We start from the raw sequence: 56,298 nt of genomic DNA, 5'->3' as shown, positions 1-56,298 counted from the left end.
AGGGTGGCCGGCGGTTCGGTCTCGCCGAGGGTGACGGCGGCCAGCTGCTCGGGGGCGGAGGGTTCCTGGGCGGCGGCGCGGGCCCAGGAACCCTTGACCGCGCCGGTCCTGGCCCCGGGGACGACGGCCGGGACGGCGGCCGTGGACGGCACCGGCGGCAGCGGTACCGCGGCGGCGAGCAGGGCCACGGTGACGGAGGCGGTGCCGTACGAGAGGTCGACGCCGAGCCGGGCCCGTCCGGCGGGTTCCGTGACCGGCGCGGTGGTGCGGACCCGCGAGCGGACGGATTCCAGCAGCGCGCGGGTGAGTTCGCGGATCGCGGGCGCCTCGTCGCGCGGCTGTTCGGCGCCGGGCGGCTCGTCGTAGGCGTCGAGGTACGGGCGGCCGCCGCGGATGGCGAGCACATGGCCGGGCGGCACCCGCTGGACGCCCAGGTACGGCGTGCCGGTGCCGAGCGCCTCGGGCGATTCCGGGCAGGCGAGCCGGGCGGCGAGGTGGCCGGTGTCCAGCGGGGCGCCGACCAGGTCGGCGAGCGGGAGGGCCGCCGTGGCGTACGCGGTGCCGCCGGCCCAGGGGGTGTGGAAGACGGGCTGGGCGCCGACCAGGTCGGTGAGCAGCAGGGTGGAGCGGGTGCCGGCGCGCAGCACGACGGTGTAGCTGCCGGGCCAGGCGGTCAGGTGGCGGACGGCGCCGCCGCGGGCGGCGGCCAGGCCGGCGGCGAGTTCGGCGTCGGTGGCGCCGCAGTGACCGAGGACGGCGAGCCGGCTGGTGGCGGGGGTGTCCTCGCCGGGGTCGGGGGCGGTGGGGCCGGTGCTGACCACGGCGCGGGAACCGGGGCGGAGGGCGACCAGGCGGATCTCCTCGGGCCGCCAGTCGCCCACGGCCCAGAGCGGGTCGGGTCCGGTCCACAGGGCGCGCGCGGCGATCGGCGCGACCGTGGCGAGGACCTCATGGGTCGGCGTGCCCGCTCGGGGCGCGCCCGTGCTCCAGCCCGTCAGCCACCGCATCGCGCCTCCACCGGACGAGGACCTGCACTCGCGCGGCGCGTCCGGCGCCGGGCGGGCGGCCGGGTGCGGTGCCGTAACGGCCGGCACGCGTGTCCGGGCGTGCCCTCGGGTCCGGCGCGCCGTCTGGAGACATCGTGCCACCACCGGGCACTGCCGGGGCCGGTGTTGTCGGTTCCGCTTCCGTTTCGGCGACGGATCCGGCGACGGCCGGCGACGGCTTCGGCGGGACTTCGGTGACGGCCCCGACGGAGGTCTCGGCGACGGCTGTCGCGAGGGCGTCCGGCAAAGCTGCGGAGAAGGCTCGAAGGAACGTTCCGGTGGAGTGGTTTCGAGCGGGCCGGGCCTCCCCCTCCCCGGCCCGGACCGCCCGGGGGCGCCTTTTGGCATGGGCATCGCGAGATGGCCGAAAGGCGTCGCCCAGCCCGGGAGGGCATCCGCATGCCCTCCCGGACTCAGCCGCCGCCCGCGGGGATTGAGGCGGCGGTATCCCCCGGCCCGCCGGGTCCTCGACGGCGGGCCGACCCACGACCACCAGCGAATCGCCGAGCAGCCGGTCGGGCCAGGGGGCACGGCCGGGCGCACATGAACACGGGACCGGAGCACGACGCTCCGGCGCGCGGCGCGGTCGATCCGCTCCGGGTGGTCCGGACCAACCCCCGCGAGGGCCCGACGCGGCACCGCCGGGTGCGCGATCCCGCCATCCGGAATGCGGCCTCTTAACCGTCGGAACGCGTCCGACTACTCTAGGTACAGCAGCTACGGCCCGGTGCCGCCCGGGCCCCGCGCACAAGGCCGCAGGAGGTGCCGCCGCCACCATGACCGTCAGCCCACGTGGACCGAACGAACGGCTCGGCACGCTCCTGACCCTCGCCCAGATCAGCAACGCCGGACTCGCCCGCCGGGTCAACGACCTAGGCGCCCAACGCGGGTTGACGCTGCGGTACGACAAGACCTCGGTGGCCCGCTGGGTCAGCAAGGGCATGGTCCCGCAGGGGCCCGTCCCGCACCTGATCGCCACCGCCATCGGCGGAAAGCTCGGCCGGCCCGTCCCGCTGGAGGAGATCGGCCTGGGCGACACCGACCCGGCGCCCGAACTCGGCCTGGCCTTCCCTCGCGACGTCGCCGACGCCGTCCGCTCCGCCACCGACCTGTTCCGGGTCGACCTGGACCTGCGCCGGGGCCCCGGCGGGGGCCGCTGGAGCGACAGCCTGGCCGGTACCTTCTCGGTCGCCGCGTACGCAACGCCCGTCTCCCGCTGGCTGATCAACCCGGCGGACGGCTCGGTGGCGCGCGAGGTGCCGCGGTCCCCGAGCGAGAGCTCCTCCTACCGGGTCGGCCAGTCGGACGCCGCCAAGCTCCGCGAGGCCGCCCAGGAGGCCCGCCGCTGGGACTCCAAGTACGGCGGCGGGGACTGGCGTTCGTCGATGGTGCCGGAGTGCCTGCGGGTGGAGGCGGCGCCGTTGCTGCTCGCCTCGTACAGCGACGCGGTCGGCCGGGCCCTGTTCGGCGCGACGGCCGAACTGACCAGGCTGGCCGGATGGATGGCCTTCGACACCGGGCAGCACGAGGCCGCGCAGCGCTACTACATCCAGGCCCTGCGGCTCGCCCGGGCCGCCGCCGACGTGCCGCTCGGCGGGTACGTGCTCGCCTCGATGAGTCTGCAGGCCGGCTACCGGGGCTTCGCCGAGGAGGCCGTCGACCTCGCCCAGGCCGCCCTGGAGCGCAACCGGGGCCTGGCCACCGCCCGGACCATGAGCTTCTTCCACCTGGTGGAGGCACGGGCCCAGGCCAAGGCCCGCAATGCGGCGGCGTGCGCGACGGCGCTCGGCGCGGCGGAGAGCGCACTCGAACGAGCGCGCGCCGGGGACCCCGATCCGGCGTGGATCGACTTCTACGCCTACGACCGGCTCGCCGCCGACGCCGCCGAGTGCTTCCGCGACCTCGGGGTGCCCTCCAAGGTCCGGCAGTTCACCCGCGAGGCGCTGGCCAAGCCCACCGAGGGGTTCGTCCGCTCGCACGGCCTGCGGCTGGTGGTCTCGGCGATGGCCGAGGCGGAGGCGGGCGACCTGGACGCCGCGGTCGCCGCCGGCGAGCGCGCCGTCGAGGTGGCCGGCCGGATCTCCTCGCAGCGCAGCCGGGAGTACGTGGTGGAGATGCTGCGGCGGCTGGAGCCGTTCCAGGGCGAGCGCCGGGTCCGGGAACTGACCGAGCGGGCCCGGGCGGTGATCGTCGCCCCGGCGTGAATCGCGGGACTTCCCCCGCGATGCGCGGGACCTGACGATAAATGGGATGCACCGGCGGGAGGGGCCTCGCTAAGGTCTCTCTCGTCCAGGTGCGCAGGCAGAGGTTACTTCCACTCTTAATGGGCGTGTCGCGGGTTCGAATCCCGCCGCCGGCACTCGTGCCGGTGTAGCTCAGTCGGGCAGAGCAGCTTCGTCACCTCAGCCGACATCGAACTCTGGACACCTAAACGTGAATAGAATTCCGCACCTCCCGGTGCGACGGCAGCGGTTACTTCTGGTAAGCGCCGGTATTCCGGCGTAGCGGTTCGAGCCCGCGAAACACCGCCGCCAACCTGATCTCGGGAGGCATCGCGCTTCGGAGTGCCCGGTGCGCAGGCGGGGGTTACTTCGGATCTTGCGGTTCCGGGTTCAAGTCCCGGGCGTGCCGTGCGCGAGTGCGGCCGCTAGCTCAATTCGGAAGAGCACAAGGCATATACACCTCCGCCGACGGCGGCCGTCCAACGGCCGTCATGATCTCGGGCACCCCTCACCGCGTCATGCCTCCCTCCCGTCGAAACCACCAGCAGACCGAGGGGGGCTGTTGCATGTCCAGGTTCAACGTCCGTAAGGCCAAGGCGGGTCCGAGCTCGCCGGTGACCACGACCGGGCAGCGCGGCCGCACCCCCGAGGGCGGCTTCGGCTACGTCCGGGACCGCAAGTCCGAACTCTTCCTCCTGTCGATCGCCAACATGGTCGGCCAGGACACCTTCTACGAGCGCGGCGGCGGCCGCGACGACCGCTACACCGCGCTGGTGCGCGAACTCGCCGTCGCCGAGCCGGAGTGGACCCTCGGGCTGCTGCGCTGGCTGCGGTACGGGGCGCAGATGCGCACCGCCGCGCTGGTCGGCGCCGCCGAGTTCACCCGGGCCCGGCTGGACGCGGGCGCCCACGGCTACTCCCGGCAGGCCGTCGACGCGGTGCTGCGGCGCGCCGACGAACCCGGCGAGCTGCTCGCGTACTGGACCTCGCGCTACGGCCGGGCGCTGCCCAAGCCGCTCAAGCGCGGCGTCGCGGACGCGGTGCGGCGGCTGTACGACGCGCGCTCGCTGCTCAAGTACGACACCGCGTCCAAGGGTTACCGCTTCGGTGACGTCCTGGATCTGACCCACCCGACGCCGGACCCGGACAAGCCCTGGCAGGGCGCGCTGTTCGCCCATGCCCTGGACCGCCGGCACCGGCCGGAGGAGGCCGTCCCGCCCGCGGCCGTCCCGCTGCTGACCGCCAACCGCGAGCTGCTCGCACTGCCGGTCGAGGAGCGCCGGGCGACGGTGACCGCCGAGGGCGGCGCCGAACGGCTGGCCGCCGCCGGGCTGACCTGGGAGGCGCTGGCCGGCTGGCTGCAGGGGCCGCTGGACGCTGCGGCCTGGGAGGCGATCATCCCCTCCATGGGCCCGATGGCGCTGGTGCGGAACCTGCGCAACTTCGACAAGGCGGGGGTGTCGGACCCGGTCGCGGCCGAGGTGGCCCGGCGGATCTCCGACCCGGGCGAGGTGCGGCGCTCGCGCCAGTTCCCGTTCCGCTACCTGGCGGCGTACCGGCACGCGCCCTCGCTGCGGTGGGGGCACGCGCTGGAGACCGCGCTCGGCCACTCGCTCGCCAACGTGCCCGAGCTGTCCGGCCGGACGCTGATCCTGGTCGACCGCTCCGGCTCGATGTTCGACCGGCCCAGCGCGCAGACCCAGCTCAATCGGGCGGACTCGGCGGCGATCTTCGGCACCGCGTTGAAGGTCCGGGCGGCCGAGGCCGACCTGGTCGAGTTCGGCACCACCAGCCGGGTGATCGAGGTCGGCCGGGGTGAAGCGGTGCTGCGGGTGCTGGATCGTTTCAGCAGCCTCGGCGGCACCAACACCGCCGAGGCCGTCCGCAGCCACTACCGGAGCCACGACCGGGTGGTGATCGTCACCGACGAGCAGACCGGCTTCGGCTACCGGGGCAGCGACCCGCTCTCCGTCATCCCGGCCGGCATCCCGATCTACACCTGGAACCTGGCCGGCTACGAGCACGGCCACGGCCCCAGCGGCGGCGCCAACCGGCACACCTTCGGTGGCCTGAGCGACGCGGCCTTCCGGCTGATCCCGCTACTGGAGGCGGGGACGAACGCCGGGTGGCCCTGGGAGGTGTAGCGGGGGGTGGCGCGTGAGGTCGGGGGGCCGAACGCGTCATGCCACGGCAGGGGCAGCGGCGGCGCGCGGGGTCGGGGGAGCCGGCGCGCCGCGCTGCGGCCGGGTGGGGAGACCGGCCGCGGCTACCCGAGGCGGAGCCACCCGGGGGAGGCTCCGCCGACACCCGAGGTGGGCGGCGACACACCGCCGCCCACCTCGGCGTGCCACGACGCGAACCGACGGTGACCACGCACCCGCGCGGCGGAGCCTTCACGGGCCGACCGGCGCGCCGGGAGGCGGCACCGCCGAGCACTCCACGCACCCTCGACGCCCACCCGCCCCCGTGGCAGCATCGGCGGCAGACGGGGGCCGGGCGGCAGACGAGGAGCGCGACGTGGCGGGCGAGTTCGATGTCGTGGTCGTGGGTGGCGGGATCGTCGGCCTTGCCACGGCCCATGCGCTGACCCGGGCGGAACCCGGCCTGCGCATCGCCGTACTGGAGAAGGAGCCCGGCTTCGCGGCCCACCAGACCGGTCGCAACAGTGGGGTGATCCACAGCGGCGTCTACTACCGCCCCGGTTCGTACAAGGCCCGGTTCGCCGTCGCGGGTGCCGCCGAGCTGGTGGCGTTCTGCCGCGAGCACGGCATCCCGTACGAGGTGACCGGCAAGCTGATCGTGGCCACCGACGCCGCCGAGCTGCCCCGGCTGGCGGCGCTGGCCGAGCGGGGGCGGGCGAACGGCATCCCGGTCACCGAGCTGGACCGGGCCGGGATCGCCCGGTACGAGCCGGAGGTCACCGGGCGGGCCGGGCTGCACGTCGGCACCACCGGCATCTGCGACTTCCCGGCCGTCGCGACGACGTACGCCCGGCTGGCCCGGGAGGCCGGTGCCGAGCTGCGGCCCGGCACCGAGGTGCGGACGGTGGCCAGGCGGAGGGACGGCGTGACGGTCGGCACCGCCGACGGGGAGCTGCGGGCCCGGGTGCTGGTGAACTGCGCCGGGCTGCACAGCGACCGGATCGCCCGGCTGGCCGGGGACGACCCCGGGGTGCGGATCGTTCCGTTCCGCGGCGAGTACTACGAACTGGCCGAGAAACGGCGGGACTTGGTGCGCGGCCTGGTCTACCCGGTGCCCGACCCGGCCTTCCCCTTCCTCGGCGTGCACCTCACCCGGGGCATCCACGGCGACATCCACGTCGGCCCGAACGCGGTGCCCGCGCTGGCCCGCGAGGGCTACGACTGGCGCACCGTGCACCCCCGCGACCTGGTCGACACCCTCGCCTTCCCCGGCACCTGGCGGATCCTGCGACGGCACTGGCGCTACGAGGTCGGCGAGCTGCACCGCTCGCTGTCCAAGCGGGCGTTCACCACCGCCGTCCAGCGCCTGCTGCCCGCCGTGACCGCCGCCGACCTGGTGCCCACCACCGCCGGGGTACGCGCCCAGGCGGTGGCCCGGGACGGCTCCCTGCTGGACGACTTCGCCTTCGCCGGCTTCGACCCCGCGGACCCGCGCTCCCCGCGCCGTACCGTGCACGTGCTGAACGCCCCCTCCCCCGCCGCCACGGCCTCGCTGCCGATCGGCCGCGAGGTGGCCCGCCGGGCGCTGGCCGCGCTGGAGGCGGGCGGCTGAGCGGCGCCGGCGGCGGACGGCTGAGCCGCGCGACCGGGACCGGGATGAGCCGCGTCACACACCCCGACGGCCGCCGCGGGCGGCCCCGTAGACTCGGGGGATTGTGACTGCCACCGCCCCGATCCCCCAGCAATCGCCGTCCGCCCGGATGTCCGCCGCGCCGGCCGCCTATCCCGCGCCGATGTACCCGCACAAGGCCACCGAGGCCCAGCACCGCGAGCGTCGCATCCGCAGCTTCCAGCCGCGCCGGGGCCGGATGACCAACGCCCAGGCGGGCGCCCTGGACCGCAGCTGGGAGACGTACGGCGTCCCGATCGACGGCAGCCCGCTGGACCTGCGGGAGCTGTTCGACGGCCTGCCGGTCACCCTGGAGATCGGCTTCGGCATGGGCGAGACCACCGCCGCGATGGCCGCCGCCGACCCGTCGACGGGCATCCTCGCCGCCGACGTGCACACCCCGGGCCACGGCAACCTGCTCGGCCTGCTGGAGCGCGACGGTTCGCAGAACGTCCGGCTGGCCGCCGGCGACGCCGTCATCCTGCTGCGCGACATGCTGCCGGACGCCTCGCTGGCCGGACTGCGGGTCTACTTCGCCGACCCGTGGCCCAAGCCCAAGCACCACAAGCGCCGGCTGATCCAGCCGTCCTTCCTCGACCTCGTGCTGCCCCGGCTCGCCTCCGGCGCGTTGGTGCACTGCGCGACCGACTGGGAGCCGTACGCGGAGCAGATGCTGGCCGTGCTGTCCGCCTCGCCGGAGCTGGAGAACCTGCACCCCGAGGGTGACGGCACCGGCTGGCTGGAGCCCGCGGACCACCCGGACGGCAGCATCCCCGGCTACGCACCGCGACCGGACTGGCGGCCCGTCACCAAGTTCGAGCGGGCCGGGATCGCCAAGGGCCACGTGGTCCACGACCTGCTGTTCCGCCGCCGCTGAGCCGTCGGCCGCCGTTCGAACAGGCGGCGGCCCGCTGAGCGGACGGTCGTACACCCGACGAACGACTCGTCCCGAGTCCTCCCGACGGGCGGCCGCCGTGGCCTACCCTGTGCCGCATGGGCAGCCCGTCCGGCGGCGGGTTCCGGACGCCCGTCCGTGCCACCGCCGACGAACCGGGGACGGTCCCGCGCCCCGGCGACACCCGGACCATCCCGGGGCCCCGGACGCGCCGGGCCCACCGGTTGCTGCCCCGGCCGGGCGGCACCCTGCCGCCCACCGCTCCCGCGGTGACGGGCGCGCCCGAACCAGCGCCGGGCCGCGGCCGCTCGATGGCGCTCTCCTCGGTCACCGCGACCACCGTCCTGATCCTGATCGGCTGCGGGGCGCTGATCCTGCACCTGGTCCAGCGGCAGACCGGCACGGTCGGGCTGCTGGTCGGTCTGGGCCTGGCGATGGTGCCGCTGCCCTTCGTGCTCGGCGCCCTGGCCTGGCTCAACCTCACCGCCCGGGTGCCGCTGCGGCACACCGTGTTCTGCTTCGGCTGGGGCGCCTGCGCGGCCACCACGGTCGCGATCCTCGCCAACAACTGGACCGCCGACTACCTGACCGCGCACCCGGGCGCGCTCGGTGAGCTGCTCGGCGCCGGGATCGCCGCCCCGCTGATCGAGGAGAGCGCCAAGGCCACCGCCCTGATGGTGCTGCTCCTGCCGCTCGGCCAGCGGCTGCGCTGCCGCGGCCGCCGCACCGGACGCCCCTGCGCGCCGCTGCTGCACCGGTCGCCCACGCCCCGGCGCCCACGCCCGTACCAGCGCCGCCCGGCCGGACCGCACGCCCGGGGCCGGCTGCGGCTGCGACCGTACCTGCGGCCGCTGCCGTACCTGTGCCCCGCGCCGCCCTCCGGCGGCACCCCGCACCGCCGCTCCCGGCCGCGCACCCTGGCCGCCGGGGTGGTGCTCGGCGGGATGACGGCCTGCGGCTTCGCCTTCGTCGAGAACGCCCTCTACCTGGGCCGGGCCTTCACCGCCGACCAGCGGAACCGGCTGGACAGCATCGGCCTGGGCGATCGGCCCAGCCTGCGCGACTTCGACAGCACCGTGCAGACCTTCGTGCTGCGCGCCCTGCTCTCCCCCTTCGCCCACCCGCTGTTCACCGCGCTCACCGGGATCGGCCTGGCCGTCGCCCTCACCACCGGGCGGCGCTGGCTGGCCCGGCTGGCCGCACCGGCCGGGCTGGTGCTGGCGATCGTGCTGCACGGCACCTGGAACGCCGCCGCCGACCTGGGGACGGACGGGTTCCTGGTGGTCTACGGGGCGCTGATGGTGCCCTGCTTCGTGGCGCTGGTCTGCTTCGCGGCCTGGGCGAGGTCCCGGGCGGCCCGGCAGGCCGCCCGGCACGGACAGCGGCCGGCGCGGCGTTCCGTCGGGGCCTCCTGAGAGCCCTGGCGAGGGCGCCCGAAGAACCGATTTCCCATCTCGGCGACTTCCACGTATTGTTGTGTTCACCGACGCGGGGTGGAGCAGCTCGGTAGCTCGCTGGGCTCATAACCCAGAGGTCGCAGGTTCAAATCCTGTCCCCGCTACTCAGTAGCCGAAAGGCCCGGAGGATTCTTCCTCCGGGCCTTTCGCGGTGCTCGGGCACGGGCAGAGCACGTTCCCGCCACGAACCTGTAACGGGGGCGGATTCCAAGATCTGCTGTCCGGGGTCTCCCTCATACTGCTGAGGAAAAATTCATCCAGTTGGGGGCGGCAGGGCCGTGCCCCGGGACAGGAACCACCTCATGCTGTCGAAGCGCCTGGTCAGCACCGCCGCGATCTGCCTTCTCCTCGGAGCGGGCACCGCCGCCTGCGGCGACGACAAGGACAAGAGCGCGGACAAGGCGGCCGCGCCCGCGACCACCGCCGCGGCGGCCGCGACTCCGACCGCTACGCCGACGCCGACCCCCACCGTGGCGAAGCTGGACACCGACAAGCTGACCGCGCAGGAGATCGAGAAGCAGGCCAAGGACGCCCTGGCCAACGCCGCCTCGCTCAAGGTCGCCGGGACGATGTCGACCGAGGACGGCGCGATGACGATCCAGCTCGCGATGGACCGCCAGGGCCAGTGCCAGGGCAAGATGGGCATGCCCGGCATGGGCTCCTACGAGATCATCAGCGACGGCAAGCAGTACTTCATCAAGCCGGACGCGCAGTTCTGGAAGACCTTCGGCGGCCCGAAGGGCGAGGCCGTCGCCGAGCTGTTCAAGGGCCGCTACCTGACCGGCTTCCAGGACGACCCGAAGATGAAGAGCCTGTCCGAGCTCTGCAACCTCTCCGTGGCGAGCAAGGAGATGCTGACCGACGACTCCTCCGGCACCCCCGCCAAGGGCAGCGCCGGGACCATCAACGGCATCAAGACCTTCAGCCTCAAGGAGACCGACGACAAGGGCGAGGAGTCGCTGCTCCACGTCGCCACCGAGGGCAAGTTCTACCCGGTCCGGCTGGAGAAGAAGGGCGGCAAGGACGCCGGCCAGATCGACTTCACCGACTTCGACAAGCCGTTCACCGTCCAGTTGCCCTCGCCGGACAACGTGATCGACTACACCAAGTTCCAGGACAAGCTGAAGAGCGCCTGAGCGGAAGACCGCCCGAGCGACGGACGCCGAATTAATCCGTTGCCCTCCCGACGGTGGCCTGCCTATGGTGGGCCCACACTGAAAGGAGGTGATCCTGAATTGAGTTCCATCAGGATGCGTGAGGTGGCTGCTCGCTAGAGCCGCCCCTGCCTGCGCAGGGTGAGGCCCCTGGCCTCCGGCAGGCGAAATCCACAGCAGTCACCCGGCCCGCAGGCTCACCGGTACATCCCCGGTGCCTCGGCGCCAGGCCAGTGCACGGGCCGGCGTCGAAGGAGCAGCCTGCGGGCCGTCTGCGTTTTCGGGAGCCCTTCCCGTCGTAGCCGCAGCGCCCCCGGGCCGTTCCCGTGGTGGGGCCGCGGCGCTAGAGTCGGCGCGGACTCCGGAGCGGAGCGGCTCGGACACTGGGGGTGGGCGATGGCGAGGGCGCGGCGGGTCGGCACGTCGACGCTGCGGACGGCGCAGTGGGCGGCCGCCGGGGTGCTGGCGGGGACGGGACTGCTCGGGCTGCTGCTGTTCGCGCTCGGCCGGGAGCAGGCCTGGCAGGCGCTCGGCGGCGGGCTGGTGGTGGCCGGGGCCTCGACGGCGCTCGGCGGTGCGCTGGGCTTCCTGTTCGGGGTGCCCCGGGTGAAGGGCGGCTCCGGCGAGCCGCAGGGCTCGTACGTACCGAACACCAATCTGGAGCAGGTCTCGGACTGGCTGACCAAGGTGCTGCTGGGCGTCGGGCTGACCCAGCTCGGCTCGCTCGGCGAGCGGCTGCACCAGGTCGGTACGGCGCTGGCGCCCGCGCTCGGCGGGGCGGACGCGGCGGTGCCGTTCGCGGCCGCGCTGGTGCTCTACTTCCTGGTCCTCGGTTTCCTGGCCGGCTGGCTGGTGACCCGACTCGCCCTGCCGCAGGTGCTGACCGACGCGGACCAGGCGCTGGACCTCTTCCTGGCGGGGCAGGACCGCGACCGGCACGGCGACAAGGTGGGCGCGGACGACCTGCGGGTGCGCGCGATGCAGCACCTCGGGCTGCTCGGCGGCAGCGCGGAGCGGCCCGCCGCACTGGCCGCGCAGCTGCCACCCTCCTCGAACTCCCCCGCCGGGCCGGAGGGCGTGGTCGCCGAGGTGCGCTCCACCGCGAAGCGCTCGGCGCTGACCGCCGACCAGGTGCGGGAGCTGTTCACGGACGGCTCCGAGGGCCGCCGGATCCAGGCGCTCGCGCTGATGCAGGGCGACCCGTCGCTGGCGGACCTGCCGAGCGTGCTGGACGCGATCGAGCACCCGCGCTCGGGCTTCGAGCAGTACCACGCCCTGCTGGCCGCCCGGGGCCTGCTCTCCCGGCTGCCCGGCGCCGAGGCGCAGCGGCTGCGGGACGCGGTGGCGGCGCAGCTGGTGGACCCGCGGGGGATTCCGTACGGGTCGGACCGCAGCTGGCTGGCGGAGAAGATACTGTCCCGGCTGCAGGCGGCGGCCTTCGTCCCGGCGCAGCCGGTGCCGTCGGCCCCGCCGGTGGAGCAGTCGGCTCAGCCCGCTCCGTCGGTACCGTCGGCTCCGTCAGTACCGTCCGCTCCGTCAGTACCGTCCGCTCCGACGACCGGCGACGACTCCTAGACGGTGAAGCGCAGTTCGGGCTGCTCCCAGGGGGTCTTGACCTGCGGCGGGCGGGTGCCGGTGCGTTCGGCGCCCATCTGCAGGTAGAAGCCCTCGGCGGGCGGGTGGGAGACGACCTTGACCGCCTCGATCCCGGCCGCGCGGGCACGGCCCAGCATGTCGGCGATCAACTGCCGCCCGATGCCCAGCCCTTGGGCCTCGTCGGCGACGAACATCAGATCCAGCTCGGCCGGTTCGCGGATCAGCGCGTAGAAGCCCAGCAGCCGGTCGCCGGTGCCCACGGCCATCCGCACCTCGTGGCACTCGACGTAGTCGGGCGCCACGACATAGCCGTCGATCATCGCGAAGTACGCGCCGCGGTAGGCACTGGAAGCCTGGATCAGTGCGGTGAGCCGGTCGGCGTCGGCCGGGCGGGCGGGCCGGATCGTGGTCTCGCTCATGCGGTGAGTATAGGACCACTCATGGACAGTGACCATTACTTACCGGTTCCTCGGCGACGGTGGTCGGCGGCCCGCAGCACCAGGACCCGGCAGAGTTCGGGGTAGGCGAAGAGCAGGTAGCCGCTCAGGGTGAGGCCGAAGGTGTCGTCGGCGAAGGGCAGTCGGGGCAGCGCGGCGGCCACGTACCGTTGCGGGTGGGCGGCCGAATCGGCGGTGAACAGCCGGCGGGCACGGTCCCAGCTGCGCAGGTAGCTCTCGGTCCGGCAACGGCCGAGCGCGGGGTACAGCCGTGGGCGGGCGGCCATCGCGACGGCCATCGAGTCCCGGGCGGCCAGGGCGTGGGCCGCGACCTCGGGCAGCGGAAGGGCGTACGCCGGGTCGGCGGCGATCACCCGGCAGCCCAGCTCGCGCGCTTCGGCGGCCAGGCCCGCCGCACCACCCGGGCAGTCCAGCAGCGGCCCGGGCAGGGCGGCGAGCTGAGCCCGGGTGAGGCCGAAGAGCGCGCAGTACTCGTCCAGCGGACGGGAGGTGACCAGGACGTCGGGGTAGGGCGCGGGGGTGCGTGCGGCGGCCACCCGGCCGTCCGAACACGGGCCGGCCCCGTCCGCATCCGGAGCGCGGGCGGGGCCGGGGCAGTGCCTGGGCGGGGCCTGGACGGCGAGCGGTCTCAGCGGCCGAGCAGGCCCAGGGCGGCGGCCCGGTTGACGTTGGTCACGCCGCGGACCAGCTGCGCGGTGAGGAAGACCAGCAGCAGTCCGACCGCGGAGAACGCGGCGATCTGCCAGATGCCCTCGACGTAGTAGACGTGCCGGACGTGGTCGCTGTCGGTGAAGTCGAACAGCCGGTAGCCGCGCCAGTCGGTGAAGGTCGGGAAGACCCAGTGGTAGAGCGGGTAGAGCGTCATCGTCCAGCCGAGCAGCAGGAACACCAGCGTCATGGAGAAGCTGAACACCGCCCAGGGGAACATCACCAGCTGGTGGAGCACGGCCTTCCAGCCCGCCACGTCCGCCAGCCGCGCGGTGATCGCGCCCCAGTTGCCCGACCGGACCCGGCGCACCGGCGCCGGGCCGGGCACATCCACGCCGAGCAGGCCGCGCACCCGCGCCCGCTCCAGCCGGCCGAAGCCGCGGGCGACGGTGGTCAGACCCGCCAGCACCGGCAGGCCGAGGACCGTGATGAAGGTGCCGAGGCCGAAACAGAACATGGTGATCGCGACGGTGAAGCCGGCGATCGCCACCGGCAGACCGGTGAGCGCGTAGCCGATCTCCCGGTAGTAGTACGCGGAGAACGGCGACCGCCAGAAGGACGGCGGCTGCTCCGTCCGGCGGGCCCGGGCGGGGCGCGGGCCGTCGTCGCCGTAACCGCCCAGAACGTCCCACTCCTGGTCCAACATGCTTCGGCTGCTGCTCATCTCCCGGCCCCCGGCCCCTCTATCTCGCGGTCGTTCGTGCTCGCTGACGTCCTTCAGTCTGGTCGAACCGCAACTCGGGCGGCATCCGGGGGACCGGCGGATCGGGGGTGGGGTTAACCCCCCGCTCCGGTCCGCTTCCGGGGTCAGGACGGCGCCGAAGGACCGGGCCACTCATCGACGAGCAGCGAGTACAGGTACGAGTCCGACCAGACGCCCCCCTTGTACAGGTCGTGCCGCACCCGCCCCTCCAGCTGGAAGCCGAGCTTGGTGAGCACCTTGGCCGAGGCCGGGTTGTCCACGTCGACCCGGGCGGCCAGCCGGTGCAGCCCGAGCGGGCCGAAGGCGAGCTCGCAGAGCAGCCCGGCGATCTCGCCCGCGTAGCCGCGGCCCCACACCTCGCGGCCCAGCACGTAGCCGAGGTAGGCGGAGCGGTACGTGCCGAGGGTGAGGCTGGCGTGGGCGATCGGCACCGCGTCCGCCGGGTCCTCGGCGTCCTCCCGCCGACAGACGGCGAGCCGGTAGGTGTCCCGCTCCTCGGCCATCGCCTCCTCCAGGTAGAGCTCGATCTGGTCGGCGCAGGTCTCGCGGTCCCGCGGTTCGAAGGGCAGGTAGCGGGTCACCTCCGGGTCGCTGAACAGCGCGTACAGCGCGTCCACGTCCTCCGGGGTGTGGTGGTACTCGCGGATGGCGAGCCGGGGGCCGGTGAGTCGTACGGGGACCATGGCTGCCGACCCTACCCGCGCCCGGCGGGCTACCGTTCGGAACATGAACGACGAAGACCTGCGGCTCGCCCCGCGCACCCGGGCCGCCGACCTGCTCGCCTGGGCGGCCGAGCAGGACCGCGCGCCGGTGGCCGAGGCGCCGCTGCGCACGGTGCTGGCGCTGCTGGAACTGGGCGACGGCAGGATGCACGACGGTTGGCCCGAACTGACCTCCGACGCGGTGGAGCACCTGCTGTACGAGCGGCTCCACCTCTACGTCCAACCCACACCGGACGAGGACCCGCTCGCGTACGGCGACGCCGTACGGCTGCTGATCGACCACCAACGGGCGGCGAAGCGGCTCAACGCCAAGCGCCAGGAGCGGCTGCACGCCGAGGCCGAGTGGCAGGGCGAGGTCGCGGCCGGGCTGCTGCGCCGCGCCGACCTGCTCACCTGGCCCCGGCTGTACGCCGTACTGCTGCACGCCCACGGGGTGGACACCGCGGACCAGGCGGCGGTCCGGGACTGGCTGGCCGGCTTCGCCGAACTCGGCGAGGAGGAGCGGCTGGCCGCGTACGAGGCACTGGTGCCGGCCGGCTGGCTGGACGAACCGGACGAGCTGGGCTGGGGGCCGGGCCGGTTGCTGTCGGTCGGCATGGCCACCGACGGCGCGCGGCTGCTGCTGGAGCAGGGTCTGATGCGGCGCAGCTACCGCAACCTGGCCGAGCTGAACGCGCTGGGGCGGCCGATGCCGGACGAACTGGCCGGGGACTTCGGGGAGTTCGAGGCGGCGGCGGCCGAGGTCGCGCTCGACCTGTTCGGCGAGTGGACGGTGCCCGGGCTGGCGCGGCTGCTGGTGGAGGAGTTCCCGGAGCTGGCGCCGGAGCCGGGGCAGGAGGAGATCGACGCGTACCTGGCGCAGGTGCCCGCGGAGTGATGCCGGCGCGGTGAACGCCCGAGGGCCCCGGATGTCCGGGGCCCTCGGGCGTTGCGTCAGGGGTTCTTCTCGGGGGTTCCCGCCAGGGGTTCCCGTCAGGGGTTGAGGCCGCGCTGCTGGAGCCAGGTCTCCGGGTCGACCGGGGCGCCGCCGCCGGGGCGCACCTCCAGGTGCAGGTGCGGACCGGTGACGTTGCCGGTCGCGCCGACCTTGCCGATCTGCTGGCCGGAGCCGACCTGGCCGGCGCCCTTGATGATCGAGGAGAGGTGGCAGTACCAGATCTCGGTGCCGTCGGGCAGGGTCTCGACGATCCGGTAGCCGTACGCGCCGGACCAGCCCGCCGAGGTGATGGTGCCCTGGCCGACCGCGTAGACCGGGGTGCCGGTGTCGGCGGCGAAGTCCAGGCCGGTGTGCAGGTGGGCCCAGTAGCGGGCGCTCTGGCCGTAGTGGGCGGAGAGGTTGTAGTCCTTCACCGGCAGGGTGAGGGCGGCGGCCTTGGCGCGCTCGGCCTCGTCGGCGGCGCGCTTGGCCTCGGCCTCCTTGACGGCGGCCTTCGCCTCGGCCTCCTGCGCGGCCTGCAGGCGGGCGCCCTCCTCGGCGGCGGTGCGCTGGCCGTCGGCCTGCTGCTGGATGCGGGCGGCGAGCGCGAGGCCGGGGTCGGCGGCCAGGGCGACCGGGGTCTCGTCCGGGGCCTCGATGGCGGGCGCGGCGGCCGGGGTCGCGGAGGCGAAGCCGGTGGCGCCCAGGGTGGCGGCGACGGCGGTGACGCCGAGCAGCGGGGAGGCCCCGCGGGTCTGACGCGGCATCCGGTGGCGGTTGGCCTCGGCCTCCGGGGCGAAGGGATCGGCAGAGTCGGTGCCGTCCGGGCCGGGGTGGTCGAGGAGCTGGGTACCGGCTGCAGGGCCGTCCGGGTGTGCCGGGGTGTGCGTCGACGCCACGGAGGCGCGCTCCTTTCCTTCCTTCGCGCCTACCGGGTTAGCTGACGGGTTCGGAGCAGGAAGGTCTCCTACGGCCGGGCCGGAGCCCCGCCGATTCACCCCAAGGAACGTGGTTCCCCGGCTCCCTGACCTGCCCGGAGGCCGGCCGGCGGGATTAGGCGACGGCGCACGGTGCCGTCTGGGTACGGCGTTGACGACCGCGCTGCGTTATCAAACGTTAATCCCAGGCCGCCCCGATTCCAAGCCATCCGCCCGGGACGGCTGAGGGGCAGGTGATCGGACGTCAACGAACCACCCGCCATTCTCCCGGCCCATCTGAGTACTCCTACTCATGTGCAGCCACGGCGCGCGGCCACATCCTGGCGCCATGAGCGCACCGATGCAGACACGCACCACGGCCGCGTACTACATCCAGGCCGTCCTCTCCTTCACCATCTCCGGCTCGGCCCTCGCCGCCGGGATCGCCTACCTGCCCGTCGGCGGGTGGACCCGGGCCTTCCTCGGGATCGGCCTCCTCTACACCGTCACCTCCGCGTTCACGCTGGCCAAGGTGATCCGGGACCGGCAGGAGTCGTCGGACACCGTCGCCCGGGTCGACCAGGCCCGACTGGAGAAGCTGCTCAGCGAACACGATCCGTTCAGGGTCGAGGGGGGCTGAGCCCCCGGGAATCGAGGAGTCGGAAGGGTTGACGGCTAAGGCTATTAGCCATAGCTTTATGGCTATCGGCAGCAGCGACCCCGTGGAGGCCCACCGTGAGCGGCACCATCACCCCGAGCACCCAGCACCTCGACGTCCCCGGCGGCCGGATCGCCTTCGACGACACCCGGCAGGGCGACGGCACCCCCGTCGTCCTGCTCCCCGGAATGCTCGACAGCCGCCGGGCCTACCGGCACCTGCACCCGCTGCTCACCGCGGCCGGGCGCCGGGTCATCACCATGGACGTGCGCGGCTTCGGCGAGTCCTCGATCGCCTGGAACGACTACAGCCCGGCCGCCGTCGCCACCGACGTCCTCGCCCTGCTCGACCACCTCGGCATCGAGCGGGCCGTCCTGGTCGGGCAGTCCTACACCGGCGCGACGGTCGTCAAGCTCGCCGGGGACGCGCCCCAGCGGGTCGCCGGGATCGCGCTGATCGACGCCTTCGTCGAGTACCGGGCCAGCGCCCTGATGCAGGGCGTCGCGTCCGTGATGGGCGGCGCGATGGTCCGCTGGCCCGCCGTCTGGGGCTTCTACCTGCGCAAGATGGCCTTCCCGGGACCCCGCCCCGCCGATCTCGACGACTACGTGGCCGGACTGGTCGCCGACCTGCGCACCCCCGGGCGCAAGACCGCCACCCGCGGACACGTCACCGGGGACTCCGCGCCGATCGGCTGGTGCGCGGCCGTCCGCTGCCCCTCGCTCGTCCTGATGGGCGGCAAGGACCCCGACTTCCCGAACCCGGAGGCCGTCGCCGACCGGCAGGCCGAGGCGCTCGGCACCCGGAAGGTGATGATCGAAGGGTCCGGCCACTACCCGATGGCCGACAACCCGCAGGCCGTCGCGGACGCCCTGCTGCCCTTCCTCGCCGAACTCGCCTGAACCCGCCGCACTCGCATCCGCCCCCGCATCCGCATCCGTACGGAGAACCCCGCCCCATGCCCCGTGTAGGACTGACCCCCGACCAGGTCGTCGACCACGCCCTCGCCCTCATCGACGAGCAGGGCACCGAGGCCCTCACCCTGGCCTCCGTCGCCGCCCGCGCGGGGGTGGCCACCCCCTCCCTGTACAAGCACGTCAGCGGCGGCCTCAGCGAACTGCGCCGGCTGATCGCCGTCCGGGTCACCGAGGAACTGGCCGACCGGCTCGCCGGCGCCGCGGTCGGCCGCAGCGGCGACGACGCCGTCACCGCCGTCCTGCGCGCCTACCAGACCTACGCCACCGAACACCCGCACCGCTACACCGCCCTCCCCCAGGCGCCCCAACCCGACGACGACCTCACCCGCGCGGCCACCCGCCTCGTCGGCGTCATCATCGCCGTCCTCCGCTCCTACGGCCTCGACGGCCCCGAAGCCATCCACGCCGCCCGCACCGTCCGCTCCCTCGCGCACGGCTTCGCCTCGCTCTCCATCACCGGCGCCTTCCAACTCGCCGAAGACCTCACCACCAGCCACGACCGCCTCATCACCACCCTCACCACCGGCCTCCACACCTGGCCGAAGGGGGAGGAGTAGGAAGTCGGGCCCATCGACCTCCTCCGTGGAAGGGTTCTGGATCCACCGCACCGGCAGCCCCACCCGCACGGGAAGTCGGACCGGCCGACTTCCGGCGCCGCCCAGCGGCCGGAGCGGGCACGGCGAGAAATGGACGGGCCGGCATCGCATGCACGAGAAATCGGACCGGCCGCGACCTGAACGTGACCGAGCGGCGGTTCCGGCCAGGCGACGCGGCGCTGCCGCTCCCGCACCGCTCCCCGCCCGTTCCGCAACACCGTGCACACATGTCCCACACAACCCGGAACGCGATTCAGCCATCACCCGTCACATCGACGTGGACCGAAAGACCCTGGACGAACGATCGGAGACCTCGTCGGACTCGCGGGATCGGGGTCGAACGACACAGGGCTGGCAGCGTATTGACTCAATATTGACGAGATCCGGTCACATGGCGAGATCCGTTCACACCTTCGTAGGATCATCACCCTAGAATTCGCCGCGTGACGATGACTCAGTGGTCCGTAACGGCAACCGGCGTACTCGCCGTCCTCGCCCTCGTGGCCGCCGCGCGGTACCGCGCCGTGTCCGTCACCCAGCGCGGCCGGGCCGACCGACTGCAGGACGAACTCACCCGGCTCCAGGACCAGCTGACCGCCGAACTCTCCCGCCGCGGCGCCGACCTGGCCGCCGTCCAGCAGGAGCAGGAGCTCACCGCCTCCACCCAGCGGGCCTTCCTCAGCGTCGCCCGCCGGATCCTCGTCATGGCCCACGACCAGCAGGCCCTGCTCGACGAGATGGAGCGCACCCACGACGACCCGGCGCTACTGGAAGGCCTGCTCAAGGCCGACCACGCCGCCGCCCAACAGGCCCGGCTGGCCCAGACCCTGGCCGTCCTGTGCGGCGCGCGGGCCGGCCGGCACTGGCCGGAGCCGGTCCCCCTGGAGGACGTGGTGCGCGGCGCCCAGTCGCGCATCCTGCCGTTCCAGCGGGTGGCGGTCCGCAGCCGGATCGAGACCGCGGTGGTCGGCGCCGCCGCCGAGGCGCTGATCCACGCCGTCGCCGAACTGCTGGACAACGCCACCCGCTACTCCCCGCCCAGCACCCAGGTGTTCGTCACGCTGATGCCGGTGCACAACGGCGCGGTGATCGAGATCGACGACGGCGGCGTCGGCATGCCCGAACAGGCCGTCGCCAAGGCCGCCGCCGCGCTCTCCGGGGGCAGCACCCTGGAGGTCTCCCGGCTCGGCGAGGTCCCGCAGCTGGGCCTGGCCGCGGTCGGCCGGCTCGCCGAGCAGTACGGCTTCCGGGTCACCCTCAGCTCGGCGCCCTCACCGTACGGCGGCGTGCGCGTCGTCGTCCTGCTGCCGAACGCCCTGCTCACCGAACCGCTGCCGCCCACCGTCCCCGGCCTCGGACCGGACGACCGGGCGTTCAATCCCGACCCCCGGCCGACCTTCCCCACCGGTCACCCGACGACCGGTCACCCGATGGTGGAGACCCCACCCACCGGTCGACCCTCGACCGGCGACACCCCGCCGCCGCTGCCCCGCCGGAGCCACCGGCGCGACCGCGCGAACCGGACCGCCCAACACGCCGCTCCCCCACCGCCCCCCGCCCCGCCGTACCGCTCGGCCCGGGACGCGCAGGCGTTCATGGCGATGTTCCAGGCCGGGACCGCCAGCGGCCGATCGGCCGCCCGGGCCCAGGCCCAGACCCCACCCCGACCCACCGACCTTTCCTCCCCTGCTTCCCCCCGACTTCCCCAGCCCTCCGGAGAGTTCCATGACCACCACCCCTGATCTCGGCTGGCTGCTGGCCGACATCATCGCCGTCCCGCACGTCCAGCACGCCGTCGTCGTCTCCAACGACGGCCTGGAGATCGGCCGCAGCACCGACATCCCCCGCGAGGACGCCGAACGGCTCGCCGCCGCCTGCTCCGGACTGCAGTCGCTGGCCCGCGGCGTCGCGGCGGGCTTCGGCGGACCGGGCAGCGCCACCCGCCAGATCATCATCGAGTACGGCGGCGGCTACCTCTTCATCGTCGCCGCCGGAGCCGGCGCCCACCTGGCCGTGGTGACCGGCGAGGCGGTGGACGCCGGACTGGTCGCGTACCAGATGCAGGTCCTGGTCGAGCGGATCGGAACCCACCTCACCAGCCCGCCGCGGGTCGACCACGCGGCGGGGGGCCACCGGTGAGCGGGCCCGTCCGGCCCTACGTCATCACCGCCGGGCGCAGCCGCCCAACCCGGGCCGACCTGGCCATCGAGAGCCTGGTCAGCGCGTTATCCGAGCCCCCGGAACCGCCCGAGCACGTCCTGCTCAACCGGGAGCACCGGCGCATCCTCGGGCTCTGCCACAGCCTGCTCTCCGTCGCCGAGGTGGCGGCCCACCTGGGGCTGCCGCTCGGCGTCGTCAAGGTGCTGGTCGGCGACCTCTGGGACCTAGGCGCCGTGCAGGTGCTCCCGCCCGTCCCGCAGGCCGAACGCCTGCCCACAACCCTCCTGGAAGAGGTGCTCGTTGGCCTCCGCCAACTCCGCTGACACCCACGTCCCCGAGCCGACGTACCTGCCGTCCTCGGTGCAGGGTGCGGTGAAGATCCTGGTCACCGGCCCGTTCGGGGTCGGCAAGACCACCCTGGTCGGCTCGCTCAGCGAGATCACCCCGCTGCGCACCGAGGAGACCATGACCGCCGCCAGCAGCGGCGTGGACGACCTGACCGGGCGCGGCGGCAAGACCACCACCACGGTCGCGCTGGACTTCGGCCGGATCACGCTCAACTCCCGGCTCGCGCTGTACCTGTTCGGTACGCCCGGGCAGCAGCGGTTCTGGCCGCTCTGGGACGACCTGTCGCGCGGCGCGCTCGGCGCCATCGCGATGGTCGACCTGCGGCGGCCTGACGAGAGCTTCGACGTGCTCGGCCGCCTGGAGGAGCAGCGCATCCCCTTCGCGGTGGCGGTCAACACCTTCCCGGACACCCCGAGTTACCCCGAGGAGGAGCTGCGCTCGGCGCTGGACCTGCTGCCCGAGGTGCCGATCCTGCACTGCGACGCGCGCGACCGGCGGCAGTCGTACGACCTGCTGATCGACTTCGTGGACCACCTGCACCGCAGCTCGCTCCTGGAGCTGCAGCGATGACCGTTCCCGAGCCCCCACAGGCCGCCGGCTGTCCGGTCGCGCACGGCGGGGCCTCCTACGGCGCGGCCCCGTACGGCGGCGGGCTGCCGGTCGGCGTGCCGCTGACCCCGCTGTACGGGCAGGCCGTCGCCGACGACCCGCGCGGCCTGTACGCCCGGCTGCGCGAGCGGTACGGGCCGGTCGCGCCGATCGAGCTGGAGCCCGGCGTGGAGGCCTGGCTCGTCCTCGGCTACGGGGAGCTGCTCGAACTCACCCGCAACGAGGCCCTGTTCTCCAAGGACTCACGGCACTGGCGGGTGCCCGCCGAGGGCCGGCTCGCCCCCGACTCGCGGCTGCAGCCGATGACCGCCTGGCGGCCCACCCTGCTCAACCTGGACGGCGCCGAGCACCAGCGGCTGCGCGCCGCCGTCTCGGACACCCTGGCCCAGATCGACCACCGGCAGCTGCGCGAGACCACCGAGGCCGCCGCCGACGGCCTGATCGACAGCTGGGGCCCGGACGGCACCGCCGACCTGATCGGCCAGTACGCCCGGGCGCTGCCGCTGCTGGTCTCCACCCAGCTGGTCGGCCTGCCCACCGGGGCCGGGCCGCGGATGGTCGAGCTGATCAGCCACTTCGTCGACAGCGGGCCCGAATCGGTGCGCGCCGCCGGGGAGTTCCAGGCGATCCTGACCGACCTGGTGCGCAGCCGCCGCTCCGCGCCCAGTGCCGACCTCACCTCCTGGCTGCTCGCCCATCCGGCCGGACTGACCGACGAGGAGACGGTGCACCACCTGGTGGTGCTGATGGTCGCGGGCAACGAGACCTGCATCAACTGGATCGGCAACACCCTGCGGCTGCTGCTGACCGACCGGCGCTTCCGGGCCACCCTCACCGGCGGACGGCTGACCGTCTCCGACGCACTGGAGGAGGTGCTCTGGCGCGACCCGCCGACGCAGAACTTCCCCGGCCGCTGGGCCACCGGCGACACCGTGCTCGGCGGCCAGTACATCAGCGCCGGCGACATGCTGGTGCTCGGCCTGGCCGCGGCCAACGCCGATCCGGCCGCCCAGGGCGCCGCCTCCGCCGCGCAGGGCTCGCTCGGCGGCAACCGGGCGCACCTCGCCTGGGGCGCGGGCCGGCACGTCTGCCCGGCCCAGCACCCGGCCCGGATCATCGTCGAGACCGCCGTCGAGACCCTGCTGCACCGCCTTCCGGACCTCCAACTCGCCGTCCCGCCGGGCGAGCTGGCCTGGCGGCCGTCCCCGTGGTCGCGGGCGCTGGTCGCCCTGCCGGTGCTGTACAGCGCCTTCACCCCGCCCCGCCCGCCAGCCCCCGAGAGGCCCGCATGGACACCACCGCAGACTCCCCCGGAGCCCGCCCCGAGCCCGTCCGTCCCGAGCCCGTCCGGCTCGACCCCTACGGACGCGACCAGCACGGCGAGAACGCCCGGCTCCGGGCAGCCGGTCCAGCGGTCCTGGTGGAACTCCCTGGTGGGGTGGTGGTCTGGGCGGTAACCCACCACGACACCCTGCAGTCGCTGCTGGCCGATCCGCGGGTCGGCAAGAACGCCGGGCTGTGGACGACCTTCCGGGAGGGGCGGCTGCCGCAGGGGTGGCCGCTGCTCAACTTCGTCACCGTGCCCGGCATGGTCACCGCCGACGGCGAGGACCACCGGCGGCTGCGCGGGTTGGTCAGCCAGGCCTTCACCCCGCGCCGAATAGCCGCGCTGGCGCCCGCGATCGGGGCCCGGGCGGTCGCCCTGCTCGACTCGGTCGCCGAAGTGGCGAAGCTGGAGGGCGAGTTCGACCTGCGCGAGCACTTCGCCTACCCGCTGCCGATGCAGGTGATCGGCGAGCTGCTCGGCCTGGCGGTGGAGCAGCAGGACGAACTGCACGCGCTCTCCGACACCCTGGTCTCCAGCTCGGCCACCCCGGCGGCGGCCGTCGCCGCGCAGCGGGACCTGAACGCGCTGCTGGCCTCGGTGGTGGCGGCCAAGCGGGCCGAGCCCGCCGACGACCTGACCACCGACCTGATCGCCGCCCGGGAGGCCGGGGAGGGGCTCAGCGAGGCCGAACTCGTCGGCACCCTGCTGCTGATGCTGGTCGCCGGGCACGAGACCACGCTCAACCTGATCACCAACGCGGTGCGGGCCCTGCTCGCCCACCCCGACCAGCTGCGGCTGGTCCTGGACGGCGCGCAGCCGTGGTCGGCGGTGGTGGAGGAGACGCTGCGCTACGACTCGCCGGTCGGCCAGTTCCCGCTGCGCTACGCGATCGAGGACATCGAGGTCGGCGACGTGGTGATCCGTCGCGGGGAGGCGCTGCTCGCCTCGTACGCGGCGGCCGGGCGCGACGCCGGGCACTACCCGGACGCCGACCGCTTCGACCTGACCCGGCAGCCGGCCCGGCACCTGTCGCTCGGCCACGGCCCGCACTTCTGCCTGGGCTCGGGGCTGGCCCGGCTGGAGGCGGAGACGGCGCTGCGGCACCTGTTCGGGCGGTTCCCGGACCTGGCCCTGGCGGAGGGCGGACGGCCGGAGCCGATCGGTTCGTTCGTGAGCAACAGCGTGCGGACCCTGCGGGTGACGGTCTGAGGCAGTCCGAGGGGTGACGGTCCGGGCCGGCCGGTTACCTGAAGGCGGCCCGGGTCGTTCGGCAGGGCATGAAGAAACTCGCCACCCTGGCCGCCCTCACCATGGCGGGCCTCGCCCTCGCCGCCCCGGCGGCGTCCGCCACCACCCAGACCGCCAGCTCGCCGGACGCCACCGGCGGCCTCACCGACGGTCTCAACCTCTCCCCCGCCGACCTCGCCCTCCAGACCGCGGGCAAGCTCCCGGTGGTCGGGCACACCGCCGACGAGGTGGAGGCCATCGGCACCAACCAGATGTCCCACCCGGGGCTCAGCGGGCAGATCGGCTGATTCCCGGAACGGCTCACCGGAACGACTCAGGTGACCGGCTGACCGGCCCCCGTCCGGTCAGCCGGTCACCCTGGTGCTCAGCCCGCGGAGAGGGCGTTGAGCTCCTGGTAGGTCAGTCCACCGTCCAGGGAGGTGTACGTGCCGCTCGCGTACACCTCCTCGGCTGCGCGACGGACCGCCGCGTACGCCGCCTTGGCCAGGCCGGGGCCCAGACTGATCCGGGCGACCCCGAGCTTCGCCAGCTCGGCGACCGACGGGAACCCGGGGGCGGCCAGCACGTTCAGCGGGGCCGGGACGGCCGCGACCAGCGCGGCGATGACCTCCGGGTCGGCGATGCCGGGCACGAACACGCCGTCCGCGCCCGCCTCGACGTACATCCGCAGCCGGCGGACCGCCTCGTCGAACCGGCCCTCGGGCTCGCCCAGGCCGTGCAGGAAGACGTCGGTACGGCCGTTGACGAAGAGCGGGACGCCGGCCGCGTCGGCGGCCGCCCGGGCGGCGGCGATCCGCTCGGCGGCCTGTTCCGGGGTGTACTCGGCGTCCTCCAGGTTCACCCCCACCGCGCCGGTGGCGAGCAGCGCGGCGATGGTCTCGCCGACCCCGGCCGCGGTGTCCGCGTAGCCGCTCTCCAGGTCCGCGGTGACCGGCAGAGCGACCGAGCGGACCACCTCGGCGGTCCGGGCCAGCACCTGCTCGCGGTCGGCTCCGCCGCCGTCCGGGCTGCCGAGCGACCAGGACACGCTGGCGCTGGCCGTCGCCACCGCCTTCGCCCCCGCCGCGGCCACCAGCCGGGCGCTCGCCGCGTCCCACACATTGGCCAGCACCACCGGCTCGCCCGGGCGGTGCAGTTCCTTGAGCAGCCGGGCCTTCTCCCGCTGGGTGGTCATCTCGGCTCCGCTCACTTCGCTGCCGGGCTCATGCGGGTGGACACGCCGATCCGGTTCCAGGCGTTGATGGTGGCGATCAGCGCGATCAGCTGGGCGAGTTCGGCCTCGTCGAACTGTGCGGCGGCCTCGTCGTACACCGCGTCCGGCACATGGCCCTGGGTCAGCAGGGTGACCGACTCGGTGAGGTCCAGCGCGGCACGCTCACGGGCGGTGAACCAGGGGGTCTCGCGCCAGGCCGGGAGGGAGACCAGCCGGTGGTCCTGCTCGCCGTTCTCGCGGGCGTCGGTGGCGTGCATGTCGATGCAGAAGGCGCAGCCGTTGATCATCGAGGCGTGCACTTTGACCAGCTCGGCGATCACCGGGTCGACGCCCTGTCGCGACGCCCGGTCCACGGCGATCATGGCCTGGTAGTAGGCGGGGGCGAGCCTCGGCATCGCGAGGCGCTGCTGCGGCGCCGGCACCGGGGCCCCGTTCGTCGTCACGGTCTCGTTCGTCGTCGTCATGACCACCAGCGTAGAAGCGCAGTGGCCTGTGGTCCTGGTGCATTCGGCACCCGGTTTCCTGGGCCACTTCCGGCCCGCGAACAGGAGTGCGATGATCGCTGAGGGGGTCCGCCGGATTCCCCCAGGACCTCGAACAGGACTTCCAGGTCGAGAGTAGGGGGAGACGGGACCGTGTGCACGGCGTTCGTCAGCATCGAGCCGGAGGCGGCGGTCCCGGTGCTGCTGCTGTCCGTCCGGGACGAGTACCTCGGACGCGGCTGGCTGCCGCCCGACCACCACTGGCCGGACCGCCCCGGGCTGCTCGGCGGGCTGGACCTCGCGGCCGGCGGCACCTGGCTGGCCGTCGACCCGGCCCGGCGCACCGCCGCCTGCCTGCTCAACGGCTTCGGCCCGCTCGCCCCCGCCGACACCCGGCTCAGCCGCGGCGAACTGCCGCTCATCGCCGTCCGGCAGGGCGGGATCGGGCACCTCGACCTCACCCCGTACGACCCCTTCCACCTCGTCCAGGTCCGCCCGGACGGCGCCCGGGCCACCAGCTGGGGCGGCGGGAGGCTGGAGGAGAGCGAACTGCCCACCGGGCTCAGCGTGGTGCTCAACGACGGGCTGGAGGGGATGGCCGCCAACCGCACCGCCTCGGAACGGATCCGAAGCCTGATGGCCGCGCGCGCCGACCACTTCCGGGCCCGCTTCGCCGCCGCGCCCCGGCCGGAGCCGACCGGCGAGAAGACGGCCGAACAGGCCTGGGGCGACTGGCTGCCGATCATCACCGGCGACGGGCTGGCGCTCGACGAGGACGCCGCGCTGATCCAGCGGCGGGACTTCGGCGACGGGCGGATCTGGGGCTCCTCCTCGATCTCCCTGCTGGCGCTCGGGCGGGAGCGGCTGCGCTACGACTTCGCGACCGCTCCGGTGCCGGCGGACGGGCCGGGGTGGCGGCGGGTCGCGCTCTGAGGCAGGTCGCGCCCTGGAGCGGGTCGCGCTCTGGAGCAAGTCGCGCCCTGGAGCAGGCCGCGCTCTGAACGGACGGTGCGGAAAAGGACTTGAACCTGACGCTGCGGGAGGCGGCATCGTGGGCGTCCGTCGACCCCTCGCCCCGCAGGAGGCCCGCGATGCCCACGATGCCCGCCCCGCCCGCGACGGACCGCCCCCGCCGCCCGTCCGCCCTGCTGCCCGCCGTCCTGGCCGTCGCCCTGCCGCTGGTGGGCACCCCGCTCGCGGTGACCGCCGGAATGCTGCTCGGCGGCGCCGTCCACCGGGCGGTTCCGGCCACCGCCGTCCCGGGCGCCGTGGCCGGGACGCTGGTCCACCTCCTCGGGGTCGGTGTCGCCCAGACGTACGCTCGATGAACTTCCGGCAGCAAGCCTGCCGGGCGTCTACATGCCCGTAGTAGCTTCGCGGGGACCCCCGGAACCGGCCGGCCCGCAGACCCCCCGAGCGAAGGTGCGCGATGTCCACCCTGACCTACCCGGAAGCGATAGGCGTCGGCCTGCTGCAGGGTGTGACGGAACTCTTCCCGGTCTCCAGCCTCGGCCACAGCATCCTGCTCCCGGCCGTGATCGGCGGGAAGATCCAGCAGGACCTCGACATGACCGCCGACGGCTCCTCCTACCTCGCCGCCCTGGTCGCCCTGCACCTGGCCACCGCGCTCGCGCTGGTGGTCTTCTTCTGGCGCGACTGGGTCCGGGTGATCAGCGGCCTGGTCAGCTCCGCCCGGCACCGCCGGGTGCAGACCCGGGACGAGAGGCTCGCCTGGCTGCTCATCATCTCCACCATCCCGGTCGGCGTGGCCGGCCTGGTCCTGGAGAAGGCGCTGCGGCACGCGCTCGGCAAGCCCGTCCCGGCCGCCGTCTTCCTCGCCCTCAACGGCCTCGTACTGCTCGGCGCCGAGCGGCTCAAGCGCGGCGGCAGCGGACGCCGGCGGGCCGGGCACGCCGCCCCGGTCGACGAGCCGGGCCTGGACCCGGCGGTCGCCTCCGACGCGCGGCTGACCAAGCTCAGCTTCGGCCAGGGAGCCTGGATCGGCGCCGCCCAGATCCTCGCGCTCTTCCCCGGCATCAGCCGCTCCGGCGTCACCATGAGCGCCGGCATCCTGCGCGGGCTGCACCACGAGGACGCCGCCCGGTTCTCCTTCCTGCTCGCCACCCCGGTCATCCTGGCCGCCTCGGTGCTGAAGGTGCCCGAGCTGTTCAAGCCGGAGAACTCCGCCGTGCTCGGCCCGGTCGCCGCGGGCAGCGTCGCCGCCTTCGTGGCCGGCTACATCTCGGTGCGCTTCCTCACCAAGTACTTCGAGACCCGCAGCCTGACGCCGTTCGCGGTGTACTGCTTCCTGGCCGGCGTCGGCAGCGCGGTCTACCTGTCCGTCTGATCCGTCCGAGCCGCCCGGCCAGGACCCGCGCGAGTCCGCCCGGCCGGCCGCGACCGGACACCTGCCCACCGGATCGCGTCCGCCGGGCCGTCCGGCGGGGTGCCGGACGGCCCGCGGGAGGGGTGAGCCGGGTCAGGCGGTGAGGCCCAGGGTGGCCAGGCGGGTCGGGTCGGTGAGAATGTCCATGGCGGTGATCCGGCCGTTGTGGATGGTGAAGGACATGACCGACAGCGGGCGGCCCTCGGCGAAGGAGACCACCCCGGGCGAGCCGTTGACCAGCACCAGGCGGCCCTCGGCGGCGAAGCGGGCGAAGGTGACCGCCTGCGAGGCGACGTCGGCGGCGCCCCGGCGCAGCACGCTCGGCACCAGGGTGCCGCCGTCGGAGCGGGCCACCACCTCGGGGTCGAGCAGGGTCAGCAGGGCGTCGAAGTCGCCGCCCCGGGAGGCGGTCAGGAAGGCCTCGACCACCTCGCGCTTGCGGGCGTTGTCGGAGTCGGCGGCCGGGGTGGCGCCCTGCACCCGGCGGCGGGCGCGGCTGGCCAGCTGGCGCGTGGAGGCGGAGGTACGGCCGAGCACCTCGGCGATCGCGTCGAAGGGCACGTCGAACATGTCGTGCAGGACGAAGGCCACCCGCTCCGCCGGGGCGAGCGTCTCCAGGATCACCATCAGGGCGATCCCGACCGAGTCCGCCACCAGGATCTCGTGCACCGGGTCCAGCGCGACCAGCCCGCTGACCACCGGGTCCGGCAGCCGCACCTGCCCCTCCTGCTCGGGCAGCGGGTCCTCCCGGCGGGAAGCGCGGGAGCGCAGCTGGTCCAGGCAGACCCGGCCGACCACGGTGGTCAGCCAGGCCCCCAGGTTGCGCACCTCATCCACGTCACTGCGGCTCAGCTTCAGCCACGCCTCCTGGACGGCGTCCTCGGCCTCGGCGACCGACCCGAGCATCCGGTAGGCCACGGACCGCAGTTGGGGCCGCTCGGCCTCGAAGCGCTCGGCCAGGGAATCGGCCTGGGAAATTTCCTCGCTCACGTGTCACATCCTCGCGTCGGGATCCGTCGGATCAGTGACGGACGCTAACCGAACAAGAGGAGATCGCGGTGACCACCGCTTCCACCAGCACCGACAGCACCACCCGCACCACCACCGCCCGCATGAAGAACCCCGCCATGGTCCTGCCGGACGCGATGAAGGGCATCCAGAACATCTACAAGGCCGTGTACCAGGGCGGTGTCTGCCCCCGGACCCTGGAGCTCGTCCACCTGCGCGCCAGCCAGATCAACGGCTGCAGCGCCTGCGTGTTCGCAGGTGTCCGGGGCGCCAGGAACCACGGCGAGACCGACGAGCGGCTGCACGCCGTCGCCGCCTGGCGCGAGGCGCCGTTCTTCACCGACGAGGAGCGCGCCGCCCTCGAACTCACCGAGGCGGCCACCCGGATCGCCGACCGCACCGGCAAGGCCGTCCCGGACGAGGTCTGGGACGCGGCCGCCGACCACTTCAACGAGGAGCAGCTCTCCGCGATCATCCTGATGATCAGCCTGACCAACTTCTTCAACCGCCTCAACACCACCATCGAGGAGCCGGCCGGCGCCACCTGGAGCTGAGGGCCCGTCGGCGGGCGAGAATGGGGCCGTGAACGGCTCCTGGACCTCCTTCGGCGGCGATCTGCACCTGGACCTCACCGAGCGGCGCGCCGCCGGTACCGGGCTGCGGGCCGCCCTGGAGGACGCCCTGCGGGAGGCCGTCCAGGACGGCCGGCTCGCCCCCGGCACCCGGCTGCCGTCCTCCCGGGCCCTCGGCGAGGACCTCGGCATCGCCCGCAACACCGTCGTCGAGGCGTACGGCCAGCTCGCCGCGGAGGGCTGGCTCAGCTCCCGGCAGGGCTCCGGCACCACCGTCGCCCGGCGGTCCGTGCCCGCGCCGCCCGTCCGGCCGTCCCGGCCGCAGGAGCGGCGGCGGACCGTCCGGCACGACCTGATGTCCGGACGGCCCGACCTGTCGCTCTTCCCCCGCACCGCCTGGCTCGCCGCCGCCCGCCGCGCCCTCGCCACCGCGCCGCACGAGGCACTCGGCTACGGCAGCCCGCTCGGCCGGATCGAACTGCGGGAGGCGCTCACCCACTACCTGGCCCGGGTCCGCGGCGTGCGCACCGACCCGGACCACCTGCTCATCTGCAACGGCGTCCAGCAGGGCCTGGGCCTGCTCTGCACGGCCCTGCGGGAGCGCGGGGCCCGCTCCCTGGCGGTCGAGGCGTACGGGCTGCCGCCGCAGCACGCCGTGGTGCGGGCCGCGGGGCTGACCACCGTCCCGCTGCCGCTGGACTGCGGGGGCGCCCGGGTCGACCGCCTCGACGCCCGCAGCGGCGCCGTGCTGCTCACCCCGGCCCACCAGTTCCCCACCGGCGCACCGCTGTCCGCCGACCGGCGGGCGGCCGCGGTGCGGTGGGCGCGCGAGCAGGACCGGTACGTGGTCGAGGACGACTACGACGGCGAGTTCCGCTACGACCGGCAGCCGCTCGGCGCGATGCAGGCGCTCGACCCGGAGCGGGTGGTGTACGCGGGCACCGCCGCCAAGAGCCTCGCCCCGGGCCTGCGGCTGGCCTGGCTGGCCCTGCCGGACGCGCTGGTCGAACCGGTCGCCCGGCTGAAGGTGCTGGCCGACACCATGTCCCCGGTGCTCGACCAGCTGACCCTGGCCGAACTGATCACCTCCGGGACGTACGACCGGCACGTACGGCGCTGCCGCCTGCACTACCGGCGCCGCCGCGACCGCCTCGTCGCCGCCCTCGCCGAACACGCCCCGCACGTCGAGGTCACCGGCATCGCCGCCGGCCTCCACGCCGTCCTCCAACTCCCGCCCGGTTCCACCCCCGAACCCGAACTCCTGGCCCGCGCCGAAGCCGCCGGCCTCGCCCTCAGCGGCCTCACCTGGCACCGCGCCGCCCCGGCGGACGACGATGCCCCGCCGGCCCTGGTGATCGGCTACGCCACCCCACCGGAACACGCCTTCCCGGCGGCCCTGGACGCGCTCTGCGAGCTGCTGCGCGAGGCGTGAGGGGGCCGCCCGCCGCGCGGGGCCCGGCGTGCTCGGCGAGTTGCCGCACGCCGGACGGTGCGCCCCCGAAGCGGGCGAGCGCCCGCCTCCGACGGGGGCGGGGGCGGGCGCGGTTCGGGGTGGGTCGACTACTTGTTGCGGTTGCCCAGTTCGAACAGGAGCATGATGAAGCCGGCGAAGGCGTGGATGCCGGCGGTGTAGATCACCAGGCGGAGGTAGACCCGCTTGTTGGCCCACTTGCCGGCGTCCATGGTCTTCGGGCCGGCGGGGGTGTCGGCGGCAGCGGCCGGGGTGGCAGTGGTGGTGGGATCGGCCACGGGGATCTCCTCCAGGGGTCTGACGGCAGGTCAGTGGGTCGCGGCGGGGCCGCCGCCGAGGCAGAGTTCGCCGCCGGGACTCTGCAGCAGGGTGTGGACGAAGAGCAGTTCGACGCCGGCCTCGGAGGCGGCGGCGATGCAGTGCGGGGTGAGCGAGTCGAAGTGGGCGGAGTCGCCGACGTCGAGGTGGTGGACGCGGTCGCCGAGGGTGAGGCGCAGCGCGCCGCGCAGGACGTACAGCCACTCCTCGCCCGGGTGCACCCGGACCACCGCGTCCTGGACGCCCGGCGGGACGTGCACCCGCAACGCCTGCATGGCGCGGCCGGGGGCGCCGGCCCGGCGGTAGCCCCAGCCGCCGGCCCGGCCGGGCTCTATGGCGCCGCCGCGGACCACCGGGTCCGGCTCGGCCATGGTCTCGCCGAGGAGGCCGGAGACCGAGGTGCCGTAGGCGCGGGCGAGACCGAGCAGGACGGGCAGGGAGGGCTGGCGGCGGCCGGTCTCCAGCCGGGACAGATAGGCTGGGGAGAGCCCGACCCGTGCCGCGGCGACCTCCAGGGTGAGGCGGCTGCTGAGCCGGTGCTCGCGGAGGCGGGCGGCGAGTCCGGCGACCTCCTGGTCGTCGAGCCGTTCGCCGGCGGCGGGGGTGCCGGTGGGGCTGGTGGTCATGTGACCAGTGGACACCTCACGTGCCGCACGGGCAAGAAATTTGCCTCAGAGGCAAGTCGTCCGGGGAGCGGTCCGGGATCACCCCGGGAACACCCCTTCGACCCGCTCACGGCCGGGGAATGTTGCGCAGATTGCTGCGGGCCAGGTCGACCATCCGGCCGACGCCGCCGGAGAGCACCGTCCGCCCGGCCGCCAGCGCGAAGCCCTTCAGCTGGGCGGCGGTGATGTGCGGCGGGATGGACAGCGCGTTGGGGTCTGTGACCACGTCCACCAGCGCCGGACCGGGCCGTTCCAGCGCCTCCACGAGCACCTCCCGGACCCGCCCCGGCTCGGCGACCCGCTTGGCCGGGACGCCCATGGCCCGCGCGATGCCCGCGTAGTCCACGTCCCCGTTGTCGATCTCGGACTCCGGGTAGCCGGAGACCAGCATCTCCAGCTTGATCATGCCGAGCGCGCCGTTGTTGAACACCACCGTCTTCACCGGCAGCCGGTGCTTGGCCACCGTGAGCAGTTCGCCGAGCAGCATGCCGATCCCGCCGTCGCCCGCCATCGCGATCACCTGCCGCCCGGGGCAGGCGAGTTGGGCGCCGATCGCGTGCGGGAGGGCGTTGGCCATCGAGCCGTGCAGGAAGGAGCCGATCACCCGGCGCCGGCCGTTCGGCTGCAGGTAGCGGGCGGCCCAGACGTTGTTCATGCCGGTGTCCACGGTGAACACCGCGTCCGGGGCGGCCACCTCGTCCAGCACCGAGGCGACGTACTCGGGGTGGATCGGCAGGTGCCTCTCGATGTCCCGGGTGTAGGCGCCGATCACGTCCTCCAGCGCCCGGCAGTGCTTGCGCAGCATGCCGTCCAGGAAGGACCGGTCCTGCCTCACGTCCAGCAGCGGCAGGACGGCCCGCAGGGTGGCCGCGGCGTCCCCGTGCACGGCCAGTTCCAGCGCGGTGCGACGGCCGAGCCGGGTGGCGTCGTGGTCGACCTGGACGGTGTTCGCCTGCGGGAGGAAGGAGTCGTACGGGAAGTCGGTGCCGAGCAGCAGCACCAGGTCGGCGGAGTGCAGCGCCTCGTGGCAGGCGCCGTAGCCGAGCAGGCCGCTCATGCCGACGTCGTACGGGTTGTCGTACTGGATCCACTCCTTGCCGCGCAGTGAGTGCCCGACCGGCGCGTTCAGCGCCTGGGCGGCCTCCATCACCTCGGGGTGCGCCCCGCGCACCCCGGCGCCGCAGAACAGGACGACCCGGCGGGCCGCGTTGAGCAGCCGCGCCAGTTCCTGCACCTGGGACCAGGGCGGCGCGGCGACGGCCTGCTCGGTGAGGAAGTGGCTGGTGCCGGTGGGCCCGGCGGCGGGGAGGGCGGCGACGTCCCCGGGGAAGGCGAGCACCGAGACACCGTGCGAGCCGAGCGCGTGCTGGATCGCGACCCGGAGCAGCCGGGGCAGCTGGGCGGGGGTGGAGAGCATCTCGCACCAGTTGCTGCAGTCGGTGAACACCCGCTCGGGGTGGGTCTCCTGGAAGAAGCCGGTGCCGATCTGCCCGGACGGGATGTGCGAGGCGAGCGCGAGCACCGGCAGACCGCTGCGCTGGGCGTCGTAGAGGCCCTGGATCAGGTGGGTGTTGCCGGGGCCGCAGGAGCCGGCGCAGACCGCGAGGCGGCCGGAGAGCTCGGCCTCGGCGGCGGCCGCGAAGGCACCGGCCTCCTCGTTGCGGACGTGCACCCAGCTGATGCCCTCGGCCCGGCGGATCGCGTCGACGACGGGGTTGAGGCTGTCGCCGACGACGCCGTAGACCCGCTCCACCCCGGCCTGCCGGAGCACCTCCACCATCTGTTCGGCCACGCTCGCCACGGTGTACCCCTTCGCCGGGCGCCGGGAGTGCGGCCGGGCGCCGGTTGCCACAGGACACCAGCACCCTCCGGCGTCCGGGCCCGCTCCGCATCCGGAGCGGGCCCGGACGGGTGAGCTACTCCGCCGCCAGGTGGTCCTGCTGCCCCAGCTTTCCGGAGACCAGGCCCGACTGGGCTTGGCGGCGGGCGGGTTCGCGGCTGGGGGGCTGGGCGCAGCGTTCCTGGGCGGGCGGGGCGGTGGTGGGCAGGGTGACCGGGGAACCGGCCTTGACCTGCACCGTCTCGCCGTCGTGCCGCAGGTGGATCACCTCGCCGCGGCGCAGCGTGTACGTCGTCCCCTCGTGGGTGATCTGCACCCCGAGCAGGTGGCCGCGCACCAGCAGCGAGAAGCTGAGCTTCATCAGCCCGGAGGGCAGCCGGGGCCGGAAGGAGAGCGTCTCGGTGTGGTCGCGCAGGCCGCCGAAGCCGGCCACCAGGGCGACGCAGGCCCCGGCGAGCGAGGCCATGTGGAGGCCGTCGCGGGTGTTGCCGCCGAGGTCGTGCAGGTCCATCAGGGCGGCTTCGGCGGTGTAGTCGTACGCGAGGTCGAGTTGGCCGACCTCGGCGGCGATGACCGCCTGGGTGCAGGCGGAGAGCGAGGAGTCGCGGACGGTCAGCCGCTCGTAGTAGGCGAAGTTGCGGGCCTTCTGCTCGTCGGTGAAGGCGTCGCCGCGGACCTGCATGGCGAGCACCAGGTCGGCCTGCTTGACCACCTGCTTGCGGTACAGGTCGAAGTACGGGTAGTGCAGCAGCAGCGGGTACTTCTCCGGCGGGGTGTCCTCGAAGTCCCAGACCTGGTGGTGGGTGAAGCCGTCGGCCTGCGGGTGGACGCCGAGGTCCGCGTCGTACGGGATGTACATCGCGGCGGCGGCGTCGCGCCAGGCGGCGGTCTCCTCGGTGTCGACGCCGAGCACGGCGGCCTCGCGCGGGTGGCGGACGGCGGCCTCGGCGGCGGCGCGCAGGTTCGTCTGCGCCATCAGGTTGGTGAAGACGTTGTTGTCGGCGACGGCACTGTACTCGTCGGGGCCGGTGACGCCCTCGATCCGGAACTTCCCGGCGGTGTCGTGGTGGCCGAGCGAGCGCCACATCCGGGCGGTCTCCACCAGGAGTTCGAGGCCGTACTCGCGCTCGAACTCCGCGTCCCCGGTGGCCCGGACGTAGCGGGCGACGGCAGCGGCGATGTCGGCGCCGATGTGGAAGGCCGCGGTGCCGGCCGGCCAGTAGCCGGAGCACTCCTCGCCGCGGATCGTCCGCCAGGGGAACACCGCGCCGGCCAGGCCGAGTTGGGTGGCCCGCTCGCGGGCGAGCGGGAGGGTGGTGTGCCGCCAGCGCAGGGCCTGGTTGACGGCGTTGGGCAGGCAGTAGGTGAGCACGGGCAGGACGAAGGTCTCGGTGTCCCAGAAGCTGTGTCCGTCGTAGCCGGGGCCGGTCAACCCCTTGGCCGGGATGGCCCGTTCCTCGCTGCGGGCGCCGGCCTGCAGGACGTGGAAGACGGCGAACCGGACGGCCTGCTGGAGTTCGACGTCGCCCTCGATCTCGACGTCGCTGGTCTCCCAGAACTCCCCGAGGAAGTCGGCCTGTTCGGCGACCAGGCCGTCCCAGCCGGTGTACCGGGCGGCGGTCAGCGCGGCCTCGACCTGGTCCCGGACGGCGGGCAGCGAGCGGGTGCCGGACCAGCCGTAGGACATGAACTTGACCAGCCGCAGCCGCTGTCCGGCCCCGAGCACGGTGGTGACGCTGATCCGGCACTGGTCGGAGGCCGCCTCGGCGACGGTGTCGAGATTCTCCGGGCCCTCGATGACGTGGTCCATCCCGGCCGCGACCCGGATGCCGCTGAAGCGGGTGCGGTGCACCAGGACGGCCTTGGTGCCGCTGGCGAGGTGTGCCTCGGCCTGCAGCGGGGCCTCCAGGACGGCGGCCGCGCGCGGGTCTCCCTCGGGGCCGCCGGGCAGCTGCTCGTTGGCGACCAGCTCGGACTGGAGCACGATCCGCACCGGCCCGTCCACCGCTTCGACGCTGTACTCCACGGCGGCGATGGCGCGCTGGGTGAGCGAGACGAGCCGGGAGGAGCGCACCCGGATGGTCCGCCCGGCCGGGGAGGTCCACTCGGCCTCGCGGTGCAGCATGCCTTCGCGGAAGTCCAACCAGCGTTTGTGGCTGAGGAGTTCGCCGTAGCGCAGGTCGAACGGCTCGTCGTCCACCAACAGCCGGATGATCTTGCCGTTGGTGACGTTGATGACGCTCTGGCTCGACTCGGGGTAGCCGTAGCCGCCCTCGCCGTACGGGAGCGGGCGCAGTTCGAAGACGCCGTTGAGGTAGGTGCCGGGCAGGCCGTGCGGCTCGCCCTCGTCCAGGTTGGCGCGCAGGCCGATGTGGCCGTTGGAGAGCGCGAAGACCGATTCGGCCCGGGCCAGCGCGGCCAGGTCCAGGCCGCGTTCGGTGATCTGCCAGGGGTCGATCGTGAAGTTGTCCGCGGGACTCATGCCTTGTCCCCCAGCAGTTCGGAAAGGTCGTCGACGACCACGGTGGCGCCGTCGCGGCGCAGTTCGGCGGCCTGCCCGGTGCGGTTGACCCCGACCACCGCACCGAAGCCGCCGGCCCGGCCCGAGGCGACCCCGGCGAGCGCGTCCTCGAAGACGACGGCGTGCGCGGGCTCGACGCCGAGCTCGCGGGCGGCGTACAGGTAGGTGTCGGGGGCGGGCTTGCCGGGCAGGCCCTGCTGCTTGGCGACCACGCCGTCCACGATCACGTCGAACAGCTCCAGGATGCCCGCCGAGCGCAGCACGTCCCGGCAGTTGGCGCTGGAGGAGACCACCGCGCTGGGCAGACCGAGCGCGCGCAACCGGTGCACGTAGGCGACCGAGCCGTCGTAGGGCTTGACCCCCTGCTCGCGGATCAGCCGCAGCACGGTGTCGTTCTTGGCCCGGCTGATCCCTTGCACGGTACGGGCGTTCGGCGGGTCGTCCGCCGCGCCCTCGGGCAGGTCGATGCCCCGGCTGTGCAGGAAGGCCCGGGTGCCGTCCAGGCGCGGGCGGCCGTCCACGTAGGTGTCGTAGTCGGTGACGGCGTCGAAGGGGACGAACTGCCCGCCGGTGCGGGCGGCTTCGGCGCGCAGGAAGGCGTCGAAGGTGTCCTTCCAGGCCGCGGCGTGGACCGTGGCGGTCTGGGTGAGCACCCCGTCGAGGTCGAAGAGGAAAGCGCGGATGTCGTCCGGTAGCCCCAGCATGGGTGCAGTCTTACCCGGGAACGCGGGGGAAACCGCCCATTCCCGGCGGCGCGTCGCGGGAAGGGCGGCTTCCGGTTGCCCCGCGGGATCAGGGCGAGTCGGGCATCTGTGCCTCGGGCGCCTGGATCACCGCGAAGACCGCGCCCTGCGGGTCCTGCACCACGGCCATCCGGCCGGACTGCATGTCGAACGGCGGCTGGATCACCGCGCCGCCGGCCTTCACCAGGGCGTCCACCACCGAGTCGGTGTCGTCCACCGAGAAGTAGGTCATCCAGTGCGAGGGCGTGCCCTGCGCCAGGTACCCGGGGGTCTTCTGCATGCCGCCCACCGTGCGGTCGCCGACGTTCAGCGAGAAGTAGCCGTCCATGCCCTGGATGGTGGCCGGGCGCAGCCCGAGCGTCGGCTGGTAGAAGCGGCCGGCCGCGTCGGTGTCGGCGGTGTTGAGCTCGTTCCAGACCAGCGCGCCGGGCTCGTTGACCACGCCCGCGCCGATGAAGTCCATCGCCTGCCAGACGCCGAACACGGCGCCGGTCGGGTCGGCGGCGACCAGCATCCGGCCGATCGTGCCGATGTCCATCGGCTCGTAGAGGATCGTGCCGCCGGCCGCGGCGATGGCCCGGTTGGCCTCGTCGGCGTCGTCCGAGGCGAGGTACGTGGTCCAGGCGACGGGCGGCACCGGCTGCCCCTCGGGCGCGGACTGCGCCATGATCCCGGCGACCGGGCGGCCGTTGAGCGTGCACACGGCGTAGCCGCCGAACTCGGCCGGGCCGATCTCGCCCTGCCAGCCGAACAGGTCGCGGTAGAAGTCGAGCGCGGCTTGCTGGTCGCTCGCCATCAGGTCGACCCAGCACGGGGTGCCGGGCTTGTACGGATCGGTCACTACGGGCATTGCTGGGCCTCCCGGAGGCGGTGGTGGCCGGCTGTGGTCGTCGGGCGGGCGGCGGCCCGGCCCGACCGGTACGGCCGTCCGCGCGGACGGCGGTACGACGGTGCTACACCGCCCACCTTCGGCCCGCCGCCGCGTTCTCGCCACCGGACGGCGCCCTGGCGGGCGACCTGCCGCGGCCCGGTCACCGGGCGCTCACTCGGTGTCGTGCCGCTTGGTGGTGACGAAGTACGGCTGCACCTTGCCGCTCTGCGCGTAGTCCTTGAGCCGGACCAGCAGTTCGGCCCAGGTGCCGGCCACCATCGGGATGCCCTCCTCGCTGCCCGGCTGCCAGCCGCCGTGCCGGAACAGCAGCCGGGTGCGCTCGGGCGCGTCGGGCTGGTCGGCGAGGTCCCAGCTGATCCAGGTGCCGGCCCAGTGCGGCGGGAAGGCCCCGGCGTTGGCCCACACCACGCGGTCCTGGTCGGCCCGCTCGCGGCGCAGCCGGAAGGGCTCGGGGACGCCGGGGAAGTCGAAGAGCAGTACGTCGCCCTCGCGGTCCACGGCGGTGGTCCACCAGCTGGTCAGCCCGTCGTGGGTGTTGAGCGCGGCGAGGACGACGTCCCGGGGTGCGGCGATGTCGAGCTGCATGGCGATCTCGGGCATGGGGTCCGCCTTTCGGTGACCGGAGGGCCCCCTCCAGGGCGTGCGGGCACGCCCTACGGCCACCATGGCACGACCCCCGGGCCCACGCGCCCCGGGGGGCGCCGGCCCGGGGGTCGTCCCCGCGCTGTCCGGTGGTGGCGGTCAGCCGCCGCTGCCGTAGGTGGTGTTCGCGCAGATGTCGTCGTCCGCCGAGCGGGCGTCGTTGGTGACGGTGGTGGGCAGCGGCTGCGGGGCCGTCGGGGTGCCCGGGGCGGCGCTACCCGCGGTGGGCGTGCCGCTCCCCATGCCGTTGGCCGCCGCGAAGTCCTGGCCGACGATGACCGAGATGCCGCGCGCGCTGCTGGGCTCCAGGGTGGCGCCCGGGAACAGCGCGGCGACCTTCTCGGCGTTCGCCTTCTGGCTGGAGCTGTACTCGATGGTGGTGGTCTTCTGCTTGGTGCTCGCCGCCTGGCCGGCCGTGGTGGCGGTGAACTTGGCGGCCTTCAGCTGCTCGGTCGCCTTCCCGGCCAGGCCGTTGGCGGTCGTCCCGTTGTAGACCGCCACCTTGATCGAGGAGTTGGTGGCGTCCCCGGCCGGGGCGGACGGGGTGCTGGGCGCGGCCTGCGACGGGGCGGCGCTCGTGCTGCCGGCGGCGTCCGGCTGCTGGCCGGTGGCGTTCTGGCCGTCGATGGTCTGGTCGGCCTTGAGGGTCTCCCAGAGCTTGTTGGCGTCCGGCTGGACCAGGTCGATGTTGGCGTCCTGGGTCCGGTAGCGCCAGGGCGCGGTGACGAACTTGAGGTCGTGCATGTCGATGTTCTTCAGCGACAGGCCGAAGGAGAGCAGCTTGTCCGCGGAGTCCAGCCCCGGGTCGACGGTCAGCGACTTCGTCGCCGCGTCGGCCAGCGGCAGCAGGTTGGTGGGGCTCAGCCCGTCCTTCTTCATCTTGGTGGCGAGCGAGCTCATGAAGGCCTGCTGGCGCTTCATCCGGCCGATGTCGGAGCCGTCGCCGATGCCGTGCCGCAGGCGCACGTAGTCGAGCGCCTTCTGGCCGTCCACGGTCTGCTTGCCCTGCGGCAGGACGAGTTCGCCCTTCTTGTGCAGGTTGGGGTTGATGTCGCCCTCGTAGATCGGCTTCGGCAGGCAGATGTCCACGCCGTTGACGGCCTTGGTCATCGCGGCGAAGCCGTTGAAGTCGACCACCATGGTGTGGTCGACCCGGATGCCGGTGACCTTCTCCACCGTGTTCTGGGTGCAGGCCGGGTTGCCGTTGTCGCTGCCGCCGACCGAGAAGGCGGCGTTGAACAGGTCGTTGCCGCCCTTGGTCCACTTGCCGTTGGGCAGCTTGCAGGACGGTATCGGGACGATCGTGTTGCGCGGGATCGAGATGCCCACGGCGTGCTTGTGGTCGGCGTAGACGTGCAGCAGGATCGTGGTGTCCGAGCGGGCGCCGCCGTCCTCGCCGCCGCCGAGGTCGGAGTTGTTGCCGCCCCGGCTGTCCGAGCCGATCAGCAGTACGTTGACCGGCTTGTTGCCGTCCGCGTCCGCCTTGGCCTCCGGCGGGCGGTCGGTGGCTATCGCGTCCGCGTCGAAGGACTTGATGTTGGCGTTCAGCTTGAAGTAGATCGCGCCGCCCGCGCCCGCGATCAGCACCAGGACGCCCGCCGCCGACCAGGCGACGATCTTCTTCACGTTCTTCTTGGGCTTGGCGTTCTTGCGAGCCGCCGCCCGGCCGCCGGCCGTGGCGTCCGCGCCGCCGCCCTTGCCCTGCGCGGCGCGGCGGGCCTCCGCCCGACCGCCGCTGCGCGGCCCGGGCACGGAGCCTGTCGCACCTTCCGTCGTGGGCACGTCCTCGCCCCGAGCCGGGCTCTCGCCCCTCCGACCTGACATGCGCGTACCTTTCACCGACGGAAGCGACGCCCCGGACGATCTGGCGCACCGCACACAGAAGAGACGGACGAGGCCCCTCTCAGGTTGCACGTACGAAAGTCAGTGAAGACCGACCATCGTGGCTTCCGATCATATTGAGAGCGAAGGCGATCACCGCCCTCAGGTACACCTACAACCCCGGAAACCACACGGCGACCGCCCGACAGACCACCCGAAAACACCCGATTCGGACGGCGGCGTCCGCGTCACCGAACACCCGCTTGACCACCTTCGGATCTTCGCCGGGGTGACGATGTTCACGGCCCGCGCCGGATCGCCCTTCATGTCGAACCGGTCGAGGGACCAAGTGTTCACCTCGACGTTGCCGCCGGTCGGGGCCGGGCCTGCTGGGCGAAGCCGAGGCTCCACCCGTCGTCGATCACCAGGACCTTCCGCACGACGCCGAACGGTTTCCGCGTCGTCCCGACGGCGCCGGTGATCCCCTGCTGCTTGAGCCCGTGCATCACCGAGGAGATGAAGGCCTGCCGACGGCGGGTGCGGGCGGAGTCGTCCGCACCCCCGTTCCAGGACCCGCCGGACGGGTCCATCGGCGGCCGACGGAACACAGAAACGGCCGACGCCAACGCCTCGGGCCTTCAACCTGCCCTCGACCGTACCGATTTGGGCTCCGATGCGCACCGCCTCAGCCGGCAGAACGAGCCCTACAGCCAGCCGCGGCGCCCGGCCAGCAGGCCGGCCTCGAAGCGGCTGCGGGCGCCGAGGCGGTCCATCAGGTCGGCCATCATGCGGCGGGTGGTGCGCAGGGAGAGGCCGAGGTGCTTGCCGGCCGCCTCGTCGGTGTAGCCCTGGCCGAGGAGGCGGAGCAGTTCCTGCTCCTGGCGGGTGAGGCCCTGCTCGTCGCGCTCGCGCGGGGCACCGAAGGGGGTCGCGTCGGACCAGGTCTGCTCGAACAGCGAGACCAGGGCGGTGAGCACGCCCGGGGAGGAGATCTGGACGGCGCCCTTGAGGGTGTTGGCCGGGTCGATCGGGACCAGCGCCACCCGGCGGTCGATGACCAGCATCCGCAGTGGTAACGCCGGTACCGTGCGCACCTCGCAGCCCAGTCCGGTCAGCCACTCGGCGTGCTGGACGGTGGCGCGGTCCTTGCGGACCGAGTCCAGGTAGACGGTGCGCATGGTCACGCCGCGGGCGAGCAGCGCCTCGTTGTCGCGGCGACTGGCCTGGAGGGAGGCGGCGGACTGGGCACCGCCGGGGCTGAAGGTGAGCAGTTCGTCGCGGACCGCGCCGACCAGCTCCTCCATCCGCGCCTGCACGGTGGCCATGCCGATCAGCCGCTCGAGTCTGGCGTCCTCGTTCGCCGACTCGTCGCGGAACTGGGCGAGCATGGTGGTGATCTCGGCCTGGCGCCGCTCGAACTCCAGCTGGGCGCGCTGCTGGACCGATTCGTAGTACCGCAGCAGGGCCGGCAGTCCGACCCTCGGGTCGACCGGCCGCAGGCCGCCGGGCGGCTCGCCGGGGACGTCCTCGGCGGGACGGAGCAGGCGGAGGTCGGCGAGTTGGTCGAGGGCCGCACGGACCTGCCCCTCGGCCAGGCCGAGCTTGTCGGCCAGGCCCTTGGCATCCAGCTGATGATCGGTCAGCATCAACCGGTAGACCGCCTGCGCGGAGTCGTCGATCCCCCGCATCATCGGCGCAGCACCCCCCGCAGCGTGTCCCGATCACCCGTACCTCCGCCGGACAAGTCCGCGCCCGATCATGCCAGGGCGCAGTGGTCAGGACAACCGCGGTGACGCTCCGTTTCCGAGCTCCGGATCGGCCCGCCGCAAACAGGGTAATGGAAAGGTAATGGCACCAAGGTGCCACAGCGATCTTCCTGCCGCCCCGCACACCTTCCGGTGCCCCTGGGAGTCGTCCAGACTTTCCGTTGTCGGGGAGCCGCGAGCTCCCCCGCCGGGCCCGCCAATGACCATGGACCGTCATCACCGACGATCGACCGGCGAGGTCGTGGAATTGGCCGGCACGCGCTTCCGAAACACATGTCCTGGGGGATGTCATGCTGCTTTCTTCCCGTAAGTCCGCCTGTACCGTCGCCGTCGCGCTGGCCGTCTCCTGCGGCGTCCTGGCGGGTTCCGCGCACGCCTCGACCGGCTCCGCGCCCGCCGCCGGCGCCACCGCCTCGGCTCCCGCCGCGGCGGACCGCGTCGCCGACGACCCCTCCGCCTGGATCCGCGAGTCCCAGCTGCCGATGCTGGCCGATGCGGCCACCCCGTCCGACTGGCGCTGGGGGTAACAGCCGTGCGCGGCAAGGGCACCTGACGCTTACTCAGCATCACCGACCGACGGGCAGCCGGATCGGACGGTGACCGAGGTCCCGGCGGTCACCGTCCGCGCCCGGTCCATGCCCGGCCTACACCCGGTCCGCGCCCGGCCTGCACCCGGCCCCGCCTGGACGGGGCCCTTGCTGGACGCCCCCCGGCTCCGCGCGCCCCACCCGGGCGGTCGCGGCCGGGGCGAACTCCGGACCTCCCTCAGAAATTGAATGTGCAACAAACCTGTCAGGAGTGACAGTGCCGGTTATCGAGCCGATTGTGCTGAACTTCTTCGGCATCGAGATCGCCCTCGTCCAGGCCGACCGCGACGAGATCTCGTTCCAATTCGGGCCGCACCTCACCGGGATTTCCCGGCACCCGGACCAGCTGCGGGTGGAATTCTCCCGCACCCCGGGGAAGGGCGCGCCCGGTGATTTCCTGGTGCGCCGCAGCGACGGCACGCCATTGCTCCGCCGGACCTTTCGGGGCTGGGGAAACCTGCCCCCGGCGGTGCCGCCGTTCGCGGCCCTGCAGGACCGGTTCTGCCTGGCCCAGGCGGTGGTGCTGGCGAAGGGCGGCGCCACCGTCGCACTGATCGGCGGGCCGTACTCGGAGCAGGCCAATGTGGGCGCCGCGCTGGCGCAGCGTTCCTGGGAGTTCGCCTCCGGACGGCTGCTGGTGCTGGACCGCCGCACCGGGCACGCACTGCCGTACCTCGCGCCGCTGGAGGCGCGCGGCCCGACCGCCGCCCGACTGCGCGGCGCCGGGCTGCCGGAGGGGATGTGGCGTACCGTCACCTCGCCGATCGGCGGCGAGGTGCTGCAGGTGCGACCGGAGTGCCTCGGCCCGACGGTGCCGGTGCGCGCCCGGCTGGCCCCGCCGGCGCTGGTCCGGCTGTGCCGCAGCGTCGACGAGGAAGTCAGGCTGAAGCCGGGGGAGTTCACGGCCCAGACCTGGCCGGCCGGGTCCGCCGGGCTGCTCGCCGGGGCACCGACCCACTGCCTGTACCTGCCCGGCGTGAGCGGGGCGGAGGAGGCGGCGGGTCTGATCGATCATGCAATGACCAAGGAGAAGGACGAGTCGTGCCTCGACGTACCCGCTATGCCATCGGCGCACCGTGCTGGGCTGACTGCATCACTCCCGATCTGAGCGGCAGCCGGGAGTTCTACTCGGCGCTGCTGGGCTGGGAGTTCGTCACGGAGTCGCCCGACTACCAGCTGGCGGTGCTGAGCGGGGAGATCATCGGCGGCTTCGGCGCCGCCCCGGCCGGGCTGCCGCCGCAGGCCTCCTGGAACGTCTACCTGGCGACCAAGGACGCGGACCACAGCTGCGCCCAGGTCGGGGAGCTGTGCGGGCGGGTGGTGATGCCGCCGGTGCCCGCCGGGGACAACGGGCGCCTCCTGCTCGCCGTCGACCCCTCGGGGGTCACGGTCGGCTTCTGGGAGGGCAGTCGGGCCGAGGGCGTGGTGCTGGCCGACGAGCCGGGCGCGATCTGCGGCCACGAGCTGCGGGTGCCGGACGCCTCGCGTGCCGAGTCCTTCTACGGCGCGCTGTTCGGCTACCGGCTCGCCCCGGGCGGGGACTTCGAGCTGGACGGGGTCGCCCACGCCCGGGTGGTGGTGAGCGACCAGGGCCGACCGCTGTGGCTGCCGCACTTCGGCGCGGCCGACCCGGTGGACACCGTCCGCCGGGCGGTGGACCTGGGCGCCCGGCTGGTGCGGCCCGGCCGGGAGGAGGCGCCGGTGCTGCGCGACCCGTGGGGCGCCGAGTTCGGCGTCCTGCCCGTACCGGCCTGAGGTCACAAGGCCTTGACGGCGGCGCCGAGTTCGGGCCTCCCCTTGATCGCCAGCTTGCGGTAGATCCGCCCCAGGTGGGTGTCCACCGTGCGCTTGCTCAGGCAGAGCCGCTCGGCGACCTCCAGGTTGCTCAGGCCCTGCAGCACCAGCTCGGTGACCCGACGCTCGCTCGGGGTCAGCCGGACCGGCCCGGCGTCGCGGGTGCCGATGGCCGGGCCGGTGCGCTCCTCGGCCGGGCGCGGCCGGGCGTCGCCGCCGGGCAGCGGGTCGGCCGCGATGGTCCGGGCGGCGGCGTGTTCGCCGAGCGCCTGGTAGGCCTGCGCCGCATGGACGCGCCAGGGCACGCAGGCCGGGTTGGCGACGCCTCGGGCGGCCAGCTGGTGCCCGCACTCCAGGAAGAGCCGCAGCGCCTCCTGGTGGTCGCCGCGGTGCGCGGCGACCAGGCCGCGGGCCTCCAGGACGACCGCGCGCAGCAGCGGGTGGGCCTCGGCGGGCAGGTCGATCGCGGCGAGTCCGACGGCGTCCACCGGCAGGCCCCGGCGCAGCCGGGCCCGTACGACCAGGGCCTTCGCGGCGCCCACGAGCTCCTCGGCCCGGACCTGCCGGGCCAGTTCGGCGGCCTGCTCGGCGTCGGCCAGCGCGGCGTCCAGCCGGCCCTGGCGGTGGGCGATGTCGGAACGGGCCAGCAGGGCGAGGGCGAGTTCGCCGCGATGGTTCCAGCGCTGGGCGGAGCGGACCGCTCGGCCGGCCCAGGCGGCCGCCTCGTCCAGCCGTCCGGTCCAGGCGTAGGCCATCGCGGCGCCGAGCACGTCCGACCCGGCCTCGGCCGGCGAGACCTTACGCACGCAGCGCGCCGCCAGCCGGACCGCCGTACGGGGCAGGCCCCCGGCGGCGGCCAGGGCGGCCAGCGCGCCGAGCATGCCGGGTGCGGCGGGTTCGGCGGCCCGGGCGCGCAGCGCGGCGAGCGCGGGCCGCAGGGCGGTGCGCCGGCCGGTCAGCAGGGTCTGGGCGGCGAGCGGGAGCAGCAGGTCGGCGGGGGGTTCGGGGGTGGCCGCGAGCGCGCCGGCGGCCTCGGCGAAGGGGATGGCGGCGGCGCCGGCCGCGCTGAGCGCGAGCACCGGGCCGGCGAACGGGCGCAGCAGCCGGGCCCGTTCGACCGGGTCGGCGGCGTCGGCGAGGCCGGCGGCGCAGCGGGCGGCGGCGGCCACGTCGCGGTGGAGTTCGACGGTGCCGAGCTGCCCGGTGAGCGAGCGGACCAGCTCGGGGTCGGCGGCGTCGGCGAGGGCGCGCTGCAGGTAGCGGGCGGCGTCGTCCCAGTGGCCGTCGGCGGCGGCCTCCTTGGCGGCGGTGCGCAGCACCGGGACGGCCCAGTCCAGTCCGGTGGTACCGGAGGACATCAGGTGCTCGGCGGTGCGGGCGGCGGGGGCGCCGAGCCGGACCAGCAGGGCGGCGGCCCGCTCGTGCAGGGCGACCAGGACGCGCGGGTCGGTGCGGGCGAGGACGGCGGTGCGGACCAGCTCGTGCCGGAAGGTCTCGGGCGGGCCGGGTTCGATCAGGTCGGTGCGGCGCAGCGCCTCGCGGGCCTCGTCGACGAGCAGTTCGCCCTGGCCGGTGAGCAGGGCGGCGGTGGCGAGGTCGGCGTCGGCGCCCAGCACGGCGAGGCCGGTGAGGAGTTCGGCGGCCCTGGGGTGGCTGCGCCGCAGCCAGCTGAGGGTGGTGTCGGCGAGGGTGGCGGCGCCGATCCGCAGCACGGTGTCGAGGTCGGGCGAGCCGGCCGAGATCCGGGCGGCGACCAGGCGGGCGGTCAGCTCCTCCAGCACCAGCGGGTTGCCGCGGGAGAGGTTGTGGCAGACGGCGGCCAGCTCGGGGTCGACGGGGGCGTCGAACTCCTCGGCGACCCGTTCGGCCACACAGCTGTCGCAGAGCGGGCCGGGGGTGAGGGTGCGGGCGTGGCCGAGCGCGCCGAGTTCGGCGGCCAGCGGGTCGTCGGCCTCGTCGGCGCTGGTAGCGAGCAGCGCGACGGGCAGGCCGTCGAGGCGGCGGGCGAGGTAGGAGAACCACTGCCGGGACTCCTCGTCGGCCAGGTGCAGATCGTCCACGGCCATCACCACCGGGGTCCGGGAGGTGAGTGAACGGGCCGCGTGAAAAAGGTTGTTCAGGACCCGCTCACGGCCGTTTCCGGCGTTTTCGGAACTCTCCGGAAGGGCCTCGGCGAGGAATTCGTCGGGTGATTCCCCGGGGAATTGCGCGACCACCGCCGCACCGCTTGTCATGCGCATGAACGGATCGAAGAGCTGACGCACCACGCCGTACGGAAAGTCCCGTTCGTTGTCGTGACATCGGGCCCGCAGGACCATCGCCCCGCCCGGCATTCGGGCCAGCGCGGCACGCAGCAGCGCACTCTTCCCGATCCCCCGCGGACCCCTGACCAGCACGACCGCCGATCGACCCGCCCCCGCGCCGGACACCGCGCGGGCCAGCTCGGCCAGCTCCGCCTCCCGGTGCAGCAAAACTCCAGTCGGCACCGCAACCCCCCGTCGACACCTTCCCGCGGACACACCACTATCGCCTCCCCGACCCGCCTGTCAACGCTCGGGACGAATACGTACGGCACTACGTACCGGCGGCACAGAATACGTAATTCCGCGCGATGCGTAACTCCACCACCCGGCCGAATATGCAGTATGTACATCCCTTTTGACGCCGTGTTCGAATATCTGCAACGAACTTGTGAACACAGGGGGATGACTTATGGAGCGTCCGCGACTCAAGGCCCATTTCCTCACCGAGACGGTGGACGAAAAGGTCTTCCTGCTCGGAGAGGGTCAGGACTACCTCGTCCCGGGGGCCGCCGCGGTGCGCCTCCTGCCCTACCTGGACGGACGGCGCACCGTCGCCGAGATCCTCCAGGAACTGGGCACCGAGGTCCCGTTCGGCCAGGCGCTGACCGCGCTGCGCCGCTACGAGGCGGCCGGACACCTCGCCGAGGGCCGGCCCGACCTGCCCGACCGCGTACTCGCCTACTGGGACGCCCAGGGCGTCGACCCGGCCGTCGCCCTGGAGGCCGCCCGGGCCACCGAGCTGCTGGTGCTGGCCCTCGGTGCCGCCGAGGCCGCCCCGCTGGTCGAGGCGCTGACCGCCACCGGCCTGCGGGCCCGTGCCGCGACCGAGGACGAGGCGGTCGCCGCCGGCCCGGACACCCTGGTGATCGCGCTGACCGACGACTACCTGGCCACCGCCCTGGAGCGGCTGAACACCGCCCGGCTGGCCGACGGCCGCCCCTGGCTGCTCGCCAAGCCCACCGGCACCGCCCCCTGGCTCGGCCCGCTGCTGCGCCCCGGCGAGACCGGCTGCTGGAGCTGCCTCGCGCAGCGGATCAGCGGCAACCGTCAGGTCGAGCGCTACCTGGCCGGCAAGCGCGGCGAGACCGTGCCGCTGCACCCCACCCGCGCCGCGATCCCGGCCGGCCCGGCGATGGCCGCCCAGCTGCTGGCCACCGAGACCGCCCGCATCCTCGCCGACGCATGCTGCTCCGCGCTGTCCGGCACCATGGTCAGCCTCGACCTCAACACCCTCCAGACCACCGAGCACACCCTGGTCCGCCAGCCCCAGTGCCCGAGCTGCGGCGACCCGGCGCTGCTCACCGAGCGCAGCCCCAAAGTCGTGCTGCAGCCCAGCCCCGCCCGGCACACCACCGACGGCGGCTACCGCGTCCAGGCCCCGCAGTTCACCTACGACCGGCTGAAGCACCACATCAGCCCGCACCTGGGCGCGATCACCCGCCTCGGCGCGCACGAGGACACCGGCAACGGCATCACCTACAGCTTCACCGCCGGCCACAACTTCGCCATGGTCAACGACAACATGGACCTGCTGCGCCGCAACATGCGCGGCCAGAGCGGCGGCAAGGGCCGCTCCGAGATCCAGGCCAAGGTCAGCGCGATCTGCGAGGCGATCGAGCGCTACTCGGCGGTCTGGCGCGGCGAGGAGCCGGTGGTGCGCGCCGCCTACCGCGACCTCGACCCGGCCGTGGCCGTCCACATGGACACCCTGCTGCAGTTCTCCGACGCCCAGTTCGCCGGCCGCGCCGCGTGGAACGCCGACCCCAAGCACCGGCTGCACCTGGTGCCCGACCCGTTCCCGGTCGACGCCGAGCTGGACTGGTCGCGCGCCTGGTCGCTCACCCACGACGCGGAGCGGCTCGTCCCCTCCGGCTACGCCTGGTACGGCCACCCGGACCTCCAGCAGCACTTCTACTGCGTCGGCGACTCCAACGGCTGCGCCAGCGGCAACACCCTGGAGGAGGCGATCCTGCAGGGCTTCTGCGAGGTCGTCGAGCGCGACGCGGTGGCCCTGTGGTGGTACAACCGGCTCGCCCAGCCCGAGTTCGACCTCGACTCGCTGAACGACCCGTACGTGGACACCATGCGCGCCTTCTACGCCTCGATGGACCGCGAGCTGTGGGTCCTGGACCTCACCTCCGACCTCGGCGTGCCGGTGTTCGCCGCCGTCTCGCGGCGCAAGCACGCGGTCGAGGACATCATGGTCGGCTTCGGCGCCCACCCGGACCCGCGGATCGCCGCGATCCGCGCCCTCACCGAGGTCAACCAGTTCCTCCCCTTCGTCGACCGCCGGGACGAGAACGGCGACACCCTCTACCGCACCGACGACCTGGAGACCCTGGAGTGGTGCAAGACGGCGACGATCGCCGACGAGCCCTGGCTGCTGCCCGACCGTGAGCAGGCCGCCAGTACCCTCGCCGACTTCGCCCCGCTCGTCGGTGACGACCTGGCCGGACACGTCCGGGACTGCGTCGAGCGCGCCGCCAAGGCCGGCGTCGAGGTGATCGTGCTCGACCAGAGCCGCCCCGACCTCGACCTCAGCGTGGTCAAGGTGATCGCCCCCGGCATGCGCCACTTCTGGCGCCGCCTCGCCCCCGGCCGGCTCTACGACGTGCCGGTGCGCCAGGGCCGACTGGCCGCTGCGCACACCGAGGAGCAGCTCAACCCGAAGAACGTCTTCTTCTAGGAACGGCCGGGTGCTGACGCGATGACCACCGAACTCGACGAGATCCACCTGCCCGCGGCCGCCCGAACGGTCCGCCGGCTGCGACTGCGCCCGGACGGCGCGCTCGCCCCGCTCGGCCCCCGGGCCGTACGGCTGACCGCGCCCGTCGGCGCGCTGAACCTGCCCGACCTGGCGCCCGGCGCCATGGCGGCGGTGGCCGCGCTGGCCGCCAGGGAGCAGACCGAGGAGGAACTGGCCGCCCTGGTCGCGGCCCGGGACGGCGACGCCGGACTGCTGCGCTGGCAGCTGGCCCGCCGCCGGCTCGGGATGGCCGGGATGCTGGAGCACTCCGTCCACCTGGCGACCTCCACCCCGACCGACGGCGCGGACGAGCCGCTGGCCCGGCTGCGGCCGGTCGGCCGGGGCGCCGCCGAGCCGGGCCCCACCCCGGACCCGACCGGCCTGGTGAAGCTGTCCCGCTTCGCCTCCGCCGCGGTCGAGGACGGCGCCCTGCTGGTACGCGCCCCGGGCAGCCCGCTGGCCGTCCAGCTGACCGCCCGGGCGGCCGGCCTGCTGGCCGCCCTGGCCGGCTGGACCAGCCCCGCCGCACTCGCCCAACTGCCCGGCGGCCTGCCGCTGGACGCCGTCCGGCAGACCCTGCGGCTGTTCGCCGCCGCCGGGCTGCTGGCGTACGGCTCCCCCGGCGCCGAGCCGGAGGCCGAGGAGCAGCGCTTCGCCCAGTGGCAGGCCGCCGACCTCGCCTTCCACTCCCGCACCCGCCGGCCCACCAGCGTCGCCGGGTACGGCGGCACCTACCGGTTCGGCGACCGTTTCGACCCCGAGCCGGCCTCGCCGGCGCCCTTCCCGGGCGAGAAGGTCGCCCTGTCCGTCCCGGACCTGGACGAACTCGCCCGCGCCGACCGGCCGTTCACCGAGGTGCTGGAGCAGCGCCGCTCGGTGCGCGACCACGACGAGCAGGCGCCGATCACGCTGGAGCAGCTCGGCGAGCTGCTCTACCGCAGCGTCCGGCGGCGGCAGACCTTCACCGGCGGCGACGGCCAGGAGCTGGCCGACCGGCCGTACCCGAGCGGCGGCGCGGTGCACGAGCTGGAGGTGTACCCGCTGGTGACCTCCTGCGCGGGCCTGGCGCCCGGCCTGTGGCACTACGCGACCGACCGGCACGAGCTGGAGCTGGTCAGCGAGCCCGACCAGGCGACCGCCCAACTGGTCAAGAACGCCCGCGAGTCGAGCCTGATGCAGGCCGACCCGCAGGTGGTGCTGCTGGTCACCGCGCGCTTCGGCCGGGTGATGTGGAAGTACGAGACGGTCGCCTACCCGCTGATCCTCAAGCACGTCGGCGCGCTCTACCAGACCCTCTACCTGGTCGGCACCGCCATGGACCTCGCGGTCTGCGGCCTCGGCGGCGGCGACGCGGCCGACTTCGCCACGGCCAGCGGCCTCGACTACTTCACCGAGGGCAGCGTCGGCGAACTGGTCATCGGAAGTCGTTCACGGACGCTGCGCCAGGACGTCGGCGTCCCACGGAGAGAAGCCAAAGCATGAAGTTCCGTTTCAAAGCGCTGCAGCGGATGCGCGAGCCGGACGAGCTCGACTCGCCCACCCTGCTCGCCGCACCGCGGGGCTGGATCGCCCTGTTCGTCGTCATGATCACCATGGCGGCGGCGCTGCTGTGGACCTTCGCCGGGAACATCCCGATCACCGTGGACGCCCCCGGCCTGCTGAGCCGCCCGCACGGCACCGCGATGATCCAGAGCCCGTTCGGCGGGATGGTCCGCACCGTCCTGGCCAAGCCCTCCGACCAGGTCAAGCAGGGCCAGTCGGTGGCCCGGGTCGAGGACGCCGAGGGCCACAGCCGGGAGATCACCAGCCCGTTCGGCGGGCGGGTGGTCGGCCTGTCGGTCACCGACGGCCAGGTGGTCGCCCCCGGCTCCCCGGTGGTCTCGGTCGAACGGATCGACGACCCCCAGGAGGGCATGGTCGCGATGGTCTTCGTGCCCGCGACCCACACCGTCGGGCTGGCGCCCGGCGACCAGGTCGACCTCAACGTGTCCACCAGCCCGGCCGGCGCCTTCGGCCTGCTGCGCGGCACGGTCAGCTCGGTCAGCCCGTACGCGCTCACCAAGGAGGCGGTCTCCGGACTGGTCGGCGGCGACCTCGCCGCCCAGCGCTACCTGGGCAAGGACGCGCCCCGCCTGGTCGTGGTCGAGCTGACGCCCGACCCGAGCACCCCGACCGGCTACTCCTGGACCTCGCAGAGCGGCCCGCCCAACCCGCTGGGCACCCAGGTCGCGGTCACCGCCACGATCAACGTGGGCCAGCAGACGCCGTTCAACCTGATCCTCGGCCGCTGAGGGGGCTCCGATGACAGCCACGATCCCGGAGACCACCCCGGCGACCACACCGGAACCCGAGCCGAGCGGGAAGCGCCGCCGCAGCCGCCCCACCCGGGCGGCCGCGCCGCGGCGCTGGCGGCACGTCGTCCCCACCGTCCTGCAGATGGAGTCGGTCGAGTGCGGCGCGGCCAGCCTCGCCATGATCCTCGCCTACCACGGCCGTTGGGTCCCGCTGGAGGACCTGCGCGGCGTCTGCGGCGTCTCCCGCGACGGCGCCCGCGCCTCCACCCTGCTGAACGCCGCCCGGACGTACGGGCTGAAGGCCCGCGGCTACCAGACCGAGGCCGAGAAGCTCCGCGACCTCGACGGCCCGGTGATCATCTTCTGGGCCTTCCAGCACTTCATGGTCGTCGAGGGCATCCGCACCCGCTACGGCCGCACCGTCGTCGCGGTCAACGACCCGGCCAGCGGCCCGCGCCTGATGGAGTGGGACGAGTTCGACTCCGGCTTCACCGGGATCGTGCTCTCCTTCGAGAAGGGCCCCGACTTCGAGCCCGGCGGCGACAAGGGCGGCATCGGCCGCGCCCTGCTGGAACGCCGGCTGCCCACCGGACGCGCGATGCCGCTGGTGCTGCTCGCCAGCCTGCTGCTGGTGCTGCCGGGCATCGCGATCCCCGCGTACACCCGGGTGTTCATCGACCGGGTCCTGGCCGGCAGCGGGAGCGGCTACCTCCTCCCGCTGCTGGCCGCCATGACCGCCACCGCCGTCGTCGTGTTCGTGCTGACATCCGTCCAACGGCACTACCTGCTGCGGATCGAGATCCGGATGGGGCTGGTCAGCTCCGCCCGGTTCTTCCGGCACCTGCTGCGACTGCCCGTCGACTTCTTCCTGCAGCGCCGCCCGGCCGAGGTGGCCAAGCGGGTGTCCGGCAACGACGTGGTCGCCGAGATCCTCTCCCGCGACCTCGCGCTCACCGTGATCAACCTCGGCCTGGTGCTGTTCTACGCGGCCGTACTGATCCGCTACGACATCCTGCTCGGCGTGGTCGGCGTCGGCATGGCGCTGCTCAACGTCGTCGTGCTGCAGGCCGTCGCCCGGGCCCGTACCGACGCGGTCGCCGCACTGCGCACCGACCGCGGCAACCTCACCGCGACCACCTTCACCACCCTCGCGCTGATCGAGACCGTCAAGGCCACCGGCGCCGAGCAGGACGCGTTCAGCCGCTGGGCCGGCTTCCTGGCCAAGGTGGTCACCGCCAAGCAGAAGCTGGGCATCCCCAGCGCCGTGCTCACCGTGGTGCCGCCGATGCTGGCCGCGCTCAACAGCGGGCTGATCCTGCTGGTCGGCGGCCAGCGGGTGGTGGACGGCGCGATGAGCGTCGGCATCCTGGTCTCCTTCCAGACCCTGCTGGCCGCACTCAGCCGCCCGGTCACCCAGCTCACCAACCTGGGCGGCCGGCTGCAGGACGTCACCGCCGACATCAAGCGGCTGTACGACGTCGAGCGCTACCCGGTCGCCGCCGCCTTCGCCAAGCCCGAGCCGCCGGCCGGGCCCAAGCTGGACGGCAACCTGGAGTTCGAGAACGTCCGCTTCGGCTACAGCCCGCTCTCCGACCCGATCATCAAGGACCTCAGCCTGACCGTGGTCCCCGGCCGCCGGATCGCCGCGGTCGGCGGCTCCGGCAGCGGCAAGTCCACCCTGGGCCGGCTGCTCACCGGCCTCTACACCCCGTGGTCGGGCCGGATCCTGTTGGACGGGCGGCCGCGCGAGGAGATCTCCCGGGCCGTCCTGGCCTCCTCACTGGCCTACGTGGACCAGGACATCTCGCTGTTCGAGGGCACCGTCCGGGACAATCTGACGCTCTGGAACGACGACGTCCCCGACGAGGCGGTCACCGCCGCGCTGCGCGACGCCGCCGTCTTCGACACCGTGATGACCCGCCCCGGCGGCATCCACAGCCCGGTCCTGGAGGGCGGCCGCAACTTCAGCGGCGGCCAGCGCCAACGACTGGAACTGGCCCGGGCGTTGGCCACCGAGCCGACCCTGCTGGTGCTGGACGAGGCGACCAGCGCGCTCGACCCGGAGACCGAACGCGTGATCATGGACAACCTGCGCCGCCGCGGCTGCGCCTGCCTGATCATCGCCCACCGGCTCTCCACCGTCCGCGACGCCGACGAGATCATCGTGCTGCACGAGGGATCCATCGTCGAACGCGGCACCCACGACGAGCTGTTGGCGCTCGGCGGGCACTACACCGCGCTCATCGAGTCCGCGCGCCGCGAGGAGGAGGACGAACTGTGACGCTTGCTGTGGAGGTGTCCTCGCCGTTCTTCACCGAGGCGGCCGAGCCGGTCGAGCCGCTGGCCGACCGCTACCTCGTGCTGGACGACCCCGGGCGGATGCTGCTGGTCCGCTCCGGCGCCGTCGACCTGTTCGCCGTCCAGCTCGCCTCCGGCGCCCCGCAGGGCCGTTGGCACTTCCTCTGCCGGATCGAGGCCGGCACCCTGGTGCCCGGTGCGGCCGCCGGTCCGCGCGGCATCGTCGCCCGGCCGGTGCTCGGCGCCGAACTGTCCTTCCTCGCCACCTCCTGGGTCGAGGGCCTGTCCGCCCGCGGCCGGGAGTGCGGCACCACGGCCGGCGCCGCCGTCCGGGCCCTGCCGGAAGGCGAACAGCAGCTCGCCGCCGACCAGTTCCTGGCCGGACTGGGCCGCGGCCTCACCGCGCTGGCCGGCGCGATGCGCGACACCCTGCCGCCGCGCGAGTTCACCCCGCTCGACCCGACGGAGCCGACCGTCCTCAAGAGGGGCCAGGCGCTGCGCTCGGTGGACGGCCTGCAGTGGGTGCGGGTCGAGGAGGGCGCCGTCGAGGCCCCCGAGGGGGCGGAGGGCGAACTCGCCGAGGGCGCCGAGCTCTGCCTCACCGAACGGGACTGGCTGGTCGCGGCCGGCCCGGCCACCGTCCGGGCCCGCTCCCCGCGCGCACTGCTCGACGAGGGCGGCCTCTGGGAGCGCCTGGCCGCCCACTGCGGGCGGCTGCTGGACGCCGTCGACCGCCGGATCGAGGCCCGCCGGGGCACCGAGACCGAGCTGATCGCCGCCCGCCAGGACCGCGACGCCGGAACGCTCGCCGACTCCGCCCGCGGCTTCGAGACCATCCTGCGCGACACCTCCTCCCGACTGCGGATCGGCGACGCCACCGGCGACGAACCGACCCTGGCCGCCGCCCGACTGGTCGCCGCGCACGAGGGCTTCACCGTCACCGCCCCGGTGGCCGGCAACGGCCACGACCGCCGACTGGACCGGCTGCAGGCGATCGCCCTGGCCTCCAACGTCCGCACCCGGTCCGTACGGCTGGACGGCAACTGGTGGCGCAACGACCTCGGCGCGATGGTCGGCTACCGCAAGGCCGGCGCCCCGGTCGCCCTGCTCCCCCTCGGCGACGGCTACGTCCTGGCCGAGGGCGGCAAGGCCACCCCGCTGACCCCGAAGCTGGCCGCCGAACTGCAGAACAAGGCCACCGTGCTGTACCGGCCGCTGCCGCTGACCGTACGGTCCGTCGCCGGGCTGCTCCGCTTCGGCCTGCGCAACAACCGGCAGGACCTGTGGATGTTCACCGGCATGGCCACCCTGGTCGCGCTGATCGGCCTGCTCGTCCCGGTGATGACCGGCGAGGTGCTCGGCACCTTCGTCGCCCACGCCCAGCGCAACCTGATCACCGAGGGCGCGCT

Annotated in this window: 51 protein-coding genes, 2 tRNA genes and 1 riboswitch (2 of these 54 cut by a window edge); of the genes, 33 read left to right on the top strand and 20 right to left on the bottom strand. The window is 73.8% G+C overall.

Features of this window, described 5'->3' with window-relative positions:
• On the bottom strand, window positions 1-1,007 hold the 5' end (the start) of the coding sequence (locus ACH4E7_RS31670; protein WP_396252593.1) for an asparagine synthase-related protein. 1,126 nt of this gene lie to the left of the window's left edge; only the first 1,007 of its 2,133 coding nucleotides appear in the window; it begins with the start codon at window positions 1,005-1,007; its stop codon lies beyond the left edge, outside the window.
• 815 nt (window positions 1,008-1,822) lie between these two features.
• On the opposite strand from ACH4E7_RS31670, the gene ACH4E7_RS31665 reads away from it, so the two are divergent.
• From ACH4E7_RS31665 to ACH4E7_RS31625, 9 genes are all read left to right on the top strand, one after another.
• Window positions 1,823-3,250 carry an MFS transporter gene (locus ACH4E7_RS31665; protein WP_396252592.1) on the top strand — a complete coding sequence of 476 codons (1,428 nt, stop codon included), beginning with the start codon at window positions 1,823-1,825 and terminating at the stop codon, window positions 3,248-3,250.
• Between the two features lie 93 nt (window positions 3,251-3,343).
• Window positions 3,344-3,405 (top strand) — tRNA-Ser (locus ACH4E7_RS31660).
• Between the two features lie 429 nt (window positions 3,406-3,834).
• Window positions 3,835-5,412, top strand: coding sequence for a TROVE domain-containing protein (locus tag ACH4E7_RS31655; protein WP_396252591.1), 1,578 nt, complete (start codon window positions 3,835-3,837; stop codon window positions 5,410-5,412).
• Between the two features lie 373 nt (window positions 5,413-5,785).
• The gene (lhgO, locus tag ACH4E7_RS31650) at window positions 5,786-7,021 is read left to right on the top strand and encodes an L-2-hydroxyglutarate oxidase (RefSeq protein ID WP_396252590.1); all 1,236 of its coding nucleotides are present in this window, start codon (window positions 5,786-5,788) and stop codon (window positions 7,019-7,021) included.
• A gap of 148 nt (window positions 7,022-7,169) precedes the next feature.
• Complete coding sequence (trmB, locus tag ACH4E7_RS31645) at window positions 7,170-7,955, top strand: tRNA (guanosine(46)-N7)-methyltransferase TrmB (RefSeq protein ID WP_396252603.1); 786 nt, start codon at window positions 7,170-7,172, stop codon at window positions 7,953-7,955.
• 116 nt (window positions 7,956-8,071) lie between these two features.
• The gene (locus ACH4E7_RS31640; protein ID WP_396252589.1) at window positions 8,072-9,388 is read left to right on the top strand and encodes a PrsW family intramembrane metalloprotease; all 1,317 of its coding nucleotides are present in this window, start codon (window positions 8,072-8,074) and stop codon (window positions 9,386-9,388) included.
• Window positions 9,389-9,460: 72 nt separating this feature from the next.
• A tRNA-Met gene (locus tag ACH4E7_RS31635) sits at window positions 9,461-9,534 on the top strand.
• A 198-nt stretch (window positions 9,535-9,732) separates the two neighbouring features.
• Window positions 9,733-10,566: a hypothetical protein gene (locus ACH4E7_RS31630; protein ID WP_396252588.1), complete on the top strand. Its 834-nt coding sequence runs from the start codon at window positions 9,733-9,735 to the stop codon at window positions 10,564-10,566.
• Window positions 10,567-10,980: 414 nt separating this feature from the next.
• Entirely contained in the window at window positions 10,981-12,159 is a 1,179-nt protein-coding gene (locus ACH4E7_RS31625) for a hypothetical protein (protein ID WP_396252587.1), read from the top strand.
• On the opposite strand, the gene ACH4E7_RS31620 is transcribed toward ACH4E7_RS31625, so the two are convergent.
• The 4 genes from ACH4E7_RS31620 to ACH4E7_RS31605 all read right to left on the bottom strand — a co-directional run bounded on the left by ACH4E7_RS31620 (window position 12,156) and on the right by ACH4E7_RS31605 (window position 14,732).
• On the bottom strand, window positions 12,156-12,599 hold the full coding sequence (locus tag ACH4E7_RS31620; RefSeq protein ID WP_396252586.1) for a GNAT family N-acetyltransferase: 444 nt from the start codon (window positions 12,597-12,599) through the stop codon (window positions 12,156-12,158). The two genes, ACH4E7_RS31625 and ACH4E7_RS31620, sit on opposite strands and share 4 nt — an antisense overlap.
• 35 nt (window positions 12,600-12,634) lie before the next feature.
• On the bottom strand, window positions 12,635-13,174 hold the full coding sequence (locus ACH4E7_RS31615; RefSeq protein WP_396252585.1) for a hypothetical protein: 540 nt from the start codon (window positions 13,172-13,174) through the stop codon (window positions 12,635-12,637).
• A gap of 92 nt (window positions 13,175-13,266) precedes the next feature.
• Complete coding sequence (locus tag ACH4E7_RS31610; protein WP_396252584.1) at window positions 13,267-14,010, bottom strand: sensor domain-containing protein; 744 nt, start codon at window positions 14,008-14,010, stop codon at window positions 13,267-13,269.
• Window positions 14,011-14,153: 143 nt separating this feature from the next.
• Window positions 14,154-14,732 (bottom strand): GNAT family N-acetyltransferase, encoded by a 579-nt coding sequence (locus ACH4E7_RS31605; protein WP_396252583.1) that lies wholly within the window; start codon window positions 14,730-14,732, stop codon window positions 14,154-14,156.
• A 43-nt stretch (window positions 14,733-14,775) separates the two neighbouring features.
• On the opposite strand from ACH4E7_RS31605, the gene ACH4E7_RS31600 reads away from it, so the two are divergent.
• On the top strand, window positions 14,776-15,648 hold the full coding sequence (locus ACH4E7_RS31600; protein WP_396252582.1) for a hypothetical protein: 873 nt from the start codon (window positions 14,776-14,778) through the stop codon (window positions 15,646-15,648).
• A gap of 95 nt (window positions 15,649-15,743) precedes the next feature.
• On the opposite strand, the gene ACH4E7_RS31595 is transcribed toward ACH4E7_RS31600, so the two are convergent.
• A complete protein-coding gene (locus tag ACH4E7_RS31595) occupies window positions 15,744-16,586 on the bottom strand; it encodes a M23 family metallopeptidase (protein ID WP_396252581.1) in 843 nt (280 codons plus the stop codon).
• A 12-nt stretch (window positions 16,587-16,598) separates the two neighbouring features.
• Window positions 16,599-16,757: riboswitch (cyclic di-AMP (ydaO/yuaA leader) on the bottom strand.
• Window positions 16,758-16,953: 196 nt separating this feature from the next.
• Between ACH4E7_RS31595 and ACH4E7_RS31590 the strand changes: the two genes are divergently transcribed.
• From ACH4E7_RS31590 to ACH4E7_RS31545, 10 genes are all read left to right on the top strand, one after another.
• Window positions 16,954-17,244 carry a YiaA/YiaB family inner membrane protein gene (locus ACH4E7_RS31590; protein WP_396252580.1) on the top strand — a complete coding sequence of 97 codons (291 nt, stop codon included), beginning with the start codon at window positions 16,954-16,956 and terminating at the stop codon, window positions 17,242-17,244.
• Window positions 17,245-17,339: 95 nt separating this feature from the next.
• Window positions 17,340-18,164, top strand: a complete 825-nt coding sequence (locus ACH4E7_RS31585) for an alpha/beta fold hydrolase (protein WP_396252579.1) — start codon at window positions 17,340-17,342, stop codon at window positions 18,162-18,164.
• 56 nt (window positions 18,165-18,220) lie between these two features.
• Complete coding sequence (locus tag ACH4E7_RS31580; protein ID WP_396252578.1) at window positions 18,221-18,796, top strand: TetR/AcrR family transcriptional regulator; 576 nt, start codon at window positions 18,221-18,223, stop codon at window positions 18,794-18,796.
• Window positions 18,797-19,284: 488 nt separating this feature from the next.
• The gene (locus ACH4E7_RS31575) at window positions 19,285-20,577 is read left to right on the top strand and encodes an ATP-binding protein (RefSeq protein WP_396252602.1); all 1,293 of its coding nucleotides are present in this window, start codon (window positions 19,285-19,287) and stop codon (window positions 20,575-20,577) included.
• Window positions 20,561-20,974, top strand: coding sequence for a roadblock/LC7 domain-containing protein (locus ACH4E7_RS31570; RefSeq protein WP_396252577.1), 414 nt, complete (start codon window positions 20,561-20,563; stop codon window positions 20,972-20,974). Before ACH4E7_RS31575 ends, ACH4E7_RS31570 begins: the two co-directional genes overlap by 17 nt.
• Complete coding sequence (locus ACH4E7_RS31565) at window positions 20,971-21,318, top strand: DUF742 domain-containing protein (RefSeq protein ID WP_396252576.1); 348 nt, start codon at window positions 20,971-20,973, stop codon at window positions 21,316-21,318. The genes ACH4E7_RS31570 and ACH4E7_RS31565 overlap by 4 nt, the downstream gene beginning before the upstream one ends.
• Window positions 21,296-21,913 carry a GTP-binding protein gene (locus ACH4E7_RS31560; RefSeq protein ID WP_396252575.1) on the top strand — a complete coding sequence of 206 codons (618 nt, stop codon included), beginning with the start codon at window positions 21,296-21,298 and terminating at the stop codon, window positions 21,911-21,913. The genes ACH4E7_RS31565 and ACH4E7_RS31560 overlap by 23 nt, the downstream gene beginning before the upstream one ends.
• Window positions 21,910-23,409 carry a cytochrome P450 gene (locus ACH4E7_RS31555; protein ID WP_396252574.1) on the top strand — a complete coding sequence of 500 codons (1,500 nt, stop codon included), beginning with the start codon at window positions 21,910-21,912 and terminating at the stop codon, window positions 23,407-23,409. Before ACH4E7_RS31560 ends, ACH4E7_RS31555 begins: the two co-directional genes overlap by 4 nt.
• Window positions 23,373-24,488, top strand: a complete 1,116-nt coding sequence (locus tag ACH4E7_RS31550) for a cytochrome P450 (RefSeq protein ID WP_396252573.1) — start codon at window positions 23,373-23,375, stop codon at window positions 24,486-24,488. The genes ACH4E7_RS31555 and ACH4E7_RS31550 overlap by 37 nt, the downstream gene beginning before the upstream one ends.
• 68 nt (window positions 24,489-24,556) lie before the next feature.
• Complete coding sequence (locus ACH4E7_RS31545) at window positions 24,557-24,814, top strand: hypothetical protein (RefSeq protein ID WP_396252572.1); 258 nt, start codon at window positions 24,557-24,559, stop codon at window positions 24,812-24,814.
• 77 nt (window positions 24,815-24,891) lie between these two features.
• Here the strand turns inward: ACH4E7_RS31545 and ACH4E7_RS31540 are convergent, their stop codons facing one another.
• Together ACH4E7_RS31540 and ACH4E7_RS31535 are read right to left on the bottom strand one after the other, a co-directional pair.
• Window positions 24,892-25,701: an isocitrate lyase/phosphoenolpyruvate mutase family protein gene (locus ACH4E7_RS31540; RefSeq protein WP_396252571.1), complete on the bottom strand. Its 810-nt coding sequence runs from the start codon at window positions 25,699-25,701 to the stop codon at window positions 24,892-24,894.
• 11 nt (window positions 25,702-25,712) lie between these two features.
• On the bottom strand, window positions 25,713-26,204 hold the full coding sequence (locus ACH4E7_RS31535) for a carboxymuconolactone decarboxylase family protein (protein ID WP_396252570.1): 492 nt from the start codon (window positions 26,202-26,204) through the stop codon (window positions 25,713-25,715).
• A 171-nt stretch (window positions 26,205-26,375) separates the two neighbouring features.
• Between ACH4E7_RS31535 and ACH4E7_RS31530 the strand changes: the two genes are divergently transcribed.
• The 3 genes from ACH4E7_RS31530 (at window position 26,376) to ACH4E7_RS31520 (ending at window position 28,569) form a co-directional block, all read left to right on the top strand.
• Window positions 26,376-27,155: an NRDE family protein gene (locus ACH4E7_RS31530; RefSeq protein ID WP_396252569.1), complete on the top strand. Its 780-nt coding sequence runs from the start codon at window positions 26,376-26,378 to the stop codon at window positions 27,153-27,155.
• Window positions 27,156-27,313: 158 nt separating this feature from the next.
• Window positions 27,314-27,550 carry a hypothetical protein gene (locus ACH4E7_RS31525; protein ID WP_396252568.1) on the top strand — a complete coding sequence of 79 codons (237 nt, stop codon included), beginning with the start codon at window positions 27,314-27,316 and terminating at the stop codon, window positions 27,548-27,550.
• A gap of 101 nt (window positions 27,551-27,651) precedes the next feature.
• A complete protein-coding gene (locus tag ACH4E7_RS31520) occupies window positions 27,652-28,569 on the top strand; it encodes an undecaprenyl-diphosphate phosphatase (RefSeq protein ID WP_396252567.1) in 918 nt (305 codons plus the stop codon).
• A gap of 132 nt (window positions 28,570-28,701) precedes the next feature.
• Here the strand turns inward: ACH4E7_RS31520 and sigJ are convergent, their stop codons facing one another.
• The gene (gene sigJ, locus ACH4E7_RS31515) at window positions 28,702-29,586 is read right to left on the bottom strand and encodes an RNA polymerase sigma factor SigJ (protein ID WP_396252601.1); all 885 of its coding nucleotides are present in this window, start codon (window positions 29,584-29,586) and stop codon (window positions 28,702-28,704) included.
• Window positions 29,587-29,720: 134 nt separating this feature from the next.
• On the opposite strand from sigJ, the gene ACH4E7_RS31510 reads away from it, so the two are divergent.
• Both ACH4E7_RS31510 and ACH4E7_RS31505 read left to right on the top strand, forming a co-directional pair.
• On the top strand, window positions 29,721-30,170 hold the full coding sequence (locus ACH4E7_RS31510; protein WP_396252600.1) for a carboxymuconolactone decarboxylase family protein: 450 nt from the start codon (window positions 29,721-29,723) through the stop codon (window positions 30,168-30,170).
• 28 nt (window positions 30,171-30,198) lie between these two features.
• On the top strand, window positions 30,199-31,620 hold the full coding sequence (locus tag ACH4E7_RS31505) for a PLP-dependent aminotransferase family protein (protein ID WP_396252566.1): 1,422 nt from the start codon (window positions 30,199-30,201) through the stop codon (window positions 31,618-31,620).
• Window positions 31,621-31,748: 128 nt separating this feature from the next.
• On the opposite strand, the gene ACH4E7_RS31500 is transcribed toward ACH4E7_RS31505, so the two are convergent.
• The 10 genes from ACH4E7_RS31500 to ACH4E7_RS31455 form a co-directional block, all read right to left on the bottom strand.
• Window positions 31,749-31,937, bottom strand: a complete 189-nt coding sequence (locus tag ACH4E7_RS31500) for a DUF6126 family protein (RefSeq protein ID WP_396252565.1) — start codon at window positions 31,935-31,937, stop codon at window positions 31,749-31,751.
• A gap of 30 nt (window positions 31,938-31,967) precedes the next feature.
• Entirely contained in the window at window positions 31,968-32,603 is a 636-nt protein-coding gene (locus ACH4E7_RS31495) for a helix-turn-helix domain-containing protein (protein WP_396252564.1), read from the bottom strand.
• A gap of 106 nt (window positions 32,604-32,709) precedes the next feature.
• Window positions 32,710-34,422, bottom strand: a complete 1,713-nt coding sequence (locus ACH4E7_RS31490; RefSeq protein WP_396252599.1) for a pyruvate dehydrogenase — start codon at window positions 34,420-34,422, stop codon at window positions 32,710-32,712.
• A 136-nt stretch (window positions 34,423-34,558) separates the two neighbouring features.
• Window positions 34,559-36,964: a glycoside hydrolase family 65 protein gene (locus ACH4E7_RS31485; protein ID WP_396252563.1), complete on the bottom strand. Its 2,406-nt coding sequence runs from the start codon at window positions 36,962-36,964 to the stop codon at window positions 34,559-34,561.
• Window positions 36,961-37,707: an HAD family hydrolase gene (locus ACH4E7_RS31480; protein WP_396252562.1), complete on the bottom strand. Its 747-nt coding sequence runs from the start codon at window positions 37,705-37,707 to the stop codon at window positions 36,961-36,963. Before ACH4E7_RS31480 ends, ACH4E7_RS31485 begins: the two co-directional genes overlap by 4 nt.
• Window positions 37,708-37,795: 88 nt before the next feature.
• Window positions 37,796-38,596 (bottom strand): VOC family protein, encoded by an 801-nt coding sequence (locus ACH4E7_RS31475; RefSeq protein WP_396252561.1) that lies wholly within the window; start codon window positions 38,594-38,596, stop codon window positions 37,796-37,798.
• A gap of 192 nt (window positions 38,597-38,788) precedes the next feature.
• Window positions 38,789-39,238, bottom strand: a complete 450-nt coding sequence (locus tag ACH4E7_RS31470; RefSeq protein ID WP_396252560.1) for an SRPBCC domain-containing protein — start codon at window positions 39,236-39,238, stop codon at window positions 38,789-38,791.
• A 141-nt stretch (window positions 39,239-39,379) separates the two neighbouring features.
• Window positions 39,380-41,032, bottom strand: a complete 1,653-nt coding sequence (locus ACH4E7_RS31465) for an LCP family protein (RefSeq protein ID WP_396252559.1) — start codon at window positions 41,030-41,032, stop codon at window positions 39,380-39,382.
• A gap of 422 nt (window positions 41,033-41,454) precedes the next feature.
• Window positions 41,455-41,691: a hypothetical protein gene (locus ACH4E7_RS31460; RefSeq protein ID WP_396252558.1), complete on the bottom strand. Its 237-nt coding sequence runs from the start codon at window positions 41,689-41,691 to the stop codon at window positions 41,455-41,457.
• Between the two features lie 114 nt (window positions 41,692-41,805).
• Window positions 41,806-42,792, bottom strand: a complete 987-nt coding sequence (locus ACH4E7_RS31455) for a LuxR C-terminal-related transcriptional regulator (protein ID WP_396252557.1) — start codon at window positions 42,790-42,792, stop codon at window positions 41,806-41,808.
• 365 nt (window positions 42,793-43,157) lie between these two features.
• Here ACH4E7_RS31455 and ACH4E7_RS31450 point away from each other — a divergent pair, with 365 nt between their 5' ends.
• From ACH4E7_RS31450 to ACH4E7_RS31440, 3 genes are all read left to right on the top strand, one after another.
• Entirely contained in the window at window positions 43,158-43,394 is a 237-nt protein-coding gene (locus ACH4E7_RS31450) for a hypothetical protein (protein ID WP_396252556.1), read from the top strand.
• Between the two features lie 271 nt (window positions 43,395-43,665).
• Complete coding sequence (locus tag ACH4E7_RS31445; RefSeq protein WP_396252555.1) at window positions 43,666-44,562, top strand: hypothetical protein; 897 nt, start codon at window positions 43,666-43,668, stop codon at window positions 44,560-44,562.
• Window positions 44,496-45,209, top strand: coding sequence for a VOC family protein (locus ACH4E7_RS31440; protein ID WP_396252554.1), 714 nt, complete (start codon window positions 44,496-44,498; stop codon window positions 45,207-45,209). Before ACH4E7_RS31445 ends, ACH4E7_RS31440 begins: the two co-directional genes overlap by 67 nt.
• A 2-nt stretch (window positions 45,210-45,211) precedes the next feature.
• On the opposite strand, the gene ACH4E7_RS31435 is transcribed toward ACH4E7_RS31440, so the two are convergent.
• A complete protein-coding gene (locus ACH4E7_RS31435; protein ID WP_396252553.1) occupies window positions 45,212-47,734 on the bottom strand; it encodes an AAA family ATPase in 2,523 nt (840 codons plus the stop codon).
• A 226-nt stretch (window positions 47,735-47,960) separates the two neighbouring features.
• Between ACH4E7_RS31435 and ACH4E7_RS31430 the strand changes: the two genes are divergently transcribed.
• The 5 genes in view from ACH4E7_RS31430 to ACH4E7_RS31410 are tightly spaced (at most 21 nt apart) and all read left to right on the top strand, a layout consistent with a single transcriptional unit that may run on beyond the window.
• The gene (locus ACH4E7_RS31430; protein WP_396252552.1) at window positions 47,961-50,237 is read left to right on the top strand and encodes a TOMM precursor leader peptide-binding protein; all 2,277 of its coding nucleotides are present in this window, start codon (window positions 47,961-47,963) and stop codon (window positions 50,235-50,237) included.
• A gap of 21 nt (window positions 50,238-50,258) precedes the next feature.
• Window positions 50,259-51,779, top strand: coding sequence for a SagB family peptide dehydrogenase (locus tag ACH4E7_RS31425; RefSeq protein ID WP_396252551.1), 1,521 nt, complete (start codon window positions 50,259-50,261; stop codon window positions 51,777-51,779).
• Window positions 51,776-52,588: an HlyD family efflux transporter periplasmic adaptor subunit gene (locus tag ACH4E7_RS31420; protein ID WP_396252550.1), complete on the top strand. Its 813-nt coding sequence runs from the start codon at window positions 51,776-51,778 to the stop codon at window positions 52,586-52,588. The genes ACH4E7_RS31425 and ACH4E7_RS31420 overlap by 4 nt, the downstream gene beginning before the upstream one ends.
• Before the next feature lie 10 nt (window positions 52,589-52,598).
• Window positions 52,599-54,872 carry an NHLP family bacteriocin export ABC transporter peptidase/permease/ATPase subunit gene (locus ACH4E7_RS31415; protein WP_396252549.1) on the top strand — a complete coding sequence of 758 codons (2,274 nt, stop codon included), beginning with the start codon at window positions 52,599-52,601 and terminating at the stop codon, window positions 54,870-54,872.
• A protein-coding gene (locus ACH4E7_RS31410) for an NHLP bacteriocin export ABC transporter permease/ATPase subunit (protein ID WP_396252548.1) crosses the window boundary here: on the top strand, window positions 54,869-56,298 show its beginning. Its footprint extends 1,522 nt past the window's final position; the window shows 1,430 of its 2,952 coding nt (coding positions 1-1,430); it begins with the start codon at window positions 54,869-54,871; its stop codon lies off the right edge, out of view. Before ACH4E7_RS31415 ends, ACH4E7_RS31410 begins: the two co-directional genes overlap by 4 nt.

The organism is Kitasatospora sp. NPDC018058 (assembly GCF_044327205.1).
Classification (GTDB): domain Bacteria; phylum Actinomycetota; class Actinomycetes; order Streptomycetales; family Streptomycetaceae; genus Kitasatospora.
This window is presented reverse-complemented; position numbering and strand designations above follow the sequence as displayed.

Bases quoted from the DNA above. Each gene is read 5' to 3' on its own strand.
- ACH4E7_RS31455 (WP_396252557.1), bottom strand. From the start codon at position 42,792: ATGATGCGGGGGATCGACGACTCCGCGCAGGCGGTCTACCGGTTGATG.
- ACH4E7_RS31485 (WP_396252563.1), bottom strand. From the start codon at position 36,964: ATGAGTCCCGCGGACAACTTCACGATCGACCCCTGGCAGATCACCGAA.
- ACH4E7_RS31640 (WP_396252589.1), top strand. From the start codon at position 8,072: ATGGGCAGCCCGTCCGGCGGCGGGTTCCGGACGCCCGTCCGTGCCACC.
- ACH4E7_RS31540 (WP_396252571.1), bottom strand. From the start codon at position 25,701: ATGACCACCCAGCGGGAGAAGGCCCGGCTGCTCAAGGAACTGCACCGC.
- ACH4E7_RS31570 (WP_396252577.1), top strand. From the start codon at position 20,561: ATGACCACCACCCCTGATCTCGGCTGGCTGCTGGCCGACATCATCGCC.
- ACH4E7_RS31600 (WP_396252582.1), top strand. From the start codon at position 14,776: ATGAACGACGAAGACCTGCGGCTCGCCCCGCGCACCCGGGCCGCCGAC.
- ACH4E7_RS31430 (WP_396252552.1), top strand. From the start codon at position 47,961: ATGGAGCGTCCGCGACTCAAGGCCCATTTCCTCACCGAGACGGTGGAC.
- ACH4E7_RS31525 (WP_396252568.1), top strand. From the start codon at position 27,314: ATGCCCACGATGCCCGCCCCGCCCGCGACGGACCGCCCCCGCCGCCCG.
- ACH4E7_RS31605 (WP_396252583.1), bottom strand. From the start codon at position 14,732: ATGGTCCCCGTACGACTCACCGGCCCCCGGCTCGCCATCCGCGAGTAC.
- ACH4E7_RS31460 (WP_396252558.1), bottom strand. From the start codon at position 41,691: ATGGACCCGTCCGGCGGGTCCTGGAACGGGGGTGCGGACGACTCCGCC.
- ACH4E7_RS31450 (WP_396252556.1), top strand. From the start codon at position 43,158: ATGCTGCTTTCTTCCCGTAAGTCCGCCTGTACCGTCGCCGTCGCGCTG.
- ACH4E7_RS31630 (WP_396252588.1), top strand. From the start codon at position 9,733: ATGCTGTCGAAGCGCCTGGTCAGCACCGCCGCGATCTGCCTTCTCCTC.
- ACH4E7_RS31535 (WP_396252570.1), bottom strand. From the start codon at position 26,204: ATGACGACGACGAACGAGACCGTGACGACGAACGGGGCCCCGGTGCCG.
- ACH4E7_RS31590 (WP_396252580.1), top strand. From the start codon at position 16,954: ATGAGCGCACCGATGCAGACACGCACCACGGCCGCGTACTACATCCAG.
- ACH4E7_RS31470 (WP_396252560.1), bottom strand. From the start codon at position 39,238: ATGCCCGAGATCGCCATGCAGCTCGACATCGCCGCACCCCGGGACGTC.
- ACH4E7_RS31575 (WP_396252602.1), top strand. From the start codon at position 19,285: ATGACTCAGTGGTCCGTAACGGCAACCGGCGTACTCGCCGTCCTCGCC.
- ACH4E7_RS31415 (WP_396252549.1), top strand. From the start codon at position 52,599: ATGACAGCCACGATCCCGGAGACCACCCCGGCGACCACACCGGAACCC.
- ACH4E7_RS31620 (WP_396252586.1), bottom strand. From the start codon at position 12,599: ATGAGCGAGACCACGATCCGGCCCGCCCGCCCGGCCGACGCCGACCGG.
- ACH4E7_RS31495 (WP_396252564.1), bottom strand. From the start codon at position 32,603: ATGACCACCAGCCCCACCGGCACCCCCGCCGCCGGCGAACGGCTCGAC.
- ACH4E7_RS31610 (WP_396252584.1), bottom strand. From the start codon at position 14,010: ATGAGCAGCAGCCGAAGCATGTTGGACCAGGAGTGGGACGTTCTGGGC.
- ACH4E7_RS31545 (WP_396252572.1), top strand. From the start codon at position 24,557: ATGAAGAAACTCGCCACCCTGGCCGCCCTCACCATGGCGGGCCTCGCC.
- ACH4E7_RS31520 (WP_396252567.1), top strand. From the start codon at position 27,652: ATGTCCACCCTGACCTACCCGGAAGCGATAGGCGTCGGCCTGCTGCAG.
- ACH4E7_RS31425 (WP_396252551.1), top strand. From the start codon at position 50,259: ATGACCACCGAACTCGACGAGATCCACCTGCCCGCGGCCGCCCGAACG.
- ACH4E7_RS31655 (WP_396252591.1), top strand. From the start codon at position 3,835: ATGTCCAGGTTCAACGTCCGTAAGGCCAAGGCGGGTCCGAGCTCGCCG.
- ACH4E7_RS31420 (WP_396252550.1), top strand. From the start codon at position 51,776: ATGAAGTTCCGTTTCAAAGCGCTGCAGCGGATGCGCGAGCCGGACGAG.
- ACH4E7_RS31490 (WP_396252599.1), bottom strand. From the start codon at position 34,422: ATGGTGGAGGTGCTCCGGCAGGCCGGGGTGGAGCGGGTCTACGGCGTC.
- ACH4E7_RS31480 (WP_396252562.1), bottom strand. From the start codon at position 37,707: ATGCTGGGGCTACCGGACGACATCCGCGCTTTCCTCTTCGACCTCGAC.
- ACH4E7_RS31665 (WP_396252592.1), top strand. From the start codon at position 1,823: ATGACCGTCAGCCCACGTGGACCGAACGAACGGCTCGGCACGCTCCTG.
- ACH4E7_RS31555 (WP_396252574.1), top strand. From the start codon at position 21,910: ATGACCGTTCCCGAGCCCCCACAGGCCGCCGGCTGTCCGGTCGCGCAC.
- ACH4E7_RS31580 (WP_396252578.1), top strand. From the start codon at position 18,221: ATGCCCCGTGTAGGACTGACCCCCGACCAGGTCGTCGACCACGCCCTC.
- ACH4E7_RS31510 (WP_396252600.1), top strand. From the start codon at position 29,721: ATGAAGAACCCCGCCATGGTCCTGCCGGACGCGATGAAGGGCATCCAG.
- ACH4E7_RS31625 (WP_396252587.1), top strand. From the start codon at position 10,981: ATGGCGAGGGCGCGGCGGGTCGGCACGTCGACGCTGCGGACGGCGCAG.
- trmB (WP_396252603.1), top strand. From the start codon at position 7,170: ATGTCCGCCGCGCCGGCCGCCTATCCCGCGCCGATGTACCCGCACAAG.
- ACH4E7_RS31475 (WP_396252561.1), bottom strand. From the start codon at position 38,596: ATGCCCGTAGTGACCGATCCGTACAAGCCCGGCACCCCGTGCTGGGTC.